Annotated in this window: 50 protein-coding genes and 1 riboswitch (2 of these 51 running past the window's edge); of the genes, 30 read left to right on the top strand and 20 right to left on the bottom strand. The window is 73.5% G+C overall.

Going from position 1 to position 56,259, the window contains the following annotated elements:
- The 3 genes from ACTMTB_RS06370 to ACTMTB_RS06360 form a co-directional block, all read left to right on the top strand.
- Nucleotides 1–507: the final stretch of an FtsX-like permease family protein gene (locus ACTMTB_RS06370; protein WP_441143180.1), read on the top strand. It extends 1,017 nt beyond the left edge of the window; 507 of the gene's 1,524 nt are visible here — the last part of the coding sequence; its start codon lies beyond the left edge, outside the window; the stop codon is at nt 505–507.
- A gap of 94 nt (nt 508–601) precedes the next feature.
- Nucleotides 602–1,018: a hypothetical protein gene (locus ACTMTB_RS06365; protein WP_441143178.1), complete on the top strand. Its 417-nt coding sequence runs from the start codon at nt 602–604 to the stop codon at nt 1,016–1,018.
- Nucleotides 1,019–1,020: 2 nt separating this feature from the next.
- Nucleotides 1,021–3,147 (top strand): bifunctional polysaccharide deacetylase/glycosyltransferase family 2 protein, encoded by a 2,127-nt coding sequence (locus tag ACTMTB_RS06360; protein ID WP_441143176.1) that lies wholly within the window; start codon nt 1,021–1,023, stop codon nt 3,145–3,147.
- 19 nt (nt 3,148–3,166) lie between these two features.
- On the opposite strand, the gene ACTMTB_RS06355 is transcribed toward ACTMTB_RS06360, so the two are convergent.
- Entirely contained in the window at nt 3,167–3,406 is a 240-nt protein-coding gene (locus tag ACTMTB_RS06355; protein WP_441143174.1) for a hypothetical protein, read from the bottom strand.
- Between the two features lie 10 nt (nt 3,407–3,416).
- Nucleotides 3,417–5,513, bottom strand: coding sequence for a S9 family peptidase (locus tag ACTMTB_RS06350; protein WP_441143172.1), 2,097 nt, complete (start codon nt 5,511–5,513; stop codon nt 3,417–3,419).
- 92 nt (nt 5,514–5,605) lie between these two features.
- Here ACTMTB_RS06350 and ACTMTB_RS06345 point away from each other — a divergent pair, with 92 nt between their 5' ends.
- Complete coding sequence (locus ACTMTB_RS06345; RefSeq protein WP_441143170.1) at nt 5,606–6,982, top strand: FAD-binding oxidoreductase; 1,377 nt, start codon at nt 5,606–5,608, stop codon at nt 6,980–6,982.
- Between the two features lie 9 nt (nt 6,983–6,991).
- On the opposite strand, the gene ACTMTB_RS06340 is transcribed toward ACTMTB_RS06345, so the two are convergent.
- Nucleotides 6,992–7,423, bottom strand: a complete 432-nt coding sequence (locus tag ACTMTB_RS06340; RefSeq protein WP_441143168.1) for a hypothetical protein — start codon at nt 7,421–7,423, stop codon at nt 6,992–6,994.
- 156 nt (nt 7,424–7,579) lie between these two features.
- A complete protein-coding gene (locus tag ACTMTB_RS06335) occupies nt 7,580–9,664 on the bottom strand; it encodes a SpoIIE family protein phosphatase (protein WP_441143166.1) in 2,085 nt (694 codons plus the stop codon).
- A gap of 156 nt (nt 9,665–9,820) precedes the next feature.
- Between ACTMTB_RS06335 and ACTMTB_RS06330 the strand changes: the two genes are divergently transcribed.
- A complete protein-coding gene (locus ACTMTB_RS06330) occupies nt 9,821–14,191 on the top strand; it encodes a HAMP domain-containing protein (protein ID WP_441143164.1) in 4,371 nt (1,456 codons plus the stop codon).
- Nucleotides 14,188–14,745 (top strand): response regulator, encoded by a 558-nt coding sequence (locus ACTMTB_RS06325; RefSeq protein WP_441143162.1) that lies wholly within the window; start codon nt 14,188–14,190, stop codon nt 14,743–14,745. The genes ACTMTB_RS06330 and ACTMTB_RS06325 overlap by 4 nt, the downstream gene beginning before the upstream one ends.
- 226 nt (nt 14,746–14,971) lie before the next feature.
- Here ACTMTB_RS06325 and ACTMTB_RS06320 read toward each other — a convergent pair whose 3' ends face one another.
- The 3 genes from ACTMTB_RS06320 to ACTMTB_RS06310 all read right to left on the bottom strand — a co-directional run bounded on the left by ACTMTB_RS06320 (nt 14,972) and on the right by ACTMTB_RS06310 (nt 17,834).
- Nucleotides 14,972–16,168 (bottom strand): NAD(P)/FAD-dependent oxidoreductase, encoded by a 1,197-nt coding sequence (locus ACTMTB_RS06320; RefSeq protein WP_441143160.1) that lies wholly within the window; start codon nt 16,166–16,168, stop codon nt 14,972–14,974.
- 93 nt (nt 16,169–16,261) lie between these two features.
- Entirely contained in the window at nt 16,262–17,206 is a 945-nt protein-coding gene (gene sigJ / locus ACTMTB_RS06315; protein ID WP_441143158.1) for an RNA polymerase sigma factor SigJ, read from the bottom strand.
- Nucleotides 17,207–17,312: 106 nt separating this feature from the next.
- The gene (locus ACTMTB_RS06310) at nt 17,313–17,834 is read right to left on the bottom strand and encodes a GbsR/MarR family transcriptional regulator (RefSeq protein ID WP_441143156.1); all 522 of its coding nucleotides are present in this window, start codon (nt 17,832–17,834) and stop codon (nt 17,313–17,315) included.
- Nucleotides 17,835–17,926: 92 nt separating this feature from the next.
- Between ACTMTB_RS06310 and ACTMTB_RS06305 the strand changes: the two genes are divergently transcribed.
- Entirely contained in the window at nt 17,927–18,838 is a 912-nt protein-coding gene (locus ACTMTB_RS06305; RefSeq protein ID WP_441143153.1) for an ABC transporter ATP-binding protein, read from the top strand.
- Nucleotides 18,835–20,427, top strand: coding sequence for an ABC transporter permease (locus tag ACTMTB_RS06300; RefSeq protein WP_441143151.1), 1,593 nt, complete (start codon nt 18,835–18,837; stop codon nt 20,425–20,427). The genes ACTMTB_RS06305 and ACTMTB_RS06300 overlap by 4 nt, the downstream gene beginning before the upstream one ends.
- Before the next feature lie 54 nt (nt 20,428–20,481).
- Here ACTMTB_RS06300 and ACTMTB_RS06295 read toward each other — a convergent pair whose 3' ends face one another.
- Entirely contained in the window at nt 20,482–20,814 is a 333-nt protein-coding gene (locus tag ACTMTB_RS06295) for an STAS domain-containing protein (RefSeq protein ID WP_238451628.1), read from the bottom strand.
- Nucleotides 20,815–20,956: 142 nt separating this feature from the next.
- Here ACTMTB_RS06295 and hemL point away from each other — a divergent pair, with 142 nt between their 5' ends.
- Genes hemL through ccsB form a run of 6 tightly spaced genes read left to right on the top strand, consistent with a single transcriptional unit; the run spans nt 20,957 to nt 26,978 of the window.
- Nucleotides 20,957–22,294: a glutamate-1-semialdehyde 2,1-aminomutase gene (gene hemL / locus ACTMTB_RS06290; protein WP_210778268.1), complete on the top strand. Its 1,338-nt coding sequence runs from the start codon at nt 20,957–20,959 to the stop codon at nt 22,292–22,294.
- 5 nt (nt 22,295–22,299) lie between these two features.
- Nucleotides 22,300–22,947: a histidine phosphatase family protein gene (locus tag ACTMTB_RS06285; protein WP_238451630.1), complete on the top strand. Its 648-nt coding sequence runs from the start codon at nt 22,300–22,302 to the stop codon at nt 22,945–22,947.
- Nucleotides 22,947–23,519, top strand: a complete 573-nt coding sequence (locus ACTMTB_RS06280) for a TlpA family protein disulfide reductase (RefSeq protein WP_441143148.1) — start codon at nt 22,947–22,949, stop codon at nt 23,517–23,519. The genes ACTMTB_RS06285 and ACTMTB_RS06280 overlap by 1 nt, the downstream gene beginning before the upstream one ends.
- The gene (locus ACTMTB_RS06275) at nt 23,519–24,376 is read left to right on the top strand and encodes a cytochrome c biogenesis CcdA family protein (RefSeq protein ID WP_441143146.1); all 858 of its coding nucleotides are present in this window, start codon (nt 23,519–23,521) and stop codon (nt 24,374–24,376) included. The genes ACTMTB_RS06280 and ACTMTB_RS06275 overlap by 1 nt, the downstream gene beginning before the upstream one ends.
- Nucleotides 24,376–26,001, top strand: coding sequence for a cytochrome c biogenesis protein ResB (gene resB / locus ACTMTB_RS06270; RefSeq protein ID WP_441143144.1), 1,626 nt, complete (start codon nt 24,376–24,378; stop codon nt 25,999–26,001). The genes ACTMTB_RS06275 and resB overlap by 1 nt, the downstream gene beginning before the upstream one ends.
- Nucleotides 26,001–26,978 (top strand): c-type cytochrome biogenesis protein CcsB, encoded by a 978-nt coding sequence (gene ccsB / locus ACTMTB_RS06265; RefSeq protein ID WP_441143142.1) that lies wholly within the window; start codon nt 26,001–26,003, stop codon nt 26,976–26,978. Before resB ends, ccsB begins: the two co-directional genes overlap by 1 nt.
- Here ccsB and ACTMTB_RS06260 read toward each other — a convergent pair.
- Nucleotides 26,944–27,138 carry a hypothetical protein gene (locus tag ACTMTB_RS06260; protein ID WP_441143140.1) on the bottom strand — a complete coding sequence of 65 codons (195 nt, stop codon included), beginning with the start codon at nt 27,136–27,138 and terminating at the stop codon, nt 26,944–26,946. The genes ccsB and ACTMTB_RS06260 overlap by 35 nt on opposite strands.
- 231 nt (nt 27,139–27,369) lie before the next feature.
- The gene (locus tag ACTMTB_RS06255) at nt 27,370–27,846 is read right to left on the bottom strand and encodes a MarR family winged helix-turn-helix transcriptional regulator (protein WP_441143139.1); all 477 of its coding nucleotides are present in this window, start codon (nt 27,844–27,846) and stop codon (nt 27,370–27,372) included.
- A gap of 63 nt (nt 27,847–27,909) precedes the next feature.
- On the opposite strand from ACTMTB_RS06255, the gene ACTMTB_RS06250 reads away from it, so the two are divergent.
- Nucleotides 27,910–28,464 carry a carboxymuconolactone decarboxylase family protein gene (locus tag ACTMTB_RS06250; RefSeq protein WP_441143137.1) on the top strand — a complete coding sequence of 185 codons (555 nt, stop codon included), beginning with the start codon at nt 27,910–27,912 and terminating at the stop codon, nt 28,462–28,464.
- A gap of 9 nt (nt 28,465–28,473) precedes the next feature.
- On the opposite strand, the gene ACTMTB_RS06245 is transcribed toward ACTMTB_RS06250, so the two are convergent.
- Nucleotides 28,474–29,346: an alpha/beta fold hydrolase gene (locus tag ACTMTB_RS06245; RefSeq protein ID WP_441143136.1), complete on the bottom strand. Its 873-nt coding sequence runs from the start codon at nt 29,344–29,346 to the stop codon at nt 28,474–28,476.
- Between the two features lie 259 nt (nt 29,347–29,605).
- On the opposite strand from ACTMTB_RS06245, the gene ACTMTB_RS06240 reads away from it, so the two are divergent.
- Nucleotides 29,606–31,066, top strand: a complete 1,461-nt coding sequence (locus tag ACTMTB_RS06240; protein ID WP_441143134.1) for a menaquinone biosynthesis decarboxylase — start codon at nt 29,606–29,608, stop codon at nt 31,064–31,066.
- Complete coding sequence (mqnP, locus tag ACTMTB_RS06235) at nt 31,066–31,977, top strand: menaquinone biosynthesis prenyltransferase MqnP (RefSeq protein ID WP_441143133.1); 912 nt, start codon at nt 31,066–31,068, stop codon at nt 31,975–31,977. The genes ACTMTB_RS06240 and mqnP overlap by 1 nt, the downstream gene beginning before the upstream one ends.
- A gap of 101 nt (nt 31,978–32,078) precedes the next feature.
- On the opposite strand, the gene ACTMTB_RS06230 is transcribed toward mqnP, so the two are convergent.
- On the bottom strand, nt 32,079–33,035 hold the full coding sequence (locus ACTMTB_RS06230; protein ID WP_441143132.1) for a terpene synthase family protein: 957 nt from the start codon (nt 33,033–33,035) through the stop codon (nt 32,079–32,081).
- Between the two features lie 162 nt (nt 33,036–33,197).
- Here ACTMTB_RS06230 and ACTMTB_RS06225 point away from each other — a divergent pair, with 162 nt between their 5' ends.
- Entirely contained in the window at nt 33,198–33,827 is a 630-nt protein-coding gene (locus tag ACTMTB_RS06225) for a UbiX family flavin prenyltransferase (RefSeq protein ID WP_357910383.1), read from the top strand.
- Between the two features lie 71 nt (nt 33,828–33,898).
- On the opposite strand, the gene ACTMTB_RS06220 is transcribed toward ACTMTB_RS06225, so the two are convergent.
- The gene (locus ACTMTB_RS06220) at nt 33,899–34,165 is read right to left on the bottom strand and encodes a BldC family transcriptional regulator (protein WP_204925734.1); all 267 of its coding nucleotides are present in this window, start codon (nt 34,163–34,165) and stop codon (nt 33,899–33,901) included.
- Between the two features lie 268 nt (nt 34,166–34,433).
- Here ACTMTB_RS06220 and ACTMTB_RS06215 point away from each other — a divergent pair, with 268 nt between their 5' ends.
- Genes ACTMTB_RS06215 through ACTMTB_RS06205 form a run of 3 tightly spaced genes read left to right on the top strand, consistent with a single transcriptional unit; the run spans nt 34,434 to nt 36,886 of the window.
- A complete protein-coding gene (locus ACTMTB_RS06215; protein ID WP_154940430.1) occupies nt 34,434–34,892 on the top strand; it encodes an Lrp/AsnC family transcriptional regulator in 459 nt (152 codons plus the stop codon).
- 46 nt (nt 34,893–34,938) lie between these two features.
- Complete coding sequence (locus tag ACTMTB_RS06210) at nt 34,939–35,772, top strand: SDR family NAD(P)-dependent oxidoreductase (protein ID WP_441143130.1); 834 nt, start codon at nt 34,939–34,941, stop codon at nt 35,770–35,772.
- 22 nt (nt 35,773–35,794) lie between these two features.
- Nucleotides 35,795–36,886 (top strand): PLP-dependent cysteine synthase family protein, encoded by a 1,092-nt coding sequence (locus tag ACTMTB_RS06205; protein WP_441143128.1) that lies wholly within the window; start codon nt 35,795–35,797, stop codon nt 36,884–36,886.
- Between the two features lie 10 nt (nt 36,887–36,896).
- Here the strand turns inward: ACTMTB_RS06205 and ACTMTB_RS06200 are convergent, their stop codons facing one another.
- The 4 genes from ACTMTB_RS06200 to ACTMTB_RS06185 all read right to left on the bottom strand — a co-directional run bounded on the left by ACTMTB_RS06200 (nt 36,897) and on the right by ACTMTB_RS06185 (nt 43,033).
- Complete coding sequence (locus ACTMTB_RS06200) at nt 36,897–37,517, bottom strand: putative glycolipid-binding domain-containing protein (protein WP_441143126.1); 621 nt, start codon at nt 37,515–37,517, stop codon at nt 36,897–36,899.
- Between the two features lie 99 nt (nt 37,518–37,616).
- Nucleotides 37,617–39,653: a DEAD/DEAH box helicase gene (locus ACTMTB_RS06195; RefSeq protein ID WP_441143124.1), complete on the bottom strand. Its 2,037-nt coding sequence runs from the start codon at nt 39,651–39,653 to the stop codon at nt 37,617–37,619.
- A 232-nt stretch (nt 39,654–39,885) separates the two neighbouring features.
- Entirely contained in the window at nt 39,886–41,352 is a 1,467-nt protein-coding gene (locus tag ACTMTB_RS06190) for a hypothetical protein (protein WP_441143122.1), read from the bottom strand.
- A 136-nt stretch (nt 41,353–41,488) separates the two neighbouring features.
- Nucleotides 41,489–43,033 carry an NlpC/P60 family protein gene (locus ACTMTB_RS06185; protein ID WP_441143120.1) on the bottom strand — a complete coding sequence of 515 codons (1,545 nt, stop codon included), beginning with the start codon at nt 43,031–43,033 and terminating at the stop codon, nt 41,489–41,491.
- Between the two features lie 239 nt (nt 43,034–43,272).
- Between ACTMTB_RS06185 and mqnE the strand changes: the two genes are divergently transcribed.
- Genes mqnE through ACTMTB_RS06165 form a run of 4 tightly spaced genes read left to right on the top strand, consistent with a single transcriptional unit; the run spans nt 43,273 to nt 45,736 of the window.
- Nucleotides 43,273–44,442, top strand: coding sequence for an aminofutalosine synthase MqnE (mqnE, locus tag ACTMTB_RS06180; protein WP_210774427.1), 1,170 nt, complete (start codon nt 43,273–43,275; stop codon nt 44,440–44,442).
- 23 nt (nt 44,443–44,465) lie between these two features.
- Nucleotides 44,466–44,888 carry a hypothetical protein gene (locus tag ACTMTB_RS06175; RefSeq protein ID WP_441143118.1) on the top strand — a complete coding sequence of 141 codons (423 nt, stop codon included), beginning with the start codon at nt 44,466–44,468 and terminating at the stop codon, nt 44,886–44,888.
- Between the two features lie 43 nt (nt 44,889–44,931).
- A complete protein-coding gene (locus ACTMTB_RS06170; protein ID WP_441143116.1) occupies nt 44,932–45,210 on the top strand; it encodes a DUF4229 domain-containing protein in 279 nt (92 codons plus the stop codon).
- 49 nt (nt 45,211–45,259) lie between these two features.
- Nucleotides 45,260–45,736 (top strand): hypothetical protein, encoded by a 477-nt coding sequence (locus ACTMTB_RS06165; protein WP_441143114.1) that lies wholly within the window; start codon nt 45,260–45,262, stop codon nt 45,734–45,736.
- Between the two features lie 114 nt (nt 45,737–45,850).
- Here ACTMTB_RS06165 and ACTMTB_RS06160 read toward each other — a convergent pair whose 3' ends face one another.
- A complete protein-coding gene (locus ACTMTB_RS06160) occupies nt 45,851–47,179 on the bottom strand; it encodes a peptidase C39 family protein (protein WP_441143113.1) in 1,329 nt (442 codons plus the stop codon).
- A 204-nt stretch (nt 47,180–47,383) separates the two neighbouring features.
- Between ACTMTB_RS06160 and ACTMTB_RS06155 the strand changes: the two genes are divergently transcribed.
- The 4 genes from ACTMTB_RS06155 (at nt 47,384) to ACTMTB_RS06140 (ending at nt 52,453) form a co-directional block, all read left to right on the top strand.
- Entirely contained in the window at nt 47,384–49,243 is a 1,860-nt protein-coding gene (locus tag ACTMTB_RS06155) for a M14 family metallopeptidase (protein ID WP_441143111.1), read from the top strand.
- A 108-nt stretch (nt 49,244–49,351) separates the two neighbouring features.
- Nucleotides 49,352–49,415: riboswitch (cobalamin riboswitch) on the top strand.
- Nucleotides 49,416–49,525: 110 nt separating this feature from the next.
- On the top strand, nt 49,526–50,461 hold the full coding sequence (locus tag ACTMTB_RS06150) for an ABC transporter substrate-binding protein (protein WP_441143109.1): 936 nt from the start codon (nt 49,526–49,528) through the stop codon (nt 50,459–50,461).
- Nucleotides 50,462–50,651: 190 nt separating this feature from the next.
- Entirely contained in the window at nt 50,652–51,680 is a 1,029-nt protein-coding gene (locus ACTMTB_RS06145; protein WP_441144003.1) for a FecCD family ABC transporter permease, read from the top strand.
- The gene (locus tag ACTMTB_RS06140; protein WP_441143107.1) at nt 51,677–52,453 is read left to right on the top strand and encodes an ABC transporter ATP-binding protein; all 777 of its coding nucleotides are present in this window, start codon (nt 51,677–51,679) and stop codon (nt 52,451–52,453) included. Before ACTMTB_RS06145 ends, ACTMTB_RS06140 begins: the two co-directional genes overlap by 4 nt.
- Nucleotides 52,454–52,520: 67 nt before the next feature.
- On the opposite strand, the gene ACTMTB_RS06135 is transcribed toward ACTMTB_RS06140, so the two are convergent.
- Nucleotides 52,521–53,282: a VOC family protein gene (locus tag ACTMTB_RS06135; protein WP_441143105.1), complete on the bottom strand. Its 762-nt coding sequence runs from the start codon at nt 53,280–53,282 to the stop codon at nt 52,521–52,523.
- 115 nt (nt 53,283–53,397) lie between these two features.
- Entirely contained in the window at nt 53,398–55,518 is a 2,121-nt protein-coding gene (locus ACTMTB_RS06130; protein ID WP_441143103.1) for a HelD family protein, read from the bottom strand.
- 519 nt (nt 55,519–56,037) lie between these two features.
- On the opposite strand from ACTMTB_RS06130, the gene ACTMTB_RS06125 reads away from it, so the two are divergent.
- On the top strand, nt 56,038–56,259 hold the 5' portion of the coding sequence (locus tag ACTMTB_RS06125) for an ArsR/SmtB family transcription factor (RefSeq protein WP_441143101.1). 363 nt of this gene lie beyond the right edge of the window; 222 of the gene's 585 nt are visible here — the first part of the coding sequence; its start codon is at nt 56,038–56,040; its stop codon lies beyond the right edge, outside the window.

The raw sequence follows: 56,259 nt of genomic DNA, 5'->3' as shown, positions 1-56,259 counted from the left end.
GGCTTCTACCTGCGCACGGTGGACCTCGTCGACCTGGCGGTCGGCGTGGCCATGGCGATCGCCGCCGGCGGGCTGATCGTCGCCCTGGTCGAGGGGATCGTCGCCCGACGGCGGGCGTACGCGGCGCTGGTCGCCACCGGGGTGCCCCGGGGGACGCTCGCCCGGTCGATCGCCTGGCAGGCGCTGGCGCCGGCGGTGCCGGCGGTGGGGCTCGCGCTCACCGTGGGCCTGCTGCTCAGCCGGGGCGTCGCCGGTCGCGCGGTGACCGGAGGCGGCTACTCCACCGAGTTCTGCGACGGCGCCGAGTCGCTCTGCGCGGACCCGGCCACCCGGGCGCAGTACCTGCGGACTCTGTGGGTGCCCGAGGTGACGGTGACGCCCGGCGTACCGCTGGGGCACCTGGCCCTGGTCGGCGGCGGCGCCCTGGTCGCGGTGCTGGTGACGGTCGCGGTCGGCCTGCTCTTCCTGCGGGCCAGCACCGCGGTCGAGGAGTTGCGCACGGCCTGAGGGGTGTAACACCGGGTACGGCCACGGCGCTTGTGACTCCGGAAGCCCGCCAGCGGGGGTGGAACCGCGGGCGGCGGGGCAGGGAGATCACCAGATGCACAACCAGCCGGGCGGTGCGCCGCCGGTGTTCGTCGACCGGACCGGGAAGCGGCGCCGGCTCATGACGATCGCCGGCACCGTGATGGGGCTCGGCCTGCTCACCAGCATCGGGCTGATCCTGGCCGGGCTCTTCGGCGACAGCACCGTCCCGCTGCCGGGCTGGACCGACCCCCGGGCGCGGCCGCCGATCGAAGCGGGCGTGGACACCCCGGAGGAACTGGGTCAGCCGGGCAGCCCGGCCTCGTCGCGACCGTCGCCGGTGGCCAGCACCGCCGCGCCCACGCCCACCCGGACGGCCGGCCCGCCCGCCACGACCGCACGCCCGGGGCCCCAGCCGTCCGCCAGCGTGCCCGGCCAGGGCGATGTGCGGCGTACCGCCAAGCCCAGCCGCTCGCCCGGCAAGCCGCACTGACCGTGGCGCGTCACGTAGCCCGCCGCGACCCGCGGGCCCACTGGGTGCTGCTCCTGCTCGGCCTGTTCCTGCTGCTCGCCGCGCTGACCGTCAACGGGCTGGTCACCGGGCTCACCGGCGGCTCCGGGCCGTCCGCCGCCCCGGACGTGCCCGGGCCGAGGACAGTCACCGGCGGCGGGCCGGTGCTGCGGCTGGACCAGCCCGAACCGGTCAGCCGGCGGATGCCGGACCGCACCATCGCGCTCACCTTCGACGACGGGCCGGACCCGCGGTGGACGCCCGAGCTGCTCGACGTGCTGCGCCGGCACGGGGCGCACGCCACCTTCTTCGTGGTCGGCTCCCGGGTCAACGCGCACCCCGAGCTGGTCCGGCGGATCCTCGACGAGGGGCACGAGCTCGGCTCGCACACCTACACCCACGCCGACCTCGCCACGGTCTCCGGCTGGCGGGCCGACCTGGAGCTGTCGCTGACCCGCAAGGCGATCGCCGCGGCCACCGGCCGGGAGGTCACCCTGCTCCGGCCCCCCTTCTCGTCCACCACCCCGTCGCTGACCGCCGCCGGGTACGACGCGCTGCGGGCCGCCGCCGGCAGCGGGCACGTGGCCGTGCTCGCCGACCTGGACCCCAAGGACTGGCAGCGCCCCGGCGTACCGGCGATCGTCCGGGCGGCGACCCCGCAGCCGGGGCGGGGGGCGGTGGTGCTCATGCACGACGGCGGCGGTGACCGCGGCCAGACCGTGGCAGCCGTGGACCAGCTGCTCACCCGACTGTCGAAGCAGGGCTACCGGTTCACCACCGTCTCCGAGGGCGTCGACGCGCCGCCGTCGACCGTCCCGGCCGGCGTCGGCACCCGGTTGAGCGGCCACGCGCTGCGCTGGACCCAGACCGGGGCCGAGTGGGCGGCCACCGCGATGAACGTCCTGCTCGCCGTCGCGCTGGTGCTCGGCGTCGCCCGGCTCGCCGTGCAGGTGACCTGCGCGCAGCTGCACGTCCGCCGGGTACGCCGGCCCCGGCACCCCCGGCCGCCGGTCACCGCGCCGGTCTCGGTGATCGTGCCCGCGTACAACGAGGCGGCGAACATCGCGGCGACGGTGCGGTCGCTGGTGGCCAGCGCGTACCCGGCGCTGGAGGTGATCGTGGTGGACGACGGCTCCAGCGACGGCACCGCCGACATCGTGGAGCGGATGGGCCTGCGCGGGGTACGGGTGATCCGGCAGGCCAACGCCGGCAAGCCGGCCGCGCTGAACACCGGCATCCGGGCCGCCCGGGCCGACCTGCTGGTGCTGGTCGACGGGGACACCGTCTTCCAGCCGGACACCGTGCACCGGCTGGTGCAGGGCTTCGCCGACCGCACCGTCGGGGCGATCTCCGGCAACACCAAGGTCGCCAACCGGCGTCGGCTGCTGGGTCGCTGGCAGCACCTGGAGTACGTGATCGGCTTCAACCTCGACCGCCGGATGTACGACGTGCTGGAGTGCATGCCGACCATCCCCGGCGCGATCGGCGCGTTCCGCCGCGAGGTGCTGCTCGCCGTCGGCGGTGTCCCCTCGGACACGCTCGCCGAGGACACCGACCTGACCATGCAGGTGCTCCGGGCCGGCTGGCGGGTGGTGTACGAGGAGGCGGCGATCGCCTGGACCGAGGCGCCCTCCTCGCTGCGTCAGCTCTGGCGGCAGCGCTACCGCTGGTGCTACGGCACCATGCAGGCGATGTGGAAGCACCGGCACGCCCTGCGCGAGCCGGGGGCCGGGGGCAAGCTGGGTCGGCGGGGCCTGCCGTACCTGACGGTGTTCCAGATCGTGCTGCCGCTGGCCGCCCCGGCGGTCGACGTGTACGCCGTCTACGGCCTGCTCTTCCTGCCCTGGTCGACGCTCGTGCTGGCCTGGGTGGGGCTGCTCCTGCTCCAGGGGCTGACCGCCGCGTACGCGCTGCGACTGGACCGGGAGCGCTACGGCCCACTGTGGACGCTGCCGTTGCAGCAGCTGGTCTACCGGCAGGTGATGTACCTGGTGGTGGTGCAGTCGGCGGTCACCGCGGTGATCGGCAACCGGCTGCGCTGGCAGCGGATGATCCGCACCGGCGAGGCGGCGGCGCTGGCCGGCGCGGCCCCGCCCGGCCGCTCCCGCTGACCGCTCGGGGGCGGTGGGGTCAGCGGGAGTCGAGGAGGCCGGCGGACCAGGAGAGGGCCAGGCCGACCACCGCCGAGCAGCAGCAGATCAGCAGGGTGGCGGCGACCACGCCGACGATCAGCCAGGCCGGCCCGCGCCGGGCCGCGCCCGGTTCCGCTCCCGCCTGTGCTTCCGCTTCCGCGCCCGGTTCCGGTTCCGGCGCCGGTACGTCCGGGCCGGGCGGCTCCTCGTCCGCCCGGCCCTCGTCGTGACTGGTCAAGCCGGCGGCCTCAGGCTTGGCCGAGCTTGTCGAGGATCCAGGCGTTGATGAACGCCTCCTCGCGCCAGGAGTCGTACCGGCCGCTCGGGCCGCCGTGCCCGGCGCCCATCTCGGTCTTGAGCAGGTAGTCGCCCTGCGGGACGATCGCCCGCAGCCGGGCGATCCACTTCGCCGGCTCGTGGTAGAGCACCCGGGTGTCGTTGAGGCTGGTCACCGCGAGGATGGCCGGATAGTCGACCGCCGCCACGTTCTCGTACGGGGTGTACGACTTCATGTACGCGTACACCTCCGGGTCGGCGAGCGGGTTGCCCCACTCCTCCCACTCGGTGACGGTCAGCGGCAGCGACGGGTCGAGGATCGAGGTGAGCGCGTCCACGAAGGGCACCTGCGCGACGATCCCGGCGAACGCGTCCGGGGCCAGGTTGGCGACCGCGCCCATCAGCAGCCCGCCGGCCGAGGCGCCCCGGGCGACCAGCCGGTCACCGGCCGTCCAGCCGGCCTTGACCAGGTGGCGGGCGCAGGCCACGAAGTCGGTGAAGGTGTTCTTCTTGGCCAGCAGCTTGCCCTCGTCGTACCAGCGCCGGCCCAGTTCACCGCCGCCGCGGATGTGCGCCACGGCGAAGACGACGCCCCGGTCGAGCAGGGAGAGCCGAGCGATGGAGAACCACGGGTCCATGCTGGCCTCGTACGAGCCGTACCCGTAGATCACGCAGGGGGCCGAGCCGTCCTTGGGGGTGCCCGCGCGGCAGACCAGCGAGATCGGCACCCGGGTGCCGTCGTCGGCGAGCGCCCAGTCGCGGTGCTGCTCGTAGTCGGCCGGGTCGTACGCCCGCCCGTCCGGCCCCGGCCGGACCGGCTTGCGGCGGCGCAGCACCATCTGCCGGGTGACCAGGTCGTAGTCGTACACCGAGTCCGGGGTGACCAGGGAGGTGTAGCGCAGCCGGATCTCCCGGGTGCGGTACTCCGGGTTGGCGTCCAGGCCGACGCTGTAGATCGGCTCCGGGAAGTCGATGTCGTGGGCGTCGCCGTCGCCGACCGGGATGACCCGCAGGCCGGTGAGGCCGTTGCTGCGCAGCGAGACGACGAGGTGGTCGGAGAACGCGTCGACCGACTCCAGCCGGGTGCCGGGGGAGTGCTCGATCAGCGGCACCCAGTCGCCCGGCGCGTCCGCCGAGGTGTACGCCAGCGCGAAGTCCTCCGCGCCGTCGTTGTGCAGGATCAGGAAACGGTGGCCGTGGTGCTCGACCGTGTACTCGATCCCCTGCCGGCGCGGGGCGATCACCGCCGGCTCGCCGGTGGGGTTGCCGGCCGGGATGACCCGGACCTCGCTGGTCACCTTGCTGTGGATGTCGATGAGCACGAAGCGCTCGGAGCGGGTCAGGTCGACGCCGACCCAGAATCGCTCGTCGTCCTCCTGGTGGACCACCACGTCCTCGGTCGACGGGGTGCCGACGGCGTGCCGCCACACCCGGTTGGGCCGCCACGCCTCGTCCACGGTGACGTAGAAGAGCACCGCGGCGTCCGCCGACCAGGCGGTGCCGTAGAAGGTGCCGGGCACCTCGTCGGGGAGCAGCTCGCCGGTGCTCAGGTCCTTGATCCGCAGGGTGAACCGCTCGTCGCCGGCGAAGTCCGTCGAGTACGCCAGCCAGCGCCCGTCCGGGCTGACGTCGAACGCGCCGAGGGCGAAGAAGTCGTGCCCCTCGGCGAGCAGGTTGCCGTCGAGCAGCACCTCCTCGCCGTCGAGCGGGGCGCCGTCCGCGCTGACCGGGGGCACGGTCTCGCCGTCGCGGACCGCCCGACGGCAGTGCACGCCGTACTGCTGGCCCTCGACCGTGCGGGTGTAGTACCAGTAGCCGCCCTTGCGGCTGGGCACCGACAGGTCGGTCTCCTGGGTGCGCCGGCGGGTCTCCTCGAACAGCTCCGCGCGCAGCCCTTCCAGGTGCGCCGTGCGGGCCTCGGTGTACGCGTTCTCGGCGGTCAGGTGGGCGATCGTCGCCGGGTCGTCCTTGGCGGCGAGCCAGGCGTACTCGTCGATGACGGTGTCGCCGTGGTGGGTGCGCTCGGCGGGCACCCGGTTCGCGACGGGCGCGGAGGTCTTCTTGGTCACGGGCGTCACGTTACCGGCCGGGCAACGCCCGCGACCCGGCCTCTTCGCCCGACCCGCCGCCAGGTCTTTCGAACATGTGTACGATGACCGGCATGGCGGCAGCAGCACGATCCACCGGCGCAATGGAGATCACCCGACGGCTCACCGCGATCTGCGGTCCCTCCTTCGCCCGCTTCGCCGGGGCGGCCGACGAGGTCGCCGGGCGGGCCGCCCGCTGGGTGGCGGTGCCCGGCGGTGCCGAGGCCGCCGCCGAGGTGCTGCGGCTGGCCGCCCGGCACGACCTGAGCGTGGTGCCCCGGGGCGCCGGCACGAAGATCGACTGGGGTGCGGCACCGGCCCGGGTCGACGTCATGCTCGACACCGGCCGGCTCGCCGGCCTCGGCCACCAGCCGGTCGGCTCGCCGGTGGCCGAGATCGGCGCCGGCACCCCGCTGCGCGCGGTGCAGTCCATCCTGGAGCGCACCGGCCGGCGGCTGCCGCTGGATCCGTCCTCGCCCGGCGCCACCCTCGGCGGGGTGCTCGCCGCCGACGAGGCCGGCCCGCTGCGCCACCGGTACGGCACCGCCTGCGAGCAACTGGTCGGCCTGCGCTGGCTGGACGCCGACGGCGAGCCGGTCAGCGCGGGCGCGGCCGAGCCGCCGGCCGGGCCGGCGCCGGTCGGGCTCGACGTGGGCCGGCTGCTCTGCGGCTCGCAGGGCGGGCTCGGGGTGCTGGTCTCGGCCACGCTGCGGGTGCAGGCCGTACCGGCCAGCCGGGTCTGGGTGACCCGGCCGGTGTGGACGCCGCTGGAGGTGCACGACCTGGTCTGCGCGGTGCTCGCCACCCGCCTCGACCCGTCCGCCGTCGAGCTCGACCTGCCCGCCGCCGGGTCCCGGTCGCACCGGCCGGTGCACCCGTCGCTGGCGGCGGCCCGCGCCAACCACCCCTCGATGGCCGGGCGGCGCGGCGAGCAGTCGGCGGCGCGCGGTGGCGCCGGCACCCTGGCGGTGCTGCTGGAGGGGGGCCCGGCCGACGTCACCGAGCGGGCCGAGCGGCTGGTGGCGCTCTTCGAGGGCCAGGCGAGCGTGCTCGACGCGGCCCCGTCGTGGTGGCGGCGCTACCCGTTCGGGCCGGGCGACACGGCGTTGCGCATCGAGGTGCCGATCACCGACCTGCACGCCGCGGTCTACGCGCTGCGGGACGCGGCCGGCGCTCCGGTCCCGGTGCGCGGCTCCGCCGGCCTGGGCGTGGTGCACGCGGCCCTGCCCGGGGGGCTGTCCGGCGAGCGGGTCGCCTCGATCCTCGCCGCCGTACGCGGGGTGCTGCTCGCCCGGCGGGGGCGGTGCGTGGTGGTCAACGCGCCCGAGCCCGTCCGGCAGGCCGTCGACGTGTGGGGTGAGCCGGCGGTGATTCCCCGGCTGCGGGCGGCGAAGGACCACCTCGACCCGCACCGGCGGCTCGCCCCGGGCCGCCTGCCCGGCGGGCTGTGAGCGCCGGCGTCAGTCCAGCCACCACCGCTGCATGTCGTGCAGCGGTGGGGTGAAGCGCAGCACCGTCAGCGCGAGCGTGGTGAGCGTGGCGGCGAGCAGCAGGGTCCGGGCGCGAGGCGGCAGCCGGTCCCGCTCCCGGGCCAGCACCGCTGCGGTGTAGAGGGCCAACGCCGGCCCGAGCACGACTCCCGCGAGATACAGCAGGGACACCGCCAGGTAGAGCCAGGCGAACGGGTTCGCCCCGCTGATGCCGAACGGCACCATGTCCTTCGGGTCGTACTGGCCGGTGACCATCTCCGCCGGGCCCACCCCGGCACTGGCCATCCGACCCAGGTAGGCCGCCGCCAGCACGACGAGCGCCCCGGCGAGCACGAGGTGCCCGGCGAGGATGACGCCGACCCGCGGGCGGCGTTCCTCGCTGCCACCCGCGACATCCGACATGCGGTCACGGTACTCGCATCGACATGTGTGCGATGTCCCTGGCGTTCGGGGTCCCCGGCGGGGCGGTGATCGACTCCGGTTGCGGCATGTCGCGCCTTCCGGCGGCCGGGACACCGCGACCCGCCGCAAACCGAGTTGATCACCCGGGCGACGGGCTCAGAGGGCGTCGTTGCGGAGCACCAGGATGGCGATGTCGTCCCGGGGTGTCTCCACCGAGAAGTTGATCGCGGTGGCGCGCAGCCGGGCGGCGACCACGTCGGCCGAGTACCCGGCCAGCGGGGCGGCCGCGTCCCGGAGCCGGTCGACGCCGAACAGCTCCCGGCCGCGCCGGCGCTCGGTCACCCCGTCGGTGTAGAAGACCAGCGAGTCGCCGGCCGCGAGGGGGATCTCCGCCGTCGGCGAGGTGATCGTGTCGATCAGCCCCAGCGCGGTGCCGCCGGTGCCGACGAAGGCGGCGCCCCCGGTGCCGCGCAGCAGCACCGGGCGGTCGTGGCCGGCCAGGTGCAGCGAGACGTCGAGCTGCCCGTACCGGCCCGGCCCGACGGCGGCGAGCGCGAGGGTGCAGTAGCGCCCGCCGCCGCGCTCCACCAGGGTCTCGTTCAGTCGGGCCAGCACCTCGGGCAGCGGCTTGCCGTCGCCGACCAGCACCCGGATCACGTCCCGCACCAGCCCGGTGACCGCCGCCGCCTGCACGCCCTTGCCGGAGACGTCGCCGATCACCACCAGCCAACGCCCGTCGGGCAGCGGCAGCACGTCGTAGAAGTCGCCGCCGACCTCGGCGTCGTCGCCGGTCGGGACGTACTCGGCGGCGAAGCCGATTCCCTCGACCACCGGCAGCACCGGCGGGAGCAGCGACTGCTGAAGCGTCTGGGCCACCCGGCGCCGTTCGGCGTGGATCCGGGCGTTCTCGATGGCGAGGGCGGCCCGGCGGGCCACGTCCTCCAGCACGGCGACCTCGTCCGGGTCGTGCCGGTGCCGCAGGTGCCGGCCGACGGCCAGGGTGCCCAGCCGCTGGCCGCGGGCGATCAACGGCACGGCGAAGCCCTCCAGCGGGGGGCCGAGCGGCACCTGCGCGGCGCTGCGGGACGCCTCCCGCAGCCGGGCCTGGACCGAGTCCGGGCCGACCTCCTGGAGCACCTTGTGCAGCTGCGGCAGCATCGCCTCGTCGGCGTGGCTGGAGGCGGCCAGCCGCAGCCGGCCCCACTCGTCGGTGGTGTGCACGGCGCACCACTGGCCGAGCCGGGGCACCACCAGCTGCGGGATCAGCGCCATGGTCAGCTCGACGTCCAGCGACTGGGCGAGCAGCTCGCTCGCCTCGGCGAGGAAGGTCAGCCACGCCTGCCGGCGGACGTCCGCCCGGCGCAGCCGGTCGTTCTCCAGGTGCAGCGACAGCCGTTCGGCGGCGAGCACGGCGAGCGGTCGCGCGTACGCCGAGGGGGCCGCGTCCAGCTCCAGCTCCCCGGCGTACGGGCGGTGCACCGCCAACGGCACCTGGAGCAGCTCGTTGCCCGGGCGGGGTTGGCGGCCGTACCGGGCCAGCGGCTGGGTGCCCTGCCCGTCGCCCCGGTCCAGCCGGATCACGCCGCCGGCCGCGCCCACCATCTCGGCGACCCGGGTGAGCAGGTCGGCGGCGAAGTCGGGCAGCGGGTCGTCGGCGTTCGGGTCGGGGCTGGTCTGGGTCAGCTCGCTCATCGCGGCGGCGCTCGGCGCGGAACTCGCCGCCACGGTGCCCTCCCCGCCGTTCGCGGGGACGTGCTCCAGCGCCACCGGGCCGGCGGGGGCGGCGCCGGGGCGGTCCAGCCGGAACCAGACCCCCTTGCCGGTGGGCAGGTACGTCGTCCCCCAGCGGCTGGCGAAGTGGTCGACGAGCAGCAGCCCGCGGCCCCGCTCGGAGACCTCGTCGATGTTCTCGGTGTCGCTGCGGATGCCGACCACCAGCTCGTCCACCGGGCCGGTGGCGAAGTCGGAGACGGTCACGGTGAGCCCGACCGGGTCGGCGACGACCTCGATGTCCAGTTCGGTGCGGGCGTGCTCCACCGCGTTGGTGGAGAGTTCGGTGGTCAGCAGCAGCGCCTCGTTGAGCAGGTCGTCGAGGTCGGCCTCGGCCAGCACCGAGCGGACCAGCGCCCGGGCGGCGGCGGGCGTACGCCGATCGGCGGGCAGCCGGACGCGCCGGACGTGCTCGTCCTGGCCCCCGTCCGACGCGGGCCCCGTCTCCGCTGACACCCTCGTATCCTCCATCGCTGCCGGCCGGGTGCCAAGCCGGACGTCGCGACACGGACGGCGCCACACCGGGCGCGCGGCGCACTTCGCGTCCGTGGCATCGACACCCGCGCGGGCACAATGATGGGATGGCGGCGTGTCGGCAAGCGCCGGTGGCCCCGAGCTGAGCGAGGAATGATGAGCGCGAAACAGTCGGTGACCGCGGATCCGTCCGCTTCCGAGCACGCGGCGCTTCTCGTCGAGCTGGCGGAGGCGCTGCGGCGGGTGCGGGGCGGCGACTTCAAGGTCCGGCTGCCCCGGCGCGCGGGTGCGGCCGGTGAGGTGGCGGACGCCTTCAACGACGTGGTGTCGATCCAGGAGCGGCAGCACCTGGACCTGCGCCGGATCAGCCGGATCGTCGGCCGGGACGGCCGGCTCACCGAACGCCTCGACGAGGAGGGGTTCGACGGTTCCTGGGCGGAGGGGCAGCGGGCGATCAACTCGCTGATCGACGACCTGGGGCGGCCGACCACCGAGATCGCCCGGGTGATCGTGGCGGTGGCCGACGGCGACCTCTCCCAGCACATGGCGCTGGAGATCGACGGTCGCCCGCTGCGCGGTGAGTACCTGCGCATCGGCCGCACGGTCAACACGATGGTCGACCAGCTCTCGTCCTTCTCCAACGAGGTGACCCGGGTGGCCCGGGAGGTGGGCACCGAGGGCAAGCTCGGCGGCCAGGCCGACGTCCGGGGCGTCGCCGGCACCTGGAAGGACCTCACCGACTCGGTGAACACCATGGCGTCGAACCTGACCGGCCAGGTGCGGTCGATCTCGCAGGTGGCGACGGCGGTGGCCAAGGGCGACCTGTCGCAGAAGATCACCGTCGGGGCGCGCGGCGAGGTGGCCGAGCTGGCCGACACGATGAACTCCCTCACCGACACCCTGCGGCTCTTCGCCGAGCAGGTGACCCGGGTGGCCCGCGAGGTGGGCACCGAGGGCAAGCTCGGCGGTCAGGCGGAGGTGCCGAACGTCGCCGGCACCTGGAAGGACCTGACCGACAGCGTCAACTCGATGGCGTCGAACCTGACCGCCCAGGTGCGCAACATCGCCCAGGTCTCCACCGCGGTGGCCCGGGGTGACCTGTCGCAGAAGATCACCGTTGCGGCGCAGGGTGAGATCCTGGAGCTGAAGGACACCGTCAACACGATGGTGGACCAGCTGTCGTCGTTCGCCGGCGAGGTGACCCGGGTGGCCCGCGAGGTGGGCATCGAGGGCAAGCTGGGTGGCCAGGCCCAGGTGCGTGGGGTCTCCGGCACCTGGCGTGACCTCACCGAGAACGTCAACCAGCTCGCCGGCAACCTGACCAGCCAGGTCCGCAACATCTCGCAGGTCTCCACGGCGGTCGCGAAGGGTGACCTGAGCCAGAAGATCACCGTCGACGCGCAGGGCGAGATCCTGGAGCTGAAGAACACCGTCAACACGATGGTGGACCAGCTGTCGTCGTTCGCCGACGAGGTGACCCGGGTGGCGCGCGAGGTGGGTACCGAGGGCAAGCTGGGTGGTCAGGCGCAGGTCAAGGGCGTCCTGGGTACGTGGCGGGACCTGACCGACAACGTGAACTCGATGGCGTCGAACCTGACGTCGCAGGTGCGCAACATCGCCTCGGTCACCACGGCGGTGGCGAAGGGTGACCTGTCGCAGAAGATCACGGTTGATGCCCGGGGTGAGATCCTGGAGCTGAAGTCGACGGTGAACACGATGGTGGACCAGCTGTCGTCGTTCGCCGACGAGGTGACCCGGGTGGCCCGAGAGGTGGGTACCGAGGGCAAGCTGGGCGGCCAGGCCCAGGTGCGCGGCGTGGCCGGCACCTGGCGGGACCTGACCGACAACGTGAACTCGATGGCGTCGAACCTGACCGCCCAGGTGCGCAACATCGCCCAGGTTTCCACCGCGGTCGCCAAGGGCGACCTGTCGCAGAAGATCACGGTGGACGCGCAGGGCGAGATCCTGGAGCTGAAGTCGACGGTGAACACGATGGTGGACCAGCTCTCCTCGTTCGCCGACGAGGTGACCCGGGTGGCCCGAGAGGTGGGTACCGAGGGCAAGCTGGGTGGTCAGGCGCAGGTCAAGGGCGTCTCGGGTACGTGGCGGGACCTGACCGACAACGTGAACTCGATGGCGTCGAACCTGACGTCGCAGGTGCGCAACATCGCCTCGGTCACCACGGCGGTGGCGAAGGGAGACCTGTCGCAGAAGATCACGGTGGACGCGCAGGGCGAGATCCTGGAGCTGAAATCCACGGTGAACACGATGGTGGACCAGCTCTCCTCGTTCGCCGACGAGGTCACCCGGGTGGCCCGCGAGGTCGGCATCGAGGGCAAGCTTGGCGGTCAGGCCCAGGTGAAGGGCGTCTCCGGCACCTGGCGCGACCTGACCGAGAACGTCAACCAGCTCGCCTCGACGCTCACCACCCAGCTGCGGGCGATCGCCCAGGTGTCCACCTCGGTGACCCGGGGCGACCTGACCCAGCGGATCGCGGTCAAGGCGCAGGGCGAGGTCGCCGAGCTGAAGGACAACATCAACCAGATGATCGTCACCCTCCGGGAGACGACCAAGAAGAACGCCGAGCAGGGCTGGCTCGACTCCAACCTGGCCCGGATCGGTGGCCTGCTCCAGGGCCAGCGGGACCTCGGCGAGGTCTGCCGCATGATCATGATGGAGGTGACCCCGCTGGTCGACGCGCAGCTCGGCGCGTTCTTCCTGGCGGACACCTCCGAGGGCGTCATGCGGCTGCGGCTGACCGCCTCGTACGGCTACGTGGCGCGCGGCCACGACGTGACCTTCGGGCCCGGGGAGGGGCTGGTCGGTCAGGCGGCGCTGTCGCGCCGCACGATCCGGGTCAACGCGCTGCCCGACGGGCGGCTCACCCTGCGCTCCGGGTTGGCCGAGACGCCCCCGGCCGACCTGGTCGTGCTCCCGGTCCTCTTCGAGGGCGAGCTGCTCGGCGTGATCGAGTTCGCCAGCGTGGCCCGCTTCTCCGAGCTGCACCTGGCGTTCCTGGAGCGGCTGGTGCTGACCACCGGCATCGCGGTCAACACGATCCAGGCCAACCGGCGGACCGAGGAGCTGCTGGCGCAGTCGCAGCGGCTGGCCCTGGAGTTGCAGGACCAGTCGGCGGAGTTGCAGCGCACCAACGCCGAGCTGGAGGACAAGGCCAAGCTGCTCTCCGAGCAGAAGGGCAACATCGAGACCAAGAACCGCGAGATCGAGCTGGCCCGGCTCGGCCTGGAGGAGAAGGCGCAGCAGCTCACCCGGGCTTCGGCGTACAAGTCGGAGTTCCTGGCCAACATGAGCCACGAGCTGCGGACGCCGCTGAACTCGCTGCTGCTGCTGGCCCGGCTGCTGGCCGAGAACTCGGAGCAGAACCTCAGCCGCAAGCAGATCGAGTTCGCCCGCACCATCCACAGCGCCGGCTCGGACCTGCTCTCCCTGATCGACGACATCCTGGACCTGTCCAAGATTGAGGCGGGCCGGATGGACGTCCAGCCGACCGAGATCCGGTTCGACGAGATCCGCGGGTACGTCGAGCAGGCGTTCGCCCCGCAGGCCGAGGAGAAGGGCCTGGACTTCCAGGTACGGGTGGCCAAGGAGCTGCCGCCGGCGCTGGTCACCGACGCCCAGCGGTTGCAGCAGGTCCTGCGCAACCTGCTCTCCAACGCGATCAAGTTCACCGACAACGGCGCGGTGACGTTGCGGATCGCGCCGGCGCCGGAGAACGCGGTCTTCGACGTGCCGGCGCTGACCAACGCCCGGCAGGTGATCGCGTTCACCGTGATCGACACCGGCATCGGCGTCTCCGACGACAAGCTGTCGCTGATCTTCGAGGCGTTCCAGCAGGCCGACGGCACCACCAGCCGCCGCTACGGCGGGACGGGGCTGGGGCTGTCGATCAGCCGGGACCTGGCCCGCCTGCTGGGCGGCACGATCACCGTCACGTCGGCGCCCGGTCAGGGCTCGACGTTCACCCTCTTCGTACCCGATGTGCTGGCGCCGGACGCGGTGGTGGCGCCGCAGGCCCCGTCGCCGCAGCGCGCGGGCCTGCCCTCGTCGTTGCTGATGCCGCCGATGGAGCTGCTGCCCCAGCCGGCGGAGGCTCCGGCCACCCGGCAGCTCGACGGCGCCACGGTGCTGATCGTCGACGACGACGTACGGAACGTGTTCGCGCTGACCTCCGCGTTGGAGTTGCACGGCATGGCCGTGTTGTACTCGGACAACGGGGCGGACGGTGTCCGTCTGCTGGCGGAGCATCCGGAGGTGGACATCGTGTTGATGGATGCGATGATGCCGGATCAGGACGGATACGAGACCACCAGGCAGATCCGCCGCAACCACCGCTTCGCGGACCTGCCGATCGTCTTCCTGACGGCGAAGGCGATGCCGGGTGACCGGGAGTCGGCCCTGGCGGCCGGGGGCAGTGACTACATCACCAAACCGGTCGACCTGGACGAGTTGATCGAGCGGATGGCGTCGTGGATCAGCGGCAGCCGAGGCGAGGAGAGTTCGTGACGCAGACAGCCAAGGCGCTGCTGGTGGACGACCGGCGGGAGAACCTGATGGCGCTGGAGGCCATTCTCCAGGGCCTTCCGGTGCAGTCGGTCGCCGTGGAGAGCGGTGAGGCGGCGCTGAAGCAGTTGCTGGTGGACGACTTCGCGGTGATCCTGCTTGACGCTCAGATGCCGGACATGGACGGGTTCGAGACCGCCAGTCACATCAAGCGGCGGGAGCGGACCCGGCACGTGCCGATCATCTTCCTCACCGCCGCCGACAAGGACGCGCAGCTCGCCCTGCGCGGCTACGCGGTGGGCGCGGTCGACTACCTCACCAAGCCCTTCGACCCCTGGGTGCTGCGGGCCAAGGTGTCGGTCTTCGTGGAGCTGTGGGTGAAGACCCGGCAGCTCGCCGCGCAGTCCGACCTGGTGCGGGAGCGGGACGCCCAGTGGCGGGTGCTCACCGACGCGGTGGACGAGGCGTCCTCGCTGCTGCGCGCCAACGACGACCAGGAAACCCGCGACCGGGCGGTGGAGATCCTGGAGCAGGCCCGCTGGGGCAACACCGCCTGATCCTGGGTAAGCGTCCCGCGCCGCCCCAAGACCCGCACACATTCACGGGACGAGTGGCCGCGGCGCGCTTGGAAGGCACGATCGGTTCCGATCGGGCGACCAGGTCACCGTCGACGTCGACGCCTGGGAGCCCCCGGCCGAGGACCTCCGCCCGGCGATCGTCGCCGCTTGGACCGACAGCGAAGCGGACGGCCTCGCATCGAGGGCGCCCGCTTCGCCGCGTGCACTAGGCCAGTGTCTTGACGGCCGAGCCCGCCGTGGCCCGCTCCCGCGCGACGCGGCGGCGCCGGGTTGGCAGCCCGAGCGTCGGGTTCGCGACGCCCCAGGCGGCGCCTTTGCAGATCAGTTCCTTGTAGACGGCGGCGAGCTGACCGGTCAGTGCCGCCCGCACGGCGCGGTCGTCGGCGGTCACGTACTGGATCACGCCTTCCTTGCGGCCCAGGGAGATGCACTGTTGGAAGTAGCGGATCGGCATGTTCGGGAGCTTCCCGCCGGTCAGGCGCGCGGCGATCGCGTCGGCGGCCTGCCACGCGGCCGGAGTGCCCGAGGCGCACGACATCCGCAGCGGCTTGTCGCCCGGTCCCATCGCGTAGGCCGCGTCGCCGACGGCGTACACGTCGGGGTGCGAGACCGAGCGCATGGTCCCGTCGACCACGATCTGACCGGCTCCGGTGACCTCCAGGGCGGTCGCCTTCGCGATCGGGTGGACCGCGAAGCCGGTGGTCCACACGGTGACCGCAGCCGGGATGGCCTTGCCGTCGGCGGTCGTGACGCGGTCGGCTTCGACGCCGGTGATGTCTGCGTGCTCGTGCACGGTGATGCCGAGCTTGTCGAAGACCTTCCGCAGGTGCCCGCGGCCCTTGGGCGAGAGCCAGTCGCCGAGGTCGCCGCGGGCGGCGAGGGCGACGTCGAGGTCCGGGCGGGCTTCAGCGATTTCGGTTGCGGCCTCCAGACCGGTGAGGCCGCCGCCGACGACGGTCACGGTCTGCCCGGCCTCCAGGCGGCCCAGGCGCTCGCGCAGCCGGAGCGCTCCCGGGCGGCTGGCGATCTCATGGGCGTGCTCGGCGGTGCCGGGGACGCCCTGGGCGTTCCAGCCGCTGCCGAGGGCGTACACGAGGGTGTCGTACTCCAGCTCCTCGGCGCCGTTGCCGTCCATGACGGCGACGGTCCTGCGGTCGACGTCGACGCCGGTGACCTTCGCGAGCTTCAGTTCGACGCCGGTGCCCGCGAACATCTCGCTGAAGGGCCGGGGCTTGAGGTCCCGGCCGACCGCCAGTTGGTGCATCCGGACCCGCTCCACGAAGTCGGGTTCGGCGTTGACGAGGGTGATGGCGACGTCCTCGCGGTGCAGCCGCTTGGCGAGGCGGCCGGCAGCGATGGCTCCGGTGTATCCGGCTCCGAGGACGATGACGCGGTGCTGCATCTCGGTGCTCCTGTCTGATGCGGGTTCGCCACTTGAACCGGGCGGCCCGCCGTTTCCTGACAGGAATGCGATGTGAAGCACCTCACACGAAGGTCAGAAGGCCTTGAACAGCGGTTCCCCGTGGTCGGCGGCCGCGAACCGCTCGGTCGCGCGCTCCAGCTTGTCGGGGTTGGCCTGGTTGCGGAACGCGGCGATGCCCTCGCCGGTGACCTCCAGGCACACGACGCCGACGACCCGGCCGTCGACGACCGCCACGACGGCGGGGTCGCCGTTGGCGGTCCAGGCGTAGACCTCCGGCGCGCCGCCGACGATGGCGCGCTTGGCCTCGCCGGGTTTGAACAGGCCCCGCAGGAACTTGGCGACCGCGAGGGCGCCCTGGAACGCCTTTGCGCGGGCCGGGACCTTCCCACCGCCGTCGCCGATCGAGATCGCGTCCTCGGTGAGCAGCCGGACGAGCGGCTCGGTCCGGCCGCTGGTGGCGGCCGCGAGGAACTCCTCGACTATCCGCCGGGCGGCGGCCTCGTCGACCTCAGTGCGGGCCTTGCCGTCCGCCACATGCTTCTTGGCGCGGTGGAAGATCTGCTGGCTGGCGGCCTCGGTGATGTCGAGGATCTCCGCGATCTCCCGGTGCGGGTAGTCGAAGGCCTCCCGCAGCACGTACACCGCCCGCTCGCTGGGGGAAAGGCGCTCCATGAGGGTGAGGACCGCGTACGAGACCGATTCGCGCTGCTCGGCGGTGTCGGCCGGGCCAAGCATCGGATCCCCGGCGAGCAGCGGCTCGGGAAGCCATTGGCCCACGTAGGTCTCGCGCCGTGCCCGCGCGGAGGTGAGCTGGTTGAGGCACAGGTTGGTGAGCACCTTCGTAAGCCAGGCCTCGGGGACCTCGATGCGGTCGACGTCGGCGGCCTGCCAGCGCAGGAACGTCTCCTGCACAGCGTCCTCGGCCTCGCCGGCGGAGCCGAGGAGGCGGTAGGCGATGGCCTCCAGGCGGTGCCTGCCGGCCTCGAACCGGTCGACGTCGCTCGCGGTCAAGGGCATGGCCTCGATCCTAGGCGGGGTGGGCGCGGCAACAGTTTCCGGTCATGGGAAGCCCGCACGCCCACGGTTGGCCCGGCCGACCCACCACCCGACGCATCGAGTGAACCTACTGACGGTCGCCCTTAGCCGGGTGGCCCAGGTGGCCGGTGGCGGCCCGCCGGGCCCGCCAGCGCTCGCCGAGCGAGTCGATTTCCTCCTGGACGAAGACGAAGAAGTCCCGCATCTCGGCCACCCGCTCGCCGGCCGGGGTGTCCCGCCCGCGCAGCGCGTCCACGCCTCCGCCGGCGATGTCGATGAAGGTCTTGTAGAGCCCGGTCTTGGTGATGGTCGCCTCGTACCAGGGGTTGTCCGGCATCCGGTAGCGGTCGCGACGGGAGCCCTTGACCGGCTCGCGGACCAGCATGCCGAACTGGGTGAGATAGCGGACAGCGCCGGAGACGGCCGCGGCGCTGACCCCGAGCCGCTCGCCGATCTCGGCGGCGGTCAGCGGCTCGTCCGCGCTCATCACCGTGAAGAGCACCCGGGCGGCCATCCGGGGAAATCCCACGTCGGCGAAGGCCATTGCCATCCGCTCGACGAAGAGGTGGATCTCCTCCTCGTTCCGGCTGGACGGGCTCTCGGCAGACATCGGCGCGGCTCCTCAGTGCTCATCGGGATTCTGATCGTGCCTCAGATCTCACAGTCTTCACAAGTTTCTGAAACAAGTGTAGCTTCCGAAGCATGGAAACTCCCATTGAGGTGTCCGGCCTGGTCAAGACCTTCGGCCGGATCCGGGCGCTCGACGGCCTCGACCTCAGCGTCCGCGCCGGAGAGGTGCATGGCTTCCTCGGGCCCAACGGCTCCGGCAAGTCCACCACCATCCGGATGCTGCTCGGCCTGCTGCGGGCGGACGCGGGGGCCGTCCGACTCCTCGGCGGCGACCCGTGGCGCGACGCGGTCGCGCTGCACCGCCGGCTGGCGTACGTCCCCGGCGACGTGACCCTCTGGCCCAACCTCTCCGGTGGCGAGGTGATCGACCTGCTCGGCCGGATGCGCGGCGGGCTCGACCCGAAGCGCCGCGCCGAGCTGCTGGAATCCTTCGAGCTGGACCCGCGCAAGAAGGGCCGGGCCTACTCCAAGGGCAACCGGCAGAAGGTCGGCCTGGTCGCCGCGTTGGCCTCCCACGTCGAGCTGCTCATCCTCGACGAGCCGACCTCCGGACTGGACCCGCTGATGGAGGAGGTCTTCCAGCAGTGGGTGCGCCGGGCCAAGCAGGACGGCCGGACGGTGCTGCTCTCCAGCCACATCCTCGCCGAGGTGGAGGCGCTCTGCGACCGGGTCACCATCATCCGCAACGGGCGGAACGTGGAGACCGGGACGCTGACCGAGCTGCGCCACCTGCACCGCACCGCCATCGACGCCGAGATCTCCGCCCCGCTGGACGGCCTGGCGGACCTCCCCGGCGTGCACGACCTGCGGGTGGAGGGCAGCCGGGTGCGCTTCGACGTGGACAACCCGGCGCTGGACGCCGCGCTGCGCCGGCTGGCCGAGCTGGGCGTACGGAGCCTGGTCAGCCAGCCGCCGACGTTGGAGGAGCTGTTCCTGCGGCACTACGGGACGACGGCCGACGAGCCGGCCGGGGCGAACCGATGAGCACCCTCACCGGCACCCGGCACCTCGTCCGACTGATCCTGCGCCGCGACCGCGTCCTGCTGCCGCTCTGGGTGCTGGTGCTGGCGGTGCTGCCGATGACGTACGCGACAAGCTTCTTCGAGCTCTTCCCGACCGCCGCCGACCGGGCCGCGTACGCCACCGGCACCGCGACGAACCCCTCGATCGTCGCTCTGCTCGGCCCGGTGTACGGCGACAGCGTCGGCGCGCTCACCGCCCAGCGGGGCGGCTTCCTCACCCTGATCGTCGGGCTGATCAGCCTGCTCACCGTCATCCGGCACACCCGCACCGAGGAGGAGGCCGGCCGCCGCGAGCTGCTCGGCGCCACCGTGCTCGGCCGGTACGCCGGCCTGACCGCCGCGCTGGCCGTCACCTACGCGGCGAACCTGCTGCTCGGCCTGCTCACCGCGGCCGGCCTGGCCGCCACCGGCCTGCCGGCGGCCGGCTCGCTCTCCTACGGGCTGTCGACCGCGCTGGTCGGGGTCGTCTTCGCCACCGTGGGTGGGCTCGCCGCCCAGCTCACCGAGACGGCCGGCGGCGCGCGGGGGATCGCCGTCGGGGTGCTCGGCCTGGCCTTCGCGCTCCGGCTCGCCGGGGACACCGCGGAGCGGGACTGGCCGAGCTGGCTCTCGCCGCTGGGCTGGGCCCCGCGCATCCGGGCGTACGAGGGCGAGCGCTGGTGGGTGCTGGCGCTGCCCGTCGCGCTGACCGCGCTGCTCGGCGCGCTCGCGTACCCGCTGTCGGTGCGCCGCGACCTGGGCGCCGGGCTGCTGCCGCCCCGGCTCGGGCCGGCGCACGCCGGAGGTGGGTTGTCCGGGCCGTTCGGGCTGGCCTGGCGACTGCACCGGGGCGCGCTGCTCGGCTGGTCGGTCGGCTTCGGGCTGCTCGGGCTGATCCTCGGCGGCGCGGCCGAGGCGGCCGGTCGGTCGGTCGAGGGCAACGTCCAGCTCGAGGAGATCATGGCCCGCTTGGGTGGTTCGTCCGCGCTCGCCGAGGCGTACCTGGGCAGCACGCTCGCCTTCGTCGGCCTGGCCGCCGCCGGCTACGGCATCGCGGCCGCGCTGCGGATGCGGACCGAGGAGGCGGCCGGTCGGGCGGAGCCGCTGCTGGCCACCGGGGTGCACCGGTCCCGCTGGCTCGCCTCGCACCTGCTCTTCGCCCTGGTCGGGCCGGTGGTGGTGCTGGCCGTCTCCGGGCTCGCCACCGGGCTCACCTACGGGCTGAGCGTGGGTGACGTGCCGGGCCAGCTGCCCCGGATGCTCGGCGCGGGGCTGGCGCAGGTGCCGGCGGCCTGGGTGCTGGCCGGCCTGGCGGTGCTGCTCTACGGGCTGCTGCCCCGGTTCGCGCCGGTGGCCTGGGGGGTGCTCGTGGTCTGCGTGCTGCTCGGTCAGCTCGGCGCGGTGCTGGAGCTGAGCCAGTGGCTGCTGGACGTCTCCCCGTTCACCCACACCCCGCAGGTGCTCGGCGGCTCGTGGACCGCCACCCCGCTGCTGGCCCTCACCGCCCTGGCCGTCCTGCTGGCCGTGACAGGCCTGACCGGCTTCCGCCGCCGCGACGTCCCCACCAGCTGACCGGTTCGTGAGGTGGGCGGCGGCTGAGCCGTCCACCGCACGGTCCGGCGACGGTCAGGGGGCGGTCTCGTTGCGGATCATCAGGGCGGAGCGCAGCCCGGTGATGTCCAGGACGCGGAGCAGAAAGTCACCGACGTTGCTGAGCACCAGCAGGGTCCGCGCGTGGCTGGCCTTGCGGCTGAGCACGACCAGGGTGCCGAGTCCCTGGGAGTCGCAGAACGTGACGCCGCCCAGGTCGAGCACGATCCGCGGCGGGGGGTCGGCGAGCACCTCGTTGACGACGGCCGACAGTTGGCCGGCCGTGAGCATGTCGATCTCACCGGCCAGGCGAAGCACCACTTCATCGCCCGTCCGGTGTACCGTGATGGACAGTTCGGCACGATCCACCCGGTCAGCCTATCGCGATCTCGACGCCCTGGCCCGGTGAGACCTCTTCGGCCGCCGGGCGCGCGCACCGGGGGTGAGTCTGGTAACCCCGCCCCGGGGTGGCTGCCGATTGGCCGTTCGGCGCTGACACAATGGCGACATCGTGACCGACATATTTTCCGCCGGATCCGGCCGCTACCCGGCCGACGCGCCGGCCTCCGAGGCCCTGTTCGACCGCGCCAAGGCCATCGTGCCGGGCGGGGTGAACTCCCCCGTGCGCGCCTTCCGGGCCGTCGGTGGCACCCCGCGCTTCATGGTCCGGGGAGAGGGCCCCTGGCTCTACGACGCCGACGGCCGGCGCTACGTCGACCTGGTCTGCTCGTGGGGCCCGCTGATCCTCGGTCACGCCCACCCCGAGGTGGTCGAGGCCATCCGGGAGGCCGCCGGCAAGGGCACCAGCTTCGGTACGCCGACGCCCGGCGAGGTCGAGCTGGCCGCGGAGATCGTCGACCGCACCCCGGTCGAGCAGGTCCGCCTGGTCAACTCCGGCACCGAGGCCACCATGTCGGCGATCCGGCTGGCCCGCGGCTTCACCGGGCGTTCCAAGATCATCAAGTTCTCCGGCTGCTACCACGGTCACTCCGACGGGCTGCTCGCCGCCGCCGGCTCCGGCGTGGCCACCCTCGGCCTGCCCGACTCGCCCGGTGTCACCGGCGCGGCGGCGGGTGACACCATCGTGCTGCCGTACAACGACATCACGGCGGTGGAGAAGGTCTTCGCCGACGAGGGCCGGCACATCGCCGCGGTGATCACCGAGGCCGCCGCCGGCAACATGGGCGTGGTCGCCCCGCGCGACGGCTTCAACCAGCGGCTCGCCGCGATCGCCCACGCCGAGGGCGCGCTGCTCATCGTCGACGAGGTGATGACCGGTTTCCGGGTCTCCCGCGCCGGCTGGCACGGGCTCGACCCGTCCGACGCCGACCTGTGGACGTACGGGAAGGTCATGGGCGGCGGACTGCCCGCCGCCGCGTTCGGTGGGCGCACCGAGATCATGGACCGACTGGCCCCCGCCGGCCCGGTCTACCAAGCCGGCACGCTCTCCGGTAACCCGCTGGCCTGCGCCGCCGGCCTGGCCACCCTGCGGCTCGCCGACGACGCGCTCTACCGCCGGCTCGACCAGACCGCCGCCACCGTGGGCCGGCTCGCCGCCGACGCGCTGGCCGCCGCCGGGGTCCCGCACCGCCTGTCGTACGCGGGCAACATGTTCTCGATCTTCTTCACCGACGCCGAGGTGCGCGACTACGACAGCGCCCGCACCCAGCAGGTGCCCGCCTTCAAGGCGTTCTTCCACGCGATGCTCGCCGCCGGCGTGTACCTGCCGCCGAGCGCGTTCGAGTCGTGGTTCGTCTCGGCGGCGATCGACGACGCCGCACTGGAGCAGATCGCGGCCGCGCTGCCGACGGCGGCGAACGCGGCGGCAGCGGCGGGGCACGGGGGGTAGGGAACGTGAGCGCAACGGTTGTCCACGTGCTGCGGCACGGCGAGGTGCACAACCCGGACCAGATCCTGTACGGGCGGCTGCCCGGCTTCCGCCTGTCGGAGCTGGGCATCCAGATGGCGAAGGCGGCGGCGCAGGCGCTCGCCGAGCGGGAGATCGTGCACGTGGTGGCGAGCCCGCTGGAGCGCGCCCAGCAGACCGCCGAGCCGATCGCCGCCCAGTTCGGGCTCCCCGTCGGGGTGGACGAGCGGCTGATCGAGAGCGCCAACTGGTTCGAGGGCAAGAAGGTCTCGCCGGGCGACGGCTCGTTCCGCGACCCGCGCAACTGGTGGGTGCTGCGCGACCCGGTCACCCCCTCGTGGGGCGAGGCCTACCAGGCCATCGCCGAGCGGATGTTCGCCGCGCTGCACGCCGCCCGGGTCGCCGCCGAGGGGCGCGAGGCCGTCCTGGTCTCCCACCAGCTGCCGATCTGGACGCTGCGCCGCCACGTCGAGCGCAAGCGGCTCTGGCACGACCCGCGCCGCCGGCAGTGCGGCCTGGCCAGCCTTACCTCGTTCCACTTCGACGGCGCGAAGGTCACCGGGATCGGCTACAGCGAGCCCGCCGCGCACCTGATCGCGATGTCGACGACAGCCCGGACGGCCAAGGGGGCCTGATGCGTTCCCGGAGGTCGATCGCCGTCCTGCTCGCCGCCGTCACCGCCGGGACGGCGCTGGTCGGCTGCTCCGCCGAGAACGGGGAGAGCCGCTGCGCCAACGACGGCGGCATCGTCGCGTGCGCGCCGGACCAGCGCTCGGCCGCCCCGAAGATCGCCGGTGAGCTGCTCACCGGCGGCCGGTACGACGTCTCCGAGGCCCGTGGCCAGGTGGTCGTGCTCAACTTCTGGGGCTCGTGGTGCGCGCCCTGCCGGGCCGAGGCCGACGACCTGGAGGCCACCTATCAGGCCACCAAGGCCGCCGGGGTGACCTTCCTCGGCATCAACGTGCAGGACAGCAGGGACAAGGCGATCGCCTTCGAGGAGGGCCGGGTCACCTACCGGAGCCTGTTCGACCCGGCGAGCCGGCTCGCGCTCGCCCTGGAGATCCCGCCGAACACCGTCCCGGCCACCGTCGTGCTCGACCGCGACGGCCGGGTCGCCACCGTGATCCGGGCGGCCGTCAAGCAGGACGGCCTGCAACCGATCGTCGAGCGGATCGCGGCCGAGCAGCCGGCCGCCGGTTCCCGCTGATGGGCGAGACGTTCCGCCAGGTCGCCGAGTCGGGTCCGCTGCTGCTGGCGATCGGGGCGGCGGCGCTCGCCGGGCTGGTCAGCTTCCTCTCCCCGTGCGTGCTGCCGCTGATGCCCGGCTACCTGTCGTACGTGACCGGGCTCGCCGGCGCGGACCTGGAGGGGCGGGCGCGCGCCGAGGAGCCCCCGGCCGGCGACGCGGCCCCGCCCGGTGCCGCGGGCGCGGCCGGCGGCGGAGTGGCCGTCGCGACGCCCGTGGCCGCCCGGCCGGCGGCGGCGGTCAAGGGGCGGGTGCTCGCCGGGACGCTGCTCTTCATCGCCGGTTTCACCGTCGTCTTCACCGCCACCGCGATCCTCTTCGCCAGCTTCGGCCGGGTCTTCTTCGACCACGAGCGGACGCTGGAGATCGTCATCGGCACGCTGGTCGTGCTGCTCGGGCTGAGCTACCTGGGCGTGGTCCCCGGCATGCAGCGCGAGTTCCGCATCCAGCGGCTGCCCGCCGCCGGGCTGCTCGGGGCGCCGGTCCTCGGCGCGGTCTTCGCGCTGAGCTGGCTGCCCTGCACCGGCCCGACGCTGGGCGCGGTGCTGGGCATGGCCACGGCGGCCGGCAAGACCGACCGGGCCGTGGTGCTGGCCGTGGCCTACTGCCTCGGGCTGGGGATACCGTTCGTCGTCTTCGGGCTGGGCTTCCACCGCCTGCTCGGGGTCTTCCGCGCCGTGCGGCGCAACAGCCGCTGGGTCACCCGCATCGGTGGGGTCCTGCTGATCCTGATCGGCCTGGCGTTGGTCACCGGCGGGTGGCAGAACTTCGTGATCTGGTTGCAGACGACCGTGGGCGTGGGCGAGGTGAGCATCTGATGACGACCGTGGACGACCGGCCGGCCACCCCGCCGGCCGAGGCGCCCCGGCGGCGGCCCAACCCGGCGCTGGCCCTGCTGCGCAACTCGTGGCGGCAGCTCACCAGCATGCGTACCGCCCTGGTGCTGTTGTTCCTGCTCGCGGTCGCCGCCATCCCCGGCTCGGTGCTGCCGCAGCGCGGCGTCAACCCGGAGAAGGTGAACGAGTACTTCCGGGCACACCCGGAGCTCGCCCCGCAACTCGACCGGATCGGCGCCTTCGAGGTCTTCGGCTCGGTCTGGTTCTCCGCGATCTACCTGCTGCTGTTCACCTCGCTGGTTGGCTGCATCCTGCCCCGGATGCGCGACCACCTGCGCGCGCTGCGGTCCCGGCCGCCGGCCGCGCCGAAGCGGCTGGAGCGGCTGCCGCAGCACGCGGTGCTGCCGGCGCACGCGCCCACCGAGCCGGCGGCGATCGCCGCCGTGCTGCGCCGGCGCCGCTGGCGGGTCGAGGTACGCGGCAACGAGGTCTCCGCCGAGAAGGGCTACCTCAAGGAGACCGGCAACCTGCTCTTCCACACCTCGCTGGTCGCCGTGCTGATCGGGGTGGCGCTCGGCTCCTGGTACGGCTGGCACGGCAACCGGCTGCTGGTCGCCGGCGAGGAGAACGCCTTCTGCAACACCCGTCAGCAGTACAGCGAGGCCTCCCTCGGCCCGCGGGTGGACAGCGCCGACCTGCCCGGGTTCTGCCTGACCCTGGACAACTTCGACGCCCGGTTCCTTTCCTCGGGCCAGCCGGAGAGCTACCGGGCCTCGGTGACCGTGGACGAGCCGGACGGCACGACGCGGGCGGCCGCCTTCTCGGTCAACTCGCCGCTGCGGCTCGACTCCGCCAACGTCTACCTGCTCGGCCACGGGTACGCCCCGGTGCTCAAGTACACCGACCGGTACGGGCGCAGCCAGACCAGCACCGTGCCGTTCCTGACCTCCGGGGACGCCAACCTCACGAGTGAGGGTGTGGCGGCCTTCCCGGACGCCAACGTCGACCCGAAGACCGGCAAGCGCGCCGCCGACCAGCAGGTCGCCTTCGACGGGCTCTACCTGCCGACCGCTCCGGACACCGCGCCCTTCGTCGAGTCGAAGTACCCGACCGAGCGGAACCCGGCGGTGGTGCTGACCGCCTACCGGGGCAACCTGGGGCTGGACGCCGGCATCCCCGGCTCGGTCTACCAGCTCGACCAGCGCCAGGTGACCAGCGGCAAGCTCAAGGAGATCGGCCAGAAGAAGCTGGGCGTCGGACAGAAGTGGACCCTGGACGACGGCAGCAGCCTGGAGTTCCTGGGCACCAGGCCGTACATCACGCTCTCGGTGCGGCACGCCCCCGGCCAGACGCTGATGCTCGGCGCCTGCGTGGTACTGCTGGGCGGCCTGATGGGTTCGCTCTTCGCCCGGCGCCGGCGGGTCTGGTTCCGGGTGACCCCCGTCGACCCCGACGGTGGATCTCCGACGCACGGTAGTAGTTTGGTGGAGGCCGGTGGGCTGCCGCGCACCGAGCATCCGGGGTTCGCCGACGAGTTCGCGCAGCTCGTGGCCGCGGTCAGCGGCGACGAGCGGCCCGACGGGCGGGCGCGAGAGGGAGTCGAGTGATGTCCGCAGTCTCCGACCAGCTGGTGACGTTCGCGATCCTGGCGTACCTGATCGCGATGATCAGCCACGCCGTCGAGTACGCGCTGGGCAACGTCCGCGCGGTGTCGACCGCCCCCGCTCGTGAGCTGGTCGGCGCCGGAGTGGGCGCCACCGGCGGCCCGGTCGACGCCCCCGCCGCGCCGGTGGTTGCCGAGACCCGGCGCAGCCGGTCGGCGCAGCGGGCCCGGCTGGCCGGGCGGATCGCCGCCGGTGTCACCGTGCTGGCCGCCGCGCTGCACCTCGGGGCGCTGGTCACCCGGGGCATCGCCGCCGAGCGGATGCCCTGGGGCAACATGTACGAGTTCGTGCTGACGGTCACCTGGATCGGCACGGCGGCCTGGCTGGCGGTGCTCGTCAAGCGCCCCGCGCTGCGCCGGCTGGGGCTCTTCCTCACGCTGGTGATGGTGCTGCTGCTCGCCTTCGCCGAGCTGAAGCTCTACGTCCAGGTGGTGCCGTTGATGCCGGCGCTGCAGTCCTACTGGTTCATCGTCCACGTGTCGACGATCGTGTTCAGCTCGGGCATCTTCCTGCTGGGCGTGGTGCCGGCGGTGGCGTTCCTGATCCGCAACGGGTACGAGCAGGGCAAGCGGAGCTTCCCGTACACGCTGGCCCGGCGGCTGCCCGCGGCGGCCGGCCTGGAGCGGCTGACCTTCGCGCTGCACGCCTTCGCGTTCCCGGTCTTCACCTTCGCGGTGATCGCCGGCGCGATCTGGGCCGAGGCGGCCTGGGGTCGGGCCTGGGGCTGGGACCCGAAGGAGACCTGGGCGTTCATCTCCTGGGTGGTCTACGCCGGCTACCTGCACGCCCGGGCGACCCCGAGCGTGAAGCGCAACGTGGCCACCTGGATCGCGGTGCTCGGCTTCCTGACCATGCTGATGAACCTGTTCGGGGTCAACTTCTTCTTCACCGGCCTGCACTCCTACGCCGGGGTGGAGTGAGCCGGCCGGTCAGCACCCGGTCCACGCCGAGCGTGACCTGGTGGGCGATCTCCGGCACGTCGGCCAGCTCGATCCGCAGCTCGCGGGCCACCGCGTCCCGGATCTCGGCCAGCAGGGGCGAGAGGCCGTCCCGGTCACCCACCACGTACGCGTCGTCCACTCCGCCATGCCGACCCACGGAGTGCGGCGCGCACACCACCGCTCCGCAGAATGTAGAACCACACTTCTAAGAACTGTGGTTCTACGAAATGTGCGCGCGACTGGCCTCCCGCCCCCGCCAGTTGGCCCCGTCGCCCCTACGCGAAGTGGCCCTCAGTGATCGTCTGCGGTTCTCCGGCGGTCTGTCCGGCGTGTCGAGTCGGCAAGGCGTAGACGATCATGTGCGCGGCGGTCAGCCGCCGAACCAGCCGGGGACGTCGAGGCGGAAGAAGTTGGGCTGGGCGATCGCGCGCAGGTCGTCCTCCATCGCGCTGACCCGCTCCGCGCCGAGGGTGGCCGCCCAGCGTTCGCGCAGCGCGTCGAAGACGACCGCCGAGCGGCGCAGCCCGTCGACCCCCCGCTCGGTCATCCGGACCAGCTTGCGCCGGGCGTCGGCGGGGTCGTCGGCGCGTTCCAGGTAGCCGAGGGCGACCAGCCGGTCGACGGTCTTGCCGGCCGCCTGCTTCGAGACGCCGAGGCGCTGGCCCAGCTCGCCGGCGGTGGTGCCGTCGACGCCGACGGCTTGGAGGACGAAGCCGTGCAGCGGCCGCAGGTCGGGGTGCCCCTGCCGGGCCAGCTCGGCGTGCAGGTCGTCGATCAGGGTACGGAAGCCGGCGAGCAGCAGCAGGGGCAGCACGAAGCCGGGACGGTCGGACTCAGGCGTTGTCATGTTCGACAACCCCGTTTACTATTTGGTCAACCACGTTGACGATCATACCCGAGGGGTTTCGCCATGTCCGTCTTCACCGCCCACACTGCCGAGACCGCGCCCGCCGCCGCCCGCCCCACCATGGCCGGCGTGCAGCGCAGGCTCGGTCACCTCCCCGAGGCCGTCGCCCGGATGGCCGAGTCACCCGAGCTGCTCAAGGGCTTCCTCGCCGCCAACGCCACCTTTGAGGCCACCGACCTCGACCCGGTCGAGCGGGAGGTGGTCGTGCTGACCGTCGCCACCCGCAACGAGTGCCACGTCTGCGTGGCGATGCACACCGCCACGCTCACCCGGCAGGACGCCGACCCCGAGCTGGTCGCCGCGCTGCGGGACGGCACGGCGCTGGCCGACCCGAGGCTGGAGGCGCTGCGCCGGTTCACCCTCGCCGTGCTGGACCACCGGGGCGCGGTGCCGGACGGGGAGCTGCACGCGTTCCTGGACGCCGGCTGGCGCCCACGGCACGCCCTGGACGTGGTGCTCGGCGTCGGCACGTACACGATCTCCACCTTCGCCAACCGGCTCACCGACGCCCCGCTCGACCACGCCCTGGCCGGATACGCCTGGGAGCCGGCCGCCTGACCGGCGGGCTCAGTCGCGCAGGAACGGCAGCACCATGGCAGCCAGCTCTGCCGGCCGCTCCTCGAAGAGCCAGTGGCCGCAGTCCTCGACCACCTCGCCGGTGACCGTGCCGGCGTACCGGCGGACCTGGTCGGCCACCTGCTCGCCGAGGCTGGCCCGGGCGCCGACGGCGAGCACCGGCATGGGCAGCTTCGTCGCCCGGTACGCCGCGTTGTCCGCGACGTCCTGCCCGAACGCCCGGAAGTACGCGAAGCTGGCACGCAGGTGGGCCGGGTCGCGCAGGTGTCCGGCGTACTCCTCGACGTCCTCCCGCCCGAGGCTGCCCTTGTTCACCATGATCGAGTCGGTGAAGCGCTCCACCCAGAGCGTCTCCCGGCCGACGATCAGCTCCTCGGGCAGACCGTTCGTCACGTTGAAGAAGCCGAAGTTCCAGACCGCCGGCCCGGCGCTGCTCAGCGCGGGGAAGGCGTAGACGCTCTCGTCCGGGATGGGCGCCTCGGTCAGCACCAGCCGGGACACCTCGTCGGGATGGGCGGCGGCGTACGAGTAGGCGACCATGGTGCCCAGATCGTGGCCGACCAGCCGGATGTCGCCGGCCAGGCCGAGCCCGGTCAGCAGCCCGTGCAGGTCGGCCGCGAGGGTCTTCTTGTCGTACCCGCCGGGCGGGGCGTCGCTGTCGCCGAAGCCGCGCAGGTCGGGCGCCACCACCTCGTACGACCGCCCCAGCTCGGGCAGCAGGTGACGCCACATGCGCCAGCACTGCGGATAGCCGTGCAACAGCACCAGGGTGGGTCCGCTGCCGCCGCGGACGTAGTTCATCGTCACGTCGCCGACCTGTGCCCGCTGCTCAGTGAACCCCACCGGTACCCGTCCGTCGCCCATCGCCGCTCCCCGTCTCGACCGGCGCCTCGACTACCCGGCCGGCCACCGCCCATGCCACCGCCCATGCCGGCACCCGCCGGCCGGCCGGGCGGTCCGTGGGACCTGCGGGTGGCGTCGCCTGCCGGATGGCTGGCCGCCCTGGGGCCCGGCCCGGCCGGGACTTCGCCGCCGCGCGGTGCGCCGGAGGCGTGGGGAGACGCACACCGCCCGCGCCGACCCGGCGTGGGCGGCGCGTCCCGGGGTGCGGGAGACTGGCGGCATGGCGGCTCGTGGCTTCCCGTACACCGATCTCAAGGACTTCCTCGCGGCGCTGGAGCGCGCGGGCGAACTGCGGCGGGTGAGCGTCCCGGTCGACCCGACGCTGGAGATCAGCGAGGTGGTCACCCGGACCGTCCGCGCGGGCGGCCCGGCGCTGCTCTTCGAGCGGCCCACCCGGGGCGAGATGCCGGTGGCGATCAACCTCTTCGGCACCGAGAAGCGGATGGCGATGGCGCTCGGCGTCGAGTCGCTGGACGAGATCGGCGACCGGATCGGCGCGCTGGTCAAGCCGGAGCTGCCGGTCGGCTGGTCCGGCATCCGCGAGGGCCTGGGCAAGGTCATGCAGCTCAAGTCGGTGCCGCCGCGCAAGGTGAAGACCGCGCCCTGCCAGCAGGTGGTCTACCGCGGCGACGACGTCGACCTGAACCGGCTGCCCGGCCTGCAGGTCTGGCCCGGCGACGGCGGGATCTTCCACAACTACGGGCTGACCCACACCAAGCACCCGGAGACCGGCAAGCGCAACCTCGGTCTGTACCGCCTCCAGCAGCACAGCCGCAACATGCTGGGCATGCACTGGCAGATCCACAAGGACTCCACCGCGCACCACGCCGTCGCCGAGCGGCTCGGGCAGCGGCTGCCGGTGGCCGTCGCCATCGGCTGCGACCCGGTGGTCAGCTACGCGGCGAGCGCCCCGCTCCCCGGCGACATCGACGAGTACCTGTTCGCCGGTTTCCTGCGCGGCGAGCGGGTCGAGATGGTCGACTGCCTGACCGTGCCGTTGCAGGTGCCCGCGCACGCCCAGATCGTGCTCGAGGGCTACCTGGAGCCCGGCGAGCGGCTGCCCGAGGGGCCGTTCGGCGACCACACCGGCTTCTACACCCCGGTCGAGCCGTTCCCGGTGCTGCACATCGAGGCGATGACAATGCAGCGCGACCCGGTCTACCACTCGATCGTCACCTCCAAGCCGCCGCAGGAGGACCACGGCCTGGGCAAGGCCACCGAGCGGATCTTCCAGCCGCTGCTCAAGCTGCTGATCCCGGACATCGTCGACTACGACCTGCCGGCCGCCGGGGTGTTCCACAACTGCGCGATCGTGTCGATCCGTAAGCGCTACCCGAAGCACGCGCAGAAGGTGATGAACGCGATCTGGGGCGCGCACCTGATGTCGCTGACCAAGCTGATCGTGATCGTCGACGAGGACTGCGACGTGCACGACTACAACGAGGTCGCCTTCCGCGCCTTCGGCAACGTCGACTACGCCCGCGACCTGCTGCTCACCGAGGGCCCGGTGGACCACCTCGACCACTCGTCGTACCAGCAGTTCTGGGGTGGCAAGGCAGGCGTCGACGCGACCCGCAAGCTGCCCGCCGAGGGCTACACCCGGGGCTGGCCGGAGGAGATGACCATGTCGCCGGAGGTCGCCTCCCTGGTCGACAAGCGCTGGAAGGAGTACGGGATCTGATGACGGCCGTGCTGGAGCCCGTCGAACGCCCGGGCCGGGTGAAGTCCTTCCTCAAGCTGGTCGCGATCGAGCACTCCGTCTTCGCGCTGCCCTTCGCGTACCTGTCGGCGCTGACCGCGATGCGGGTCGACGGCGGGCGGGTACGCTGGCTCGACCTGCTGCTGATCACCGTGGCGATGGTCGGGGCGCGGACGTTCGCGATGGCCGCCAACCGCATCCTCGACCGGCGGATCGACGCCCGGAACCCGCGTACCGCGAACCGGGAGCTGGTCACCGGGGCGGTGAGCGTGCGCACGGCCTGGACCGGCGCGGCCGTCGCGCTGGTGGTGTTCCTGGCCGCCGCGGCGCTGCTCAACCCGCTCTGCCTGGTGCTCGCGCCGCTCGCGGTGATCCCGCTGGTCGTCTACCCGTACGGCAAGCGGTTCACCAACTGGCCGCACGCCATCCTGGCGATCGCCCAGGCGGTCGGCCCGGTCGGCGCCTGGCTCGCGGTCACCGGCACCCTGGACGGCTCCTGGCCGGCCTGGCTGCTCGGCACGGCGGTGGGACTCTGGATCGGCGGCTTCGACCTGATCTACGCCTGCCAGGACGCCGACGTCGACCGGGAGATCGGCGTGCACAGCGTCCCGGCCCGGTACGGGCTGCGCTTCGCGCTGCACGCCTCCACCGTCGCGCACGTGGTCACCTTCGCGCTGTTCATCTGGTTCGGCGCGCTGGTCGGCTTCGGCTGGCTGTGGTGGATCGGCCTGGCGTTCACCGCCCTCGCCTTCGGCTACCAGCACGTGGTGGTCAGTCCCACCGACCTGAGCAAGGTCAACCGGGCGTTCTTCACCGCGAACGGCTTCGTCGGCATCGCCCTCTTCCTCTTCGCCCTGCTCGACCTCACCATCCGTCTCCACCTCCACCCCTGACCGACCCCACCCCGCCGAAGATCCGCGCACCTTCACGGGAAGAGTGCCGTTCCACGCGCCGAGGCCACTCCTTCCATGTAAGTGCGGCAGAGAAGGCGGGGTCAGGGGGTGGGGTAGCGGGCGCTCTCCAGGGTCCAGTCGAGGGTGCCGCGGACGGCGTTGGCGACGCCGTCGAGGTGGGTGGTGACGGCCGGGTCCAGGGCGGGGCCGAACGACGGCACGTCGGCGCGGAGCGCGACGAAGCGGTCCATCGCCGCCCGCCAGCGCTCGGCGATCAGGTCCACGGCGGTGTCCAGCGGCACCCGCCGCTCGCCGGCCACCGCCAGCACCAGGTTGTGCCCGCCCGAGGTGGCCCGGTCCCGCTCCAGCGAGGCGAGGTCGTTGTACCAGGAGAGCAGGTCGTTGCCGAGCTCGCCGATCCGGCGCAGCGCCGGGTGGTGGTAGACCGGGTCCGGCAACGGCCGCCCGGTGGCGAACTCGATCAGCGGGTACGAGACGTACGCCGCCGACGTCGCCCGGCGCAGCTGGACGTACTCGGCCACCGAGGGGCGCCGGCCGAGGTCCTTGGCGACCGACTCCCGCCACGTGCCGTCCAGGTGGTCGGCGACCGCGTCGGCGAAGCGCAGCCGCCAGCGGGCCGGCATTCGGCGCCGGGGCACCCGCCAGGCGTCGACCAGCAGCCGGCGCAGCGGCCCGCCGAACCCGGGATGCCGTCGGCGTGGGCCGTCCCGCAGCAGGCTCAACGCCCCGGCCCGCAGCGCCCTGATCTGCTCCGGTGCGAGCCGGTCCGGCCCGTCGCAGGCGTCGTCGACCAGGAAGAACCAGGTGAACAGGGCGGCCAGGGTACGCAGGTCCGGCTCGGTGGCGTCCGGGTAGAGCCGGCCCGCGTACCGGGCGAAGCCGGCCCGGTCCAGCCGCTCCCGGGCGCTGGAGTCCAGCGGTACGCCCAGCCGGGGCAGCCGGTCCAGCAGCCACTCCTGCACCGGGTCCGCGTACGGCGAGAGCCGGGGCGGGATCGGGCACCCGGCCCGCAGCGACCGGAGCACCTCCTCGACCATGGCTCGATCCCTTCCCGTGCGGCGTGGGCCGCCGACGGCAGCATGGCAGGTCCGCCGCGCTCCCGCCGTCCCGGCGCACAGCGGGGTGCCCCGGCGACACGTAGCGCAGCGGTCGGGGGGTCGCCGGGCGGGGCGTGGCGGCGACCAGGCAGGCTGGACGACATGCGCGAACCATGGGTGGTCGGGGTCTCCGGCGCGTCCGGCACCCCGTACGCGGCGGCGGTCGTCAACGGGCTGCTCGACGCCGGCGAGCCGGTGGACCTGATCGTCTCCCGGGCCGCCCGGCTGACCGTGCTCGACGAGACCGGCCGCCCGTTCCGGGACGGCCACTGGGCCGAGGACCTGGCCGCCTGGCTGGGTCGCGACCTCGCCGACGCCGACGTGCGGCACTGGCCGGCCGGTGACATCGCCGCCGGCCCCAGCAGCGGCTCCTACCGGGTACGCGGGATGGCGGTGGTGCCGGCGAGCACGGCCGCCTGCGCCGGCATCGCCATCGGGCTCTCCAAGGACCTGTTGCAGCGCGCGGCCGAGGTCAACCTCAAGGAGCGCCGGCCGGTGGTGGTGGTGCCCCGGGAGACGCCGGTGACCCGCAGCCACCTGGAACACCTGATCGCGTTGCACGACGCCGGGGCGGTGGTACTGCCGGCCAGTCCGGGCTTCTACGGCTCCGGCGCCTCGGCCACCGCACAGCAGCTGGTCGACTTCGTGGCCGGCAAGGTGCTGGACGCGCTCGGCGTGCCGCACACGTTGTTCCGGCGGTGGTCGGGGCAGTTGGCCGCCGACCGGTCGTAGCGAAGCGGAACCTCGCCTCAGACGGGCGCGGACCGGACCTGTCGGCCGGCCCGCGATCCGTCTCGCACCATTCAGTACATCCCGGCGTTGGCCGGCCCCGGTCCGGTCGAGGCGGCGGGGCCGACATTGCGCGGCTTGCCGATGTCCTCCGCCTCGTCCAGCATGCCCTCCCCTTCCAGCAGGGCCCGCACCTCGGATTCCCGAAACCGGCGATGCCCGCCTGGAGTCCGGATGCTGCCGATCCGGCCGGCCGCCGCCCATCGCGTCACAGTCTTCGGGTCAACCCGAAACAACGCGGCGACCTCACCCGGTGTCAGCAGGCGATCTCCAGTGTCCACAGCCCCCTCCTCGCGTCGACGAAGCCCCCGGCTGAACACACTGCCCCCGGCCGGTGCGAGCCCAGAGCCGTCATGAGGGACGTATGGCAATTACAGCACCAGCGACCTGGCCTGTCCGCCAAACGCGAAAAACGCACTGAGTGGGAAGTTAGGAAATATTACCCGGGTCCGGCCTCCATCACGCTGAGTCTGCAAATAGTTACGTGTTGTCATGTTCAACGGGTGCCGGCCGCCCGACGTTACGCCCGGACGGCTAGGGTCACCTTCCGTGGACGCCATCGACCTGAGCCTCGTCGACCTGCTGCGCGGCAACGCCCGACTGTCGTACGCCGAACTCGCCCGGCAGGTCGGCCTCTCCGCCCCGGCCGTGCACGAGCGGGTCGGCAAACTGGAGTCCGGCGGCGTGATCCGGGCGTACCGGGCGGAGGTGGAGCCGGAGGCGGTCGGGCTCGGCGTGACCGCGCTGATCGGCATCGTCGAGGACTCCGGCGGGGACACCGACGACGTGCTGGAGGCGTTCCGCCAGATGCCCGAGATCGAGTCCTGCTACTTCATGGCCGGCGTCGAGTCCTTCCTGCTCAAGGCGCGGGTCGGCACGATCGCCGAGCTGGAGGCGCTGATCGTGCGGCTCAACCGCACCCCGGGCGTGGCGTCCACCCGCACCGGCATCGCCCTGTCGACCAAGTGGGAGAACCGCCCGCAGCCGCTCGGGTCGCCCGGGAGCTGACCGTCCGGCTCTGGCGTCGCGCGCCCTGCGGCGATACCTTGCGCCGATGACGACCCCCGTACGCGGCGCCGCCGTGGTCACCGGTGCGGCCGGCGGGCTGGGCCGGGCCATCGCCGCCGCGCTGCACGCCGACGGCTGGGCGGTACTCCTGACCGACCTGGACGCCGGCGCGGCCGCCACCGCCGCCGCGCCGCTCGGTGGCTGGTCCCGGGCGCTGGACGTGCGCGACGAGGCGGCCTGCGCCGAGGTCGCCGCCGAGGCGGCCGGCGGGACGGCCGGCGGGCTCGGGCTCTGGGTCAACAACGCCGGCATCCTGGTCACCGGGCCGTCCTGGGAGCACGAGGCGGCGACCCGGCGACGGGTGGTCGAGGTGAACGCGCTCGGCGCGATGACCGGCACCCTGGCCGCGCTGGCCGTGATGCGCGCGCAGGGGCACGGGCACGTGCTCAACGTCGTCTCCCTCGCCGGGCTGATCGCCGCGCCCGGCGAGACCGTCTACGCGGCCAGCAAGCACGCGCTGCTGGCGTTCAGCCTCGGCACGCTGGCCGACCTGCGGATGGCCGGCCTGACCGACGTACACGTGTCGTGCCTGTGCCCGGACGGGATCTGGACGCCGATGCTGCACGACCGGCTCGACGACCCGGGGGCGCTGGCCTCCTTCACCGGGACGATGCTGACCCCGCAGCGGGTCGCGGCGCGGGCCGCCCGGCTGGCCCGCCACCCCCGCCCGGTGGTCAGCCTGCCGCGCTGGCGCGGCGCGCAGGTACGGCTGCTGGACGCGCTGCCGCGGCTGGCGCTCGCGCTGACCCCGGTGATCCGGGCCGCCGGGCGGGCCGGGCAGCGCCGGCAGCGGCACCGGGTCGGGCCGGACGGAAGCTGAGCTCACTTGTAACGTTGCCGGCGTGACTCATCTCGACCGGTGCGACGAGGCCAGCCGGATCTGGGTGACCGAGGCGATCGCCACGGTCGAGGCGGACGCCAACCGCTCCGCCGACACCCACCTGCTGCCCTTCCCGCTGCCTCGGGCCTGGGGAATCGACCTCTACCTCAAGGACGAGTCGGTCCACCCCACCGGCTCGCTCAAGCACCGGCTGGCCCGCTCGCTCTTCCTCTACGGGCTCTGCAACGGCTGGATCGGCCCGGATACCACCATCATCGAGGCGTCCTCCGGCTCCACGGCGGTCTCCGAGGCGTACTTCGCGCGGATGCTGGAACTGCCGTTCGTGGCGGTGATGCCCGCCTCCACCTCACCCGAGAAGATCGCCCAGATCGAGTTCCACGGCGGGCGCTGCCACCTGGTCGAGGACCCGGCCAAGGTGGTGATCGAGGCGCGCTGGCTGGCCGAGGACAGCGGCGGGCACTTCATGGACCAGTTCACCTACGCCGAGCGGGCCACCGACTGGCGGGGCAACAACAACATCGCCGAGTCGATCTACGCGCAGCTCTCGCTGGAGCGGCACCCGATCCCGGCCTGGGTCGTGGTGGGCGCCGGCACCGGCGGCACCAGCGCCACCATCGGCCGGTACGCCCGCTACCGGCGGCTGCCCACCAAGCTCTGCGTGGTCGATCCGGAGAACTCGGCGTTCTACCCGGCCTGGCAGGCCGCCGACTGGTCGGTGCGCACCGGGCGCGGCTCCCGAATCGAGGGGATCGGCCGCCCGACCGTCGAGGCGTCCTTCCTGCCCTCGGTGGTGGACCGGATGACCCAGGTCCCGGACGCCGCCTCGCTGGCCGCCATGCGCGCCGGCTCGGCCGTGCTCGGCCGCCGGGTCGGCGGCTCCACCGGCACCAACCTCTGGGGTGCCTTCGGACTGATCGCCGAGCTGCTCGCCGCCGGGCGGACCGGCTCGGTGGTCACCCTGATCTGCGACGCCGGCGACCGGTACGCCCGCACCTACTACGACGACGCCTGGGTGGCCGCGCAGGGGCTGGACCTGGCCCCGCACCTGGCCACGATCGAACGGTTCCTCGACAGCGGCGCCTGGCCGGCCTGAACCGGCCGGCTCAGCGGGCGTCGACCCGCTCGGCCAGCCCGGGATAGTGCAGCACCAGGCCGTCGGCGTCGAGGGTCAGCTCGGCCCGGAAGCCGTCGCTGGCGAACCGGACCCGCCCCGGCCCGAGCGGGGTGTAGACCTGCTCGGCGGGGACCACCTCCAGGCTCGGCGCCAGCACCCACGCCACGGTGACCGTGTGCGGGAGGTCCGGCGTCGCCCCGGTCAGCCCCAGCCGCCGGACCGGCAGGGCGTTGAAGAGCGGCGACCCGCTCAGGTCGACGTCGAGGGCGTCGTACAGCCGGTCCGGGTCGTCGGCGCCCGGCAGCCCGGCCGGCGGCTGCCCGGCGGCCCGCAGCGCCGCGTCGAGGTCGCCCTGCTCGGCGGTGGTCACCCGCCAGCCGTCCGCGCCGCGCTCCAGCTTCACCCGCCGCGACCAGCCCGCCCCCTCGGCCGTCACCTCCAGCGACCTGGTGGCCCCGTCCGCGCCGGCGGTCAGCTGGTAGCGGCACGTCCAGGGGATGGGGTCCACGGCGACCTGGGTGCCGTGCGCGACGAACCCGGGGCCGTCGTCCAGGACGGCGTGCTCGGCACCGGCGATGTCCGTCCGGCTCCAGAAGAGTGACCTCGGCATGATTCGGACGTTACGCCAGCCGACCGACACCGGCAGCGCATGCGGAAACGCCGCCGCGGAGCGCGAGCTCCGCGACGGCGTTCCGGGTGGTCGGACGGATCAGTGGGTACGCGCCGGCGGCCGGCCGCCGAAGCCACGCCGGTCGTCGCGCGGCCGGTCGTCGCCGCCCCGGCCCTCGGAGCGGAACCCGCCCCGGCGCTCGGTGCCGCGCTGCTCGCCGCCGAAGCGCCGCTCGCCCTGCGGCCGGTCGCCGAAGCGCTCGCCGCGGTCGCCGTAGCGGTGCTCGCCGGCCGGACGGTCGGTGCGGTCGCCGAAGCCGCGCTGGCCCCGGTCGCCGAACGAGCGGTCGCCGGCCGGGCGGTCGCTCCGGCCGTCGAAGCGTCGCTCGCCCCGGTCACCGAAGGAACGCTCGCCCGCCGGGCGGTCGCTCCGGCCGTCGAAGCGCCGCTCGCCCTGGGGGCGGTCGGCGTAGCCCCGGTCGCCCCGGTCGCCGAACGAACGCTCGCCCGCCGGGCGGTCGCTCCGGCCGTCGAAGCCGCGCTGGCCCCGGTCGCCGAAGGAGCGCTCGCCCGTCGGCCGGTCGCTTCGGCCGTCGAAGCCGCGCTGGCCCCGGTCGCCGAAGGAGCGCTCGCCCGTCGGCCGGTCGCTTCGGCCGTCGAAGCGTCGCTCGCCCCGGTCGCCGAAGGAACGCTCGCCCGCCGGGCGGTCGAAGCGGCGCTCGCCGAAGCGCTCGCCGCGCCCGTCCCGGTCACCGAACCGGCGCTCGCCGGCCGGCCGGTCGCCGTAACGCCGCTCGCCCCGGTCCGGGCGGTCGCCGTAGCGGCGCTCCCCGGTCGGGCGGTCGCCGTAGCGGCGCTGTCCGGCGGCGCGGCGCGGCTCCGGCTCCTCGCGGACCGGGACGCCGCTGGGCTCGCGGGCGCCGGTCAGCTCGGCCAGGGTCGGGTCGCCGACGCGGACCCGGGTCTCGGCCGGCGCGACGCCGGCCTTCTCCATCATGGCCAGCGTCGTGCGGCGCTGCTTGGGCAGCACCAGGGTCGCCACCGCGCCGGACTCGCCGGCCCGGGCGGTACGGCCCGCGCGGTGCAGGTAGTCCTTCGGGTCCTTCGGCGGGTCGATGTGCAGTACCAGGGAGACCCCGTCGACGTGGATGCCCCGGGCGGCCACGTCGGTGGCGACCAGGACGTTCATCCGGCCCTCACGGAACTCGGCCAGCGTCTTGGTACGCATCCGCTGGGTCTTGCCACCGTGCAGGCCACCGGCCCGTACGCCCACCGCGGCGAGCTGCTCGACCAGCCGGTCGACCCCGAGCTGGGTACGCGCGAAGAGCATGGTCCGGCCGTCGCGGGCCGCGATGGACGCCGCCACCGCGAACTTGTCGTGCGGCGGGATCAGCAGCATGTGGTGGTCCATCGTGGACACCGACGCGGTCGACGGGTCGGTCGAGTGGGTCACCGGGTCGGTCATGAACCGCTTGACCAGCGAGTCCACGTCACCGTCCAGAGTGGCCGAGAAGAGCAGTCGCTGGCCGTCCGCCGGCGTCTTCGCCAGCAGTTGGGTCACCTCGGGCAGGAAGCCCATGTCGGCCATCTGGTCGGCCTCGTCGAGGACGGTCACCTCGACGTCGTCCAGGTGGCACACGCCCCGGTTGATCAGGTCGCCGAGCCGGCCCGGGGTGGCCACGACGATCTCCACGCCACGGCGCAGCGCGTCGATCTGCCGGTCGTACGGCACCCCGCCGACGGCGGTCTTGAGGAAGATGCCGACGGCCTTGCCGAGCGGCATCAGGGCGTCGTTGACCTGCATGGCGAGTTCCCGGGTGGGGACCAGCACCAGGGCCCGGGGGTGCAGCGGACGGGCCCGGTTGCGGTCGGCGAGCCGGGCGATCAGCGGCAGCCCGAAGGCGAGGGTCTTGCCGGAGCCGGTCTGGCCCCGGCCGAGCACGTCCCGGCCGGCGAGCGCGTCGGGCATGGTGGCCCGCTGGATCTCGAACGGGGTGGTGATGCCCTGTCGGGCGAGCGCCTCGACCAGCGGCCGGGGCAGGCCGAGGTCGGCGAAGTCGACGTCGGCGGCGGGGGTGTCCCCGACGGTCGGGTCGAGGACGGACGGAGTGGTGCCGGGGTCAGCGAAGGTGGTCAAGAAATGCCTTTCGAGCGGGGCGCATCTTCGCGATGGCCCGCTGCGGCTGCACGCCGCCGAATCGCCCGCAAGATCGCCCATGGGCGCGCACGACGCGCGCCGGGTCAGTGATCTCCACAAGTGTACGGCGGTCCGGCGACACCGCCAGTCGATCGCGAGGGGGTAGTGGGCGGGCTCACCCTCGCCCCGCGTACGCCCGCAACCCGGACGGCGTGGCCCGGACCGCCCGCGTTCACTTGTTCAGGAGGTTGCCCACCAGGCCGTCCATGGCGTCGTTGGCGAGCAGGACGACCAGCACGCTGATCGCCACCAACAGCCCCAGCGAGGCCGCCAGGACGACCACCACCCGGGTGGTGCGGGACCGTTCGGCGGGCGTGTCGGCCCAGCCCTGGGCCAGGATGTGCCCGGTCAGCGAGCCGGAGTTCTCCAGCGGGTTGCCGGCCGGGAAGGAGACCGTGGCGAAGCCGGGCCCCTCGGTGCCGCCGTAGACGGTGCTGGCCAGGTCCGGGCCGCCCCGGTAGGGCGTACCGGGCCGGCCGAGGCCGCCGGCGGCCGGCGTACCCCAGGTGGGGCGCTCGACGGGGGCCGACGCCGGCCGGACCGGCGCCGCCGGCGGGGCCGAGACGGGCGCGGCGGCACGGACGGGTGGCGCGGAGACCTGCGCGGCGGCCCGGAACGGCGGCGCGGCGGCGGGCGGGGCGGAGACCGGCATGCCCCCGCCCGGCATGGCCGGCGGCGGCGGGAACGGCGGGGCCGGCATCGGGCCCGGTGGGGGCGGCGGCGGGGGCACCGCCGGCCCGGGCGGGGGTACCGGCGGGCCGGGCACGGGCGGAACCGGGCCGGGCGGGGTCGGGCGCGGGCCGGGCGGGGTCGGGCGCGGCAGCGGGGGCACCGGCGGGGGGAACGGTCCGGGCGCCGGCGGTTCCGGGATCGGCGTCGGTGCGGGCGGGGCGGGCGTGGGCGGGGGCGCGGGCCTGGGCGGCTCCGGGGTCGGTGCGGGCTCCGGCTCGGGCGTCGGCGGGGTGGGCGGCTGGGCCGGCTCCGGGGGCTGGGCGGGCTCGGGCGGTTCCGGGTTGACCGGCGTCGACCGGTAGACGGTGGCGGCTCCGCCGCCGGCCCGGGCGACCGCGCCGGCGGCGGCCTCCTCGGCCGAGACCCGGCTCAGCCCCGGCACGGAGGCGCTGGCCCGGGTGCCCGACGTCGAGCTACCGCCGCGCTGTCCGGGTACCGGCGCGGCGCCCACCACGGGCGCGGCGCCGGTCGGGACGCGTGCCCAGCCGGAACCCTCGGCCGGGTCGGCGGGGCTCTCCCCGCCGGCCCGGGCGCTCTCCGGCGCGCCGGCCCGGTAGGTGGTGCCGGCGGCGGGCGGCCCCGGCAGGTCTCCGTCCTGCGGTGGCGCGGTCACGGTGGCGACGCTGGCCCGGGCGCGGGCGGGCGTGGCGGGCGGCGACGGCTGGGACACGGCCGGCGGGGCGTCCGCGTTCGCGCCTCCTTCCGAGCGGTCCGCTGCCGGCCCGGCGTCGGGGGCGGCCGGCGAGGCCTCGGGTGCGGCCGGGGCGGCGTCGGACGCGCTCGACGCCACGTCCGCCCGCGGCCCGTCGACCTCGGAGCGTCCGGTCGGGGCGGCACCGTTCGTCGCGGCCGGTTCGGGCACGGATCCGCGGTCGACGGTCTCCGCCGGAATCTGTCGCTCGCCCATGCTCGCCCTCCGCGCCGCGCTCGCACCCGCGCCCGTGACACCGGGTCGGATGTGCCTGGATGTCACGGTGCCACATTCCTCCCCGCCGGCACAGCCGGAGCGCGTACCGGGCGGGTATCGGCCGGGTCGTGCCGGGTCAGGCGCCGGTGCTCGCCGAGGCCGACGCCGGGGCGCTGGTCTCCGGGGCCAGGCTGCTCGGCGCGGTGCTCGGCACCGCGCTGCTGGTCGTCGGGCTCGGCGCGCCGGAGAGCGACGGGCTCGGTGACGGCGACGGGCTCTGCGACGGCGACGGCGACGGCGGGGGCGTGGTTGGCGTGGTCGGCGGCCGGGTGGGCACCTTCGTGGAGGTGGGCTTCGGCGCCGGGGTGGTCGGCTTCGGCGACGTCGACCCCGTCGGCTTGGGGGCCGGCGTGGTGGGCGTGACGGGCGGCGGAGGGGTGGCCGGCGCGGGTACCGCCCCGACGACGCGGGTGGCGGCGTACAGGCCGGACCACCGGACCGTGGAGATCTTGACGACGTCGCCGGTGGACGGTGCCTGCACCATCTTGCCGCCGCCGATGTACATGCCGACGTGGTGGATGGTCGTCCAGCTGCTGCCCGAGGCGAAGAAGAGCAGGTCGCCGGGGAGCAGGGCGCTGCGGTCCACCGAGCGGGCCCGGGTGGCGTAGTACTGGTCCCGGGAGACGCGGGGCAGGTCGTAGTAGCCGGCCGAGCGGTACGCCGCCCACATCAGACCGGAGCAGTCGAACCGGTCCGGCCCCTCGGCCGACCAGAGGTACGGGTCGCCGAGCTGCGCCAGCGCGTACCGGACGGCGGCGAGGGCCTGCGGACTGGCGATCAGGCCGGTGGCGCTCTGCCCCTCGACGTACGCGGCACCGAGCTTCTGCTCGGCGGCCTCCTGCTGCCGTTCCAGCTCGATCAGCTGGGCCTGGTTGTCCGCGCGGAGCTTGACCAGCTTCCGCTCGTTCTCCCGCAGCGCCTTCTCCACCGCGGTGAACTGCTCCTCCGCCCGGCGGACCCGGTCCTGCGCGGAGGCGACCGCCTGGGTGGCGACCTGCTCGGCGGTGCGGGTACGGGACAGCTCGCCGGTGGCGGCGGTGGTGGTGTCCTCGGCCTGCTCGCCGCGGGAGATCCGCGACAGGCGGCTCAGCCCCTCGAGGTCCTCGGCGATCTCGCCGGGCGGCAGGGCGGCGGCGGCCTTGAAGGCGTCGGCGGCCACGGAGTCGGCGCGCTGCTGGGCGGCGGCCAGGGCGTCGCGGGCCCGGGCCAGCTCACCCTCGGCTGCGGTGAGCTGCGTGCGGGCGTCGTCGCGCTGCTGGCGGAGCCCGAGCAGCTGGTCGCCGAGCTGGCCGTTCTGCGTCTCGAGGGCGGTGATCTGGGCCAGCAGCGGGCTGGCGACGACCCCGCCGACCGGCAGGGTCGGCCCGCCGGTGGGCAGGCCGGTCACGCCGCCGGACAGGCCCGGGGCGGCACCGGGCAGGCGCAGGCCGCCGGTGGCCACCGGGCGGGAGCCGGTGTCGGGAACGGCGTTGGGCAGCGCCGGCTCGGCGTACGCGGGGGTGGCCAGGGCCATCGCGGCGACGGCGCCGAGCAGGGCCGACCAGAGCGCGGGACGCAGCACCGGCGAGATCACCGGGCTCCTGCGTCGTCGCTGCCGTCGCCCGTGCCCGCTGTCGACCATTCCGCTCCCCGTCCGGCGCGCTCGTGCCGCGCACGGTGGGCGCGGCGACCGGGACGCTACCAGTGTGTGTCGCGCCCCACCCTGTCTTACCGCACCGAGGCAGCGATGTCGATGCATCGCCCGGTCACGGGAACCTGAGAGTCCGGTGAAGTACGTCGCTGGCGGTGCCCGTGCTGCCGGCTCGTCGGGGGCCCGACGTAGGCTCGACCGGGACACAGGTGGAAGGGACGTGGCTTTCGATGGACGCCGGACTCAAGCGCGAGCTCGAAGCGAAGGTGTACGCCGGTGAGCGGCTGACCCGGGAGGACGGGATCGCGCTCTACGACAGCGACGACCTGGCCTGGCTGGGGCGGCTGGCCCACCACCGCCGTACCGAGCTCAACGGCGACCGGGTGATGTTCAACGTCAACCGGCACCTCAACCTGACCAACGTCTGCTCCGCCTCCTGCGCGTACTGCTCGTTCCAGCGCAAGCCGGGCGAGAAGGACGCGTACACGATGCGCATCGACGAGGCCGTACGCAAGGCCAAGGAGATGGAGGACGAGCAGCTCACCGAGCTGCACATCGTCAACGGCCTGCACCCGACCCTGCCGTGGCGCTACTACCCGAAGGTGCTGCGCGAGCTGAAGGCGGCGCTGCCGAACGTCAAGCTCAAGTGCTTCACCGCCACCGAGGTGCAGTGGTTCGAGAAGATCAGCGGGCTGAGCGCCGACGCGATCCTCGACGAGCTGATGGACGCCGGCCTGGAGTCGCTGACCGGCGGCGGCGCCGAGATCTTCGACTGGGAGGTCCGGCAGCACATCGTCGACCACGAGTGCCACTGGGAGGACTGGTCGCGGATCCACCGGCTGGCCCACTCGAAGGGCATGAAGACCCCGTCGACGATGCTCTACGGCCACATCGAGGAGCCCCGGCACCGGGTCGACCACGTGCTGCGGCTGCGCGAGCTGCAGGACGAGACCGGCGGCTTCGCGGTCTTCATCCCGCTGCGCTACCAGCACGACTTCGTCGACTCGGCGGACGGCAAGATCCGTAACCGGATCCAGGCCCGCACCACGATGGCGTCGCCGGCCGAGTCGCTGAAGACCTTCGCGGTCTCCCGGCTGCTCTTCGACAACGTGCCGCACGTGAAGTGCTTCTGGGTGATGCACGGCCTCTCGGTCGCCCAACTGTCGCTCAACTTCGGAGTGGACGACCTGGACGGCTCGGTCGTGGAATACAAGATCACCCACGACGCCGACTCGTACGGCACCCCGAACACGATGCACCGGGACGACCTGCTGCACCTGATCTGGGACGCCGGCTTCCAGCCCGTCGAGCGGGACACCCGCTACAACGTGGTCCGGGAGTACGACAAGGCCCCGTCGCTGGCCGAGCGGCGTTCCGAGCCCCAGCAGGTCTGGGCCTGATCCGGTCGTATCCTCGTAACACCATGACCGAGCAGCGGAGCGGATTCCCCCGGCGGGACGCCGAGGGGCGCGTCCTCACCCTGGGCGACCTGCTCGGGGTCAGCCTCGCCGGGTGGGTCATCGGGATGCTGGCGCTGGTGCTGTTCGACTGGGCCTTCGCGTCGATCGGCGCGGGGGATTTCGGGCGCACCAACGGCTGGCTGGCGGTGATCCTGCCGGCGTGGCTGTACTGGGACGACTTCCGGGCCTGGGAGTTCGGCGCGGCCCGGGTGGTGGCGGCGCTGGTCGCCGCCGTGGTCGCGGTGGTCGGCGGGCTGCTGGTCGCCGGGGTGGCGGGCGGCCTGGCGCCGCTGCTCACCGGCGGTCTGGCCGCCCTCGCGTTCACCCTGGTGTACGCGGTGCTCTGGTTCCCTGGCGTGCACTGGCTGGCCCGACGCACGGGCTGAACCCGACCCGGGTCACCCCGGCGGCGGAGAACGGAGTGGAAACGTGAGCGCGGCGGTCAAGTACACGCTGGGCCGGATGGGGCTGTTCGTGGTGGTCGTGCTGGCCCTCTGGCCGGTCGACATGAACGTCTTCCTCAAGCTGATGCTGGCGCTGGCTTTCTCCGCCGCCGCCTCGTTCTTCCTGCTGCGCGGCTGGCGGGACGAGATGGCCGAGGAGATGGCCCTCGCGGCCGAGCGGCGGCGCGCCGAGAAGGAGCGGCTGCGGTCGGCGCTGGCCGGCGACGACCAGCCCGACCAGGCGGACCCGCACCGCGAGGGATAGCCGGCGACGGGGCAGCGAAATCGGGGCGGCCCCGCTAGGGTCTGCCGCCATGGACAAGATCAACGGGTGGCGGACGAAGGTTTTCGTCTGGATCGGGCTGCCGGTCATCGCCGCCATCGGGCTGATGATGGGCGCCACCGACCTCGTGCCGGCCTGGCAGGCCAAGGGCGGCAGCGGTACGGCGGGAACCTTCACGGCCGTGAATGAGGAATGCTCACGGCGCAACTGCGAGTGGCACGGGGACTTCGTGGCCACGGACGGCGGTGCCCGGCGCGCCGACGTCATCCTCTACGACGCGCCGGACGGCCTTGCCCAGGGCGACCCGGCCCCGGCCCGCGACACGGGCGCCCGCAAGGGCGTCTTCTCCACCACGGGCGGATCCACGTACCTGCTGGCCACGGGGCTGACCCTGGCCGGGGTGGTCGCCGCGGTGGCCTGGGTGGTCATCCTGGTCCGCACGGTCCGTCGGCGGCGGGCCGCCGACGAGACGTCCGCTCCGCCCACCACGTTCGCCCCGTCGCGCTGAGCCAGGGCCAGGAATCCTGACGGCCCGCCCTGACCGGCGAGCCCCTACCGAACAAGCCCCAGCGACGAGCCCGGCACGGAACTCGTGCCGGGCTCGTCGCGTCGGTGCCGGCTGTCACCAGTTGGTGGAACCCGCGACAACGGGCCACGGCACGTCGGTCGGCTTGATCAGGTAGGCGATGCCGCCGGAGCCGCTGCCGGTGCCGCCGCTGGCGGTGGTCCGCTTGGTCCGCAGCCAGATCTGCTCGAACTGCTCCCGCTGGTAGACGTTCCGGACCGCCTCATTGCTGGACGAGGCGGGGTCGTTGGCGATGACGTCGCCGTCGGCGGTGAAGCCGACCACCACCATCAGGTGCCCGGAGGTGCCGTAGCCCGCCCCGTCCAGCTCGCTGGCGAGGAAGGACTGGCTGGTCACGACGGGGATGCCGGCGGCGATGAAGCGCTCCAGCTCGTCCAGCGAGTGCAGCCGGGTCACCCGCCCCTCCAGGCCCGGGAAGCTGGCCGCGTACGCGGTGTTGAAGGGCCAGTTGCCGGCGCCGTCGTACTGGTAGTCGTAGGTCATCCGGGCGGCGTGGTTGACCGTCGGGTCCGGGTACGTCGGGTCCACCCAGGACGTGTCGGCCGCCGAGGGCCTGCGGCCCCAGTACTCGACGACCATCTCGGTCGAGGTGGGCGAGCACCAGGCCTCGCCGCCCCCGTCGTACTCCGGGTAGTGGCCGGAGTGGATGTTCTGCGAGTAGCGCGGCACGGCCAGCTCGGTGCCCCAGGCGATGCCGCCGGCGCTCGGCGTGACGGTGAACCGGTCGGGCACGTGCGAGCTCATCGCGCCGACCGTGCGGACCACCGGCGACGCGGTGCCCGCCGGGTCCCGGTAGAGGGTCAGTCGCAGCTGGTACGCCCGCAGCAGCACCCCGGCGGCGGCGTCGTCGATGGCGAAGGTGTCGGTCCAGATGCTCGAGGTCTTGTCGCCCTGCCTGTCGACGGTGGTCCGCTTGATGTCGGCGTCGCCGGAGGCCCAGCGCCCCATCACGTACCAGGGGGTCTGGTTGCCGGTGGTGTAGGTGCCCTGGAGCTCGACCTGGATCCAGGTGCCGGCCGGGGTGTCGGCGTTCCAGGAGGTGACCAGCTCGGTGGCGTCGAAGCCGATCTGGGTCACCGTTGACGTCCAGGTGCCGTACGCCCAGCTCCGCTTGGTCTTGTTGTGCGGGTCCTTGTAGACGGTGGTGCCGACCGGGCTGCCGAGGGTGAGTCCGGCGGCGGTGACCACCGTGCCGGCGGCGTCGCCGGTCGCCCAGTCGGTGTCGCTGGTCCAGTCCTGCCAGGTGATCTGCTCGTCGTGGACGAGGGCGGTGACCGGATCGGCCTGGGCCGGAACGGCGGTGCCGAGGAGGGTGAGCGCGGCGACGCCGGCGAGGGCGACGGCGCGCAGGGATTTGCTGGCCATGGCAACTCCGCGAGGTGAGGAATCGTTGCCGTTCACTGTCCCGCTCGGAGGGAAGTTCCGCCAGATGTCTGGACATGGAAAATTATTGCCGGCGAGAGGATCTGGCTGAGATGGACCATGGAAGTGATGAATGTTGATATGACCATGTGACTCCTGGTGAAGTGTGCGGACAACGGGATCTCCCGTACCCCGAGGAGGTTGTCCATGGCCCTCCGCACGTTCCCACTCCGCCGCCGGCTGGCGCTGGCCGTCGCCGTCGGGCTCGGCCTCGTCACCGTCGCCACCGGGCCGGTCTCCGCCCGCCCCGCCCCCGAACCGGAACCGGCCGCCGCCGGCTACCGGGTGCTCGGACCACGCACCCTGGCCGACCGGAACGCCGTCGCCCGCACCGGCGCGGCGATCGACTACTCCGAACACGGCATCCTGCACGTCTCCGCCACCCGGGCCGAGGCGGCGGCGATCACCCGGCTCGGCTTCCGACTGGAGTCGGAGCCCGCGCCGACGCATTCCCACGACGAGGCCGGCACCCTCGCCTTCCCACCGGCCGACTCCAACTACCACGACTACGCGGAGCTGACCGTCGTCGTGAACCAGGCGGTCGCGGACCACCCGGCCATCGCCCGCAAGATCAGCATCGGTACGTCGTACGAGGGCCGCGACCTGATGGCGGTGAAGATCTCCGACAACGTCGGCACCGACGAGAACGAACCGGAGATCCTCTTCAACGCCCAGCAGCACGCCCGGGAGCACCTGACCGTCGAGATGGCGATCTACCTGCTCAACCTCTTCACCGACAGCTACGGCAGCGACTCCCGGATCACCAACATCGTCAACTCCCGGGAGATCTGGATCGTCCCGACGGTCAACCCCGACGGCAGCGAGTACGACATCGCCACCGGCTCGTACCGCTCCTGGCGGAAGAACCGGCAGCCCAACAGCGGATCGACCTATGTCGGCACCGACCTGAACCGGAACTGGTCGTACCAGTGGGGCTGCTGCGGCGGCTCGTCCGGCAGCACCTCGTCGGACACCTACCGCGGCCCGTCCGCCTTCTCCGCCCCGGAGACCAGCGCGCTGCGCAACTTCGTCAACAGCCGGGTGGTCGGCGGGACGCAGCAGATCAAGGCCAACATCGACTTCCACACCTACTCGCAGTTGGTGCTCTGGCCGTTCGGCTACACCACCGCGAACACCCCCACCGGAATGAGCGCCGACCAGTACAGCACCTTCGCCACCATCGGCCAGCAGATGGCGAACACCAACGGCTACACCCCGGAACAGTCCAGCGACCTCTACATCGCCGACGGCACCAGCATCGACTGGATGTGGGGCGCGCACGGCATCTGGGCGTACACCTTCGAGATGTACCCGGGCTCGGCCACCGGCGGCGGCTTCTACCCGCCGGACGAGGTGATCCCCGCGCAGACCTCCCGCAACCGCGAAGCGGTGCTGCTGCTCTCCGAGTACGCCGACTGCCCGTACCGGGCGATCGGCAAGCAGTCCCAGTACTGCGGCGGCGGTGGCGGCACCACGGTCTGGTCGGACACCTTCGAGACGGCCACCGGCTGGACCACCAACCCGGCCGGCACGGACACCGCCACCACCGGGGTCTGGGAGCGGGGCGCCGCCCAGGCGACCAACTCCTCCGGGGCCAAGCAGCTCGTCCCGTACGCCGGCGCCAACGACCTGGTCACCGGCCGGCTCGCCGGCACCGCGGCGGGTGACCACGACGTCGACGGCGGGGTGACCAGCGCCCGTTCCCCGGCGGTGACCCTGCCGGCCACCGGCACGCTGACCCTCTCGCTGGCCTGGTACCTGGCGCACGGGTCGAACGCCTCGTCGGCGGACTACCTGCGGGTCAGCGTGATCCACAACGGCGGCACCAGCACGCTGCTCAACCAGGCGGGTGCGGCCACCGACCGGGACGCCGCCTGGGCGGTGGCGAACCTCAACCTGACGCCGTACGCCGGGCAGTCGGTGCGGATCGTGGTGGAGGCGGCGGACGCCTCCGGCGCGAGCCTGGTCGAGGCGGCTGTGGACAACGTCACCATCACCAGCTCCTGATAGCCGGGTGGGGTCCCGTTCCGCCCCCGGCGGGACCCCACCCACCCCTCCCGTCCGGACGATCTCCGCTGGTCGTGCGCTACCGTGGCTCCGACCAACCGCAGCGAAGCCGGTGCGAAACCGGCGCTGTCCCGCAACTGTGATGCCCCGCCCCGCGCGGGGACGAGCCAGGTCGCCTGCGTCGGTGGTCGCGACACGCGCTCTCGAGGAAGGGCGCCTCGCGGACGGGTGCGCAGGTTCCTGTCGGCGAAGCACCACGCTCCTCGACCGACAGGAGGACAGATGTCCGGACGTACCCCCCGGCTGCTCGCCGCGACCCTCGCGGTGGCCGCACTGACCCTCGGCGCCTGCGCCGAGAAGACCTCGAACGACACCCCCGCCGCCGGCAGCAGCGCGTCGGCCACCTTTCCCGTCACGGTCGGCAAGCTGACGCTGGAGAAGCGCCCCGAGAAGATCGTCTCGCTGTCGCCGAGCGTGACCGAGATGCTCTTCGCCATCGGCGCCGGCAAGCAGGTCACCGCCGTCGACGACAACTCGAACTACCCGCCGGAGGCGCCGAAGAGCGACCTGTCCGGCTTCCAGCCCAACGCCGAGGCGATCGCGGCCAAGACGCCCGACCTGGTGGTGCTCTCCAACGACACCAACAAGATCGTCGACCAGCTCACCACGCTGAAGATCCCGGTGCTGCTCACCCCGGCGGCGGCCACCCTGGACGACTCCTACCGGCAGATCACCGACCTGGGCGCGCTGACCGGTCACCCGGCCGAGGCCGCCGACGTCACCAAGCGGATGAAGGACGACATCGCCAAGCTGGTCAAGGACCTGCCGCAGCGGTCGGAGAAGCTGACCTACTACCACGAGCTGGGCCCGGAGCTCTACACCGCGACCAGCAAGACCTTCATCGGCTCGATCTACGCCCTCGCCGGCCTGGAGAACATCGCCGACGCCTCGGACGCCGACGGGAAGAACGGCGGCTACCCGCAGCTCTCCCAGGAAGTGATCGTCAAGGCCGACCCGGACTTCGTCTTCCTGGCCGACACCAAGTGCTGCCAGCAGACCCCGGAGACGGTCAGGGCCCGCAGCGGCTGGGCCGGCATCACCGCCGTCAAGAACAACCAGGTGGTCGTCCTCGACGACGACATCGCCTCGCGCTGGGGTCCGCGCGTGGTCGACCAGCTCCGCACGGTCGTCGACGCGGTCGCCAAGGTGCCGGCGTGACCGTTCGCCGCCGGTGACCGTGCGACCCACGCGACCCCGATCGGCCGGGACGCCCGACGCGTCCCGGCCGACCGGCGTGCCCGCCTCCCGCCACCCCGCCGGCCCCGCGTCGGACGGCCCGGCCTCGGCGTCGGGTCCCGGCCGGCCGGTCGCCGAGCCGGCGCCCGCCGGTACGGCCAGGCCGGCCGGGCTGCGCCGGCGCTGGCTGGCCGCCGGGCTGGTCGCGGTGCTGGTCGCGGTCGTCGCCGGGGTGTCGCTCGGCCCGGTCAGCCTGCCGCCCGGCAGCGTCGCCGCCGAACTGCTCAACCTGCTGCCCGGGGTGCACCTGGACAGCGGCCTGACCGCCGGTGAGATCGCCATCGTCACCGAGCTGCGGCTGCCCCGGGTGGTGCTCGGCCTGCTGGTCGGCGCGCTGCTCGCGCTGGCCGGCGGCGCCTACCAGGGGGTGTTCCGCAACCCGCTCGCCGATCCGTACCTGCTGGGCGTGGCGGCCGGCGCCGGGCTGGCGGTCACCGCGGTGATCTCCCTCGGCGCGGCTGGTGCGGCGCTGACCGGGCTGTCGCTGACCGTGCCGCTGGCCGCGTTCGTCGGCTCGCTCGGCGCGGTGGCGATGACGTACGTGCTCGGGGTGGCCGGCGCGCGCGGCCGGTCCCCGGCGACGCTGATCCTGGCCGGGGTGGCGGTCTCGGCGTTCCTCTCGGCCGGGCAGACGTACCTGCTGCAACGGCACTCGGACAGCATCCAGCTGGTCTACTCCTGGCTGCTCGGCCGGCTCGCCACCGCCGGCTGGCACGACGTGCTGCTGGTCCTGCCGTACTTCGTGCTCACCGCGGTCGTGGTGCTGCTGCACCGCCGCGAGCTGGACGTGCTGTCGCTCGGCGACGACGAGGCCGCCAGCCTCGGGCTGCACCCGCAGCGCTCCCGCTACCTGCTGATCGCCGCCGCCTCGCTCGGCACCGCGGCGGCGGTCTCCGCCTCCGGGCTGATCGGCTTCGTCGGGATCATCGTCCCGCACACCGTGCGGCTGCTCGCCGGATCCAGCTACCGGGTGATCCTGCCGCTGTCGATGCTCTTCGGCGGCGCGTTCCTGGCGCTGACCGACGTGGTGGCCCGCACCGTCGCCGCCCCGGCCGAGATCCCGATCGGCGTGGTCACCGCCCTGCTCGGCGGCCCGTTCTTCGTCCTGGTGCTGCGCACCTCCCGGCGGGTGCTGTCGTGACGCCCGCCGTCGAGGTCCGCGACCTGCACGTGCGGCTGGGCGGCGCGCCCATCCTCGCCGGGGTCGACCTGACCGTCGCGGCCGGCGAGTGGGTCACCGTGATCGGCCCGAACGGCGCCGGCAAGTCGACCCTGCTGCGCGCCGTCGGCGGCCTGCTGCGCGCGCCGCACGCCGTCTCCCTCTTCGGTACGCCGCTGCGCGCGCTGCGCCCCCGGGAGCGGGCTCGGGTGGTGGCCACCGTCGCCCAGTCCCCGGTGGTACCGGCCGGGATGTCGGTGCTCGACTACGTCCTGCTCGGCCGCACCCCGTACATCCCGCCGCTGGGGCGGGAGTCCGCCGCCGACCTGGCCGCCGTGCGGGAGGTGCTGGACCGGCTGGACCTGGCCGCGTTCCACGGCCGGGAGCTGGCCACCCTCTCCGGCGGCGAGCGGCAGCGGGTCTTCCTGGCCCGGGCGCTCGCCCAGGGCGCCACCCTGCTGCTGCTGGACGAGCCGACCAGCGCGCTGGACATCGGCCACCAGCAGGAGGTGCTGGAGCTGGTCGACCAGTTGCGGCGGGCGCACGGGCTGACCGTGTTCGCCACCATGCACGACCTCTCCGTCGCCGGCGAGTACGCCGACCGGCTGGTGCTGCTCGCCGACGGCCGGGTGGTCGCCGCCGGTCCGCCCCGCGAGGTGCTCACCCAGGAACTCCTCGCCACGTACTACCGCGCCCACGTACGCGTCATCGACGGCGACCACGGCCCGCTGGTGGTGCCGATCCGCCCCCGCTGACCCCCCCGCGCGGTCCTGGGACCGCCTCGGACCGGCGACTCGGCGTCCCGGATCGCCGACAGCGGGGTCAGGGAAGGGTGATGACGGAGAAGAGGGCGCCCTGCGGGTCGCGGAGGGCGGCCAGGCGGCCCTGGGGGATGTCCCGGGGCGGGACGAGGATGGTGCCGCCGATCGCGGCGGCCCGGGCGGCGGTCGCGTCGGTGTCCGCCACCGCGAAGTAGATCGACCAGTAGGCCGGCATGTCGGCGGGGAAGTCGTCGCCGAGCGGCGGCATCATGCCGGCCACGATCCGCGCCCCGCACCGCCAGCCGGTGTAGGGGACCGGATCCATCGGCTCGTCCTCCGGGTGCCAGCCGAAGACCAGCTCGTAGAAGGCCTTGGCACCCTCCGGATCCGGGGTGACCAGCTCGTTCCAGCACATCGCGCCGGGGACGTTGAACAGCTCCGCGCCGGTCATCGCCATCGGCTGCCAGACGCTGAACACCGCACCGGCCGGGTCCGCGAAGACTCCCATCCGGCCCTGGTCGAAGACGTCGAACGGGGCGACCAGCACCTGCCCGCCCGCCGCCTCGACGCGGGTGGCGGCCAGGTCGGCGTCGTCGGTGGCCACGTACGTTGACCAGATCGGCACCTGGTCCGGGGTGGCCGGCGGTCCGGCGCCCGCCACCGCCCGGCCGTCCTTGAGGAAAATGGTGTAGCCGCCCGCCTCGGGCTGCGGCGAGACCCGGCCGGTCCAGCCGAACAGCTCCGGGTAGAAGCGTTTCGCGTCCTCCAGGTCGGGGGTGGCCAGGTCGGCCCAGCAGGGCGTGCCGGGCTCGACGCCGCTCACGATGGCCCCTTTCCGCCGGTGGCGTCCGTCGACGGCACGCCCTGCCGGCATCCTGGCACCGTCCCGCCCTCGGGTGCGGGGGAAACGGACGAAAGGTCAGCCGTACCGGCGACGCTCAGCCGGCCGGGTCGGTCAGCGGGGCGGGCAGCGGCGCGGTGTGCAGCACGGCCAGCCGGGACACCGCCCGGGTCAGCACCACGTAGAGGCGGTGCAGGCCACGCGGCTCGGCGGCGACGATCGCGGCCGGCTCGACGACCACGACGTGGTCGTACTCCAGGCCCTTGACCAGCGTCGCGGGGACCACGGTGACCCGCGCCGCGGTCTCGACGTCGTCGGCGGTGGCGGTCGGGACACCGGCGGCGGCCAGCGCCGCGCGGAGCCGGTCCACCGCGTCGTCGGCGGCGATCACGCCGACCGAACCGTCGTGCGCGAGCGCCGTCCGCACCTCGGCCACGGTCGCCGCGTCCAGGTCGGTCACGGTACGCACGTCCAGCCCGCCGTCGCGGCGCAGCGACCGCGCCGGGGGTACGTCGACGGCGAGCGCGGGCAGCAGTCGGTTGGCGAACGCGACCACCGCCGCCGGCACCCGGAAGCCGACGCTCAGCGGCACCACCGCCCCGTCCGGCTTGCCCAGGTGGGTCAGGGACTCCCGCCAGTCGGTGGCCGCCCAGGGGGCGGTGCCCTGGGCCAGGTCGCCGAGGAGGGTGATCGAGCCGTGCTCGCTGCGCCGGGCGATGGCCCGGCACTGCATGGGGGAGAGGTCCTGCGCCTCGTCGACCACCACGTGCCCGAAGCCGGCAGGCCGTTCGATCAGGCCGGCGGCCTCGTCGATCAGCACCGCGTCGGCGGCGGTCCACTTCGTCGTCCTCGGGGTACGCCCGAGCTTCGTCCCGGTCCGCGCGGTGGTGCCGGTGCCGCCCAACAGCGCCTGCTCCTCCGCCGTGAGCAGTCCGTCGGCGGCGGCGGCGAGCGCCTGCGGGTCGCCGAGCAGCGTGTGCACCAGCCCCTCCGGGGTGAGCGCCGGCCAGACCGCGTCCAGGAAGGCGGTGACCGGCCGGGCCTTGGCCATCCGGCGCAGCCAGGCGTCGCTGGGTGACTCGGCCCGGCGCGCCTCGGCCTGGCGTTGCAGCAGCCCCACCACCCGGGCCCGGACGCGGTCGCGGCCGGTGGCGTACGGCAGGCCCTCCCGGCGGGTCTCCTCCACCACCCGGTGCAGCGGGTCGAGGCCGATCCGCCAGCGGAACGAGCCGTCGGAAACCATGATCGGCTCGGTCGGCGCGCCGATGTGGGCGTCGACGGCCCGGCGCAGCACCGCGGCCATCCGGACGTCGTGTTTCAGCGTGGCCACGGCGGGGTGCTCGACAGCGCCCACCGGCACCCGGGTGACCAGGTCCTCGACCGTGGCCTGCTCGACCTCGACCTCGCCGAGCGCCGGCAGCACCGCCGCGATGTACGACAGGAACGCCCGGTTCGGCCCGACGATCAGCACTCCCGAGCGGCGCAGCCGCTCCCGGTGCAGGTAGAGCAGGTACGCGGCCCGGTGCAGCCCGACGGCCGTCTTGCCGGTGCCCGGCGCGCCCTGCACGCAGATCGAGTCGGCCAGGTCGGCCCGGACCAGTTCGTCCTGCTCGGGCTGGATGGTGGCGACGATGTCGCGCATCGGGCCGACGCGCGGGCGCTCGATCTCGGCGGTGAGGATCCGACTGGCCGTGCCCAGCTCCTCGCCCCGGTCGAGGTGCTCGTCCTCGAAGCTGGTCAGCGCGCCGCCGCTGAACCCGAACCGCCGCCGGACGGCGACGCCCTGCGGGTCCCGCGCGCTGGCCCGGTAGAACGACCGGGAGATCGGGGCCCGCCAGTCCAGCACCAGCGGCTCGCCCCGGTCGTCGGTGACGTGCCGCCGGCCGACGTGGTACTCGCGTCCGGCATGGTCGGGATCCGTGTGGCCGAAGTCGAGCCGGCCGAAGAAGAGCGGGGTGGTCGGGTCGTCGGCCAGTTCCTTGACCCGCCGGGCCATGTGCCGGCCGAGCTGCTCGGCGGTGTAGGCGTCCCCGGCGACCTTGTCGCCGGTGGCGAAGAGGGCTTCGGCGCGTTCGCGCATCCGGCGCAGCGCGGCGCGGGAGGTGTCCAGGTGGGCCCGCTCGGCGGCGAGTTGCGCGTCCAGGGCGTCGGCCGGTTCGGTGTCGGCGGCGGTGGAGGGTCGGACGGGGTCGGTGGTGGGCGTGGCGGCACGGGTCATCCGAGGCGACCTTCCGGTGGCGTTCGTGTGATCGGTTGACCTGGGCCGCCCGGCGCTCCGTCAGACGCGGTACCGGCTGTGCCCGGTGAGGAAGAGGCGCGCGGTCCGCGCGCGGCGCTCCACGTTACGCCTCACCGTTGGCGGCGGCCACGCATTTACGCCGACCCCCGGTCGCACATGCCGCGCCCGCCGGTCCGGCGCCTGCGCCCGAGCTACTGGCCGGCGTCCGGAGCTGGGCGGCAGCCCGGCCGTCGGGAGGTTGCGGTGCTCTACACGTCGCTTTGGAGCTGATGTCGCAAACGATTCGGCCCCGGCTCGGCACGACCTTGGCATCGCACAGCGCGGGCGACAGTCGTGACGGCACCCGGTCCGGTGAGTCGTTTACGTCATCAGGTCCACAGCGTGCTGCGAGGACCCAGCCGGTGGGTGCGGGCAGCAGGGGCGTGGAGCGGCAGGCCGTGTCGGGCGGGACCGGAACGGTGCTGGTCCCGCCGGGCGGCGGGGCGGGATCATGTGGGGATGACGGAGGCGCGGCCCGAGCAGCGCCGGATGACGATCAGCGACCCGCAGGTGATGCGGGCACTGGCCCATCCGGCCCGAATCGCGATCATGGAACACCTGAGCACCCGGGAGGGCGGCGCGACCGCCACCGAGTGCGCCGAGGTCGTCGGCATGTCGCCGAGCGCGACCAGCTACCACCTGCGGGCGCTGGCGAAGTCCGGCCTGGTGGAGCAGGCGCCG

This window comes from Micromonospora sp. L32, from assembly GCF_052068055.1.
In the GTDB taxonomy this organism is placed as follows: Bacteria; Actinomycetota; Actinomycetes; order Mycobacteriales; family Micromonosporaceae; genus Micromonospora; species Micromonospora purpureochromogenes.
The sequence above is the reverse complement of the archived record's forward strand: the minus strand, read 5'-3'. Positions and strand labels throughout refer to the sequence as shown.

Excerpts from the sequence above, each read along its gene's own strand:
- sigJ (WP_441143158.1), bottom strand. The coding sequence starts at position 17,206 with ATGCCCTTGACCGCGAGCGACGTCGACCGGTTCGAGGCCGGCAGGCAC.
- ACTMTB_RS06245 (WP_441143136.1), bottom strand. The coding sequence starts at position 29,346 with ATGGGCGACGGACGGGTACCGGTGGGGTTCACTGAGCAGCGGGCACAG.
- ACTMTB_RS06165 (WP_441143114.1), top strand. The coding sequence starts at position 45,260 with ATGGACAAGATCAACGGGTGGCGGACGAAGGTTTTCGTCTGGATCGGG.
- ACTMTB_RS06275 (WP_441143146.1), top strand. The coding sequence starts at position 23,519 with ATGGGCGAGACGTTCCGCCAGGTCGCCGAGTCGGGTCCGCTGCTGCTG.
- ACTMTB_RS06225 (WP_357910383.1), top strand. The coding sequence starts at position 33,198 with ATGCGCGAACCATGGGTGGTCGGGGTCTCCGGCGCGTCCGGCACCCCG.
- ACTMTB_RS06210 (WP_441143130.1), top strand. The coding sequence starts at position 34,939 with ATGACGACCCCCGTACGCGGCGCCGCCGTGGTCACCGGTGCGGCCGGC.
- ACTMTB_RS06365 (WP_441143178.1), top strand. The coding sequence starts at position 602 with ATGCACAACCAGCCGGGCGGTGCGCCGCCGGTGTTCGTCGACCGGACC.
- ACTMTB_RS06250 (WP_441143137.1), top strand. The coding sequence starts at position 27,910 with ATGTCCGTCTTCACCGCCCACACTGCCGAGACCGCGCCCGCCGCCGCC.
- ACTMTB_RS06335 (WP_441143166.1), bottom strand. The coding sequence starts at position 9,664 with ATGGAGGATACGAGGGTGTCAGCGGAGACGGGGCCCGCGTCGGACGGG.
- ACTMTB_RS06160 (WP_441143113.1), bottom strand. The coding sequence starts at position 47,179 with ATGGCCAGCAAATCCCTGCGCGCCGTCGCCCTCGCCGGCGTCGCCGCG.
- ACTMTB_RS06200 (WP_441143126.1), bottom strand. The coding sequence starts at position 37,517 with ATGCCGAGGTCACTCTTCTGGAGCCGGACGGACATCGCCGGTGCCGAG.
- ACTMTB_RS06150 (WP_441143109.1), top strand. The coding sequence starts at position 49,526 with ATGTCCGGACGTACCCCCCGGCTGCTCGCCGCGACCCTCGCGGTGGCC.
- ACTMTB_RS06175 (WP_441143118.1), top strand. The coding sequence starts at position 44,466 with ATGACCGAGCAGCGGAGCGGATTCCCCCGGCGGGACGCCGAGGGGCGC.
- resB (WP_441143144.1), top strand. The coding sequence starts at position 24,376 with ATGACGACCGTGGACGACCGGCCGGCCACCCCGCCGGCCGAGGCGCCC.
- ACTMTB_RS06330 (WP_441143164.1), top strand. The coding sequence starts at position 9,821 with ATGATGAGCGCGAAACAGTCGGTGACCGCGGATCCGTCCGCTTCCGAG.
- ACTMTB_RS06185 (WP_441143120.1), bottom strand. The coding sequence starts at position 43,033 with ATGGTCGACAGCGGGCACGGGCGACGGCAGCGACGACGCAGGAGCCCG.
- ccsB (WP_441143142.1), top strand. The coding sequence starts at position 26,001 with ATGTCCGCAGTCTCCGACCAGCTGGTGACGTTCGCGATCCTGGCGTAC.
- ACTMTB_RS06345 (WP_441143170.1), top strand. The coding sequence starts at position 5,606 with ATGGCGGCAGCAGCACGATCCACCGGCGCAATGGAGATCACCCGACGG.
- ACTMTB_RS06240 (WP_441143134.1), top strand. The coding sequence starts at position 29,606 with ATGGCGGCTCGTGGCTTCCCGTACACCGATCTCAAGGACTTCCTCGCG.
- ACTMTB_RS06300 (WP_441143151.1), top strand. The coding sequence starts at position 18,835 with ATGAGCACCCTCACCGGCACCCGGCACCTCGTCCGACTGATCCTGCGC.
- mqnP (WP_441143133.1), top strand. The coding sequence starts at position 31,066 with ATGACGGCCGTGCTGGAGCCCGTCGAACGCCCGGGCCGGGTGAAGTCC.
- ACTMTB_RS06255 (WP_441143139.1), bottom strand. The coding sequence starts at position 27,846 with ATGACAACGCCTGAGTCCGACCGTCCCGGCTTCGTGCTGCCCCTGCTG.
- ACTMTB_RS06190 (WP_441143122.1), bottom strand. The coding sequence starts at position 41,352 with ATGGGCGAGCGACAGATTCCGGCGGAGACCGTCGACCGCGGATCCGTG.
- ACTMTB_RS06320 (WP_441143160.1), bottom strand. The coding sequence starts at position 16,168 with ATGCAGCACCGCGTCATCGTCCTCGGAGCCGGATACACCGGAGCCATC.
- ACTMTB_RS06230 (WP_441143132.1), bottom strand. The coding sequence starts at position 33,035 with ATGGTCGAGGAGGTGCTCCGGTCGCTGCGGGCCGGGTGCCCGATCCCG.
- mqnE (WP_210774427.1), top strand. The coding sequence starts at position 43,273 with ATGGACGCCGGACTCAAGCGCGAGCTCGAAGCGAAGGTGTACGCCGGT.
- ACTMTB_RS06280 (WP_441143148.1), top strand. The coding sequence starts at position 22,947 with ATGCGTTCCCGGAGGTCGATCGCCGTCCTGCTCGCCGCCGTCACCGCC.
- ACTMTB_RS06305 (WP_441143153.1), top strand. The coding sequence starts at position 17,927 with ATGGAAACTCCCATTGAGGTGTCCGGCCTGGTCAAGACCTTCGGCCGG.
- ACTMTB_RS06340 (WP_441143168.1), bottom strand. The coding sequence starts at position 7,423 with ATGTCGGATGTCGCGGGTGGCAGCGAGGAACGCCGCCCGCGGGTCGGC.
- ACTMTB_RS06310 (WP_441143156.1), bottom strand. The coding sequence starts at position 17,834 with ATGTCTGCCGAGAGCCCGTCCAGCCGGAACGAGGAGGAGATCCACCTC.
- ACTMTB_RS06155 (WP_441143111.1), top strand. The coding sequence starts at position 47,384 with ATGGCCCTCCGCACGTTCCCACTCCGCCGCCGGCTGGCGCTGGCCGTC.
- ACTMTB_RS06130 (WP_441143103.1), bottom strand. The coding sequence starts at position 55,518 with ATGACCCGTGCCGCCACGCCCACCACCGACCCCGTCCGACCCTCCACC.